Origin of the sequence: Streptomyces naganishii JCM 4654 (assembly GCF_014650575.1) — a bacterium.
GTDB classification, from domain to species: domain Bacteria; phylum Actinomycetota; class Actinomycetes; order Streptomycetales; family Streptomycetaceae; genus Streptomyces; species Streptomyces naganishii.
Window position 1 is genome coordinate 57374 of record NZ_BMVF01000024.1, and the last position, 46618, is coordinate 103991.

The following is a 46618-nucleotide window of genomic DNA, read 5'->3' on the forward strand; positions in this document are numbered from 1 at the left end:
CAGGCGTCCAGCATCTCGCCGGTGACCAGGTCCACGTAGGCGGCCGGGTCCCCGGCGTAGTCGGGGGAGACGATGTGGGCGCCTAGGTAGGTGACCTCGTCGGTGTGGCGGGCGGCGATGCGCAGGGCCCGGGACTCGTCGGCGACGGTCAGGCCGTAGCCGGACTTGGTCTCGAAGGTGGTGGTGCCCTGGCGCAGCGCCTCGGCGAGGTGGCGGGTGAGGTTGGCCTCCAGTTCCGCGTCGCCGGCGGCGCGGGTGGCGGCGACGGTGGTGCGGATGCCGCCGGCGCTGTAGGCGCGGCCGGACATGCGGGCGTTGAACTCCTCGGTGCGGTCGCCCGCGAAGACGAGGTGGGAGTGGGAGTCGACGAAGCCCGGGATCACCGCGCGGCCGCCGGCGTCGACACGGTTGTCAGTGGCGGGTGCTTTCCTTGACTCACCGGTCCACACGACCCGGTCGCCCTCGATGACGACGGCCGCGTCCCGGACCAGACCGAGAGGGGAACCGTCGCCGAGGGAGGGGTCGTTGGTGACCAGCGTGGCGATGTTGTCGATGACGGTGCTCGCACCGGTGCTGCTGCTCGCGCTGCTCATGGTGTCGGTGTCCGTGTCCTTCGGGATGACGGTGGGATTCAGCCGCGCAGGGCTTCGACGGCGGCGCTCAGCGCCCGCGGCACATCGGGCACGAGGGCGTGGACTCCGTCGCGCACGACGTGCCGTCCGGCCACGACGGTGTGCCGCACATCGGCCGCCGTCGCCGCGAATACGGCAGTCTCGGCGCCCAGCCTGGGCAGTGTCCCCGCGGTCCTGACGGAGTCCAGCGCGATCGTCGTGAAGTCGGCGAGCGCGCCCGGGGCGAGGCTGCCCGCGTCGCTCCAGCCGAGCGCCGCGTGGCCGTCCGCGGTGGCCGCGCGCAGCAGGGCGGCGGCGGTCCAGTGGCCCCGGCTGCGGGTGCGCAGCCGTTCGTCCAGCTCCATCGCGCGCGCCTCTTCGAGTACGTCGACGACGGCGTGGCTGTCGGAGCCGAGGCTGAGCGGGGAGCCGGCGCGCTGGAGGGCGACGGCGGGCCCGATGCCGTCGGCCAGGTCCCGTTCGGTGGTGGGGCACATGCAGGTGCCGGTGCCCGAGCCGCCGAGCAGGGCGATGTCGTCGCCGGTGAGGTGGGTGTTGTGCACGCCGGTGGTGCGCGGGCCGAGGACGCCGTGGTCGGCGAGGAGCCGGGTCGGGGTGCATCCGTGGGCCTGGAGGCAGGCGTCGTTCTCGGCGGTCTGCTCGGACAGGTGCACGTGGAGCGGGGCCCGCCGCTCCTCGGCCCACCGCGCCACCGTCGCCAGCTCCCGCGCGGGCACGGCCCGCACCGAGTGCACGGCGGCGCCGATCCGCGCGTGATCCTGCTCCTTGAGAACTGAACAGCGTTCGGCCCAGGCCTCGGCGCTCCCGTCGGAGAAGCGGAGCTGGTGGGTGCCGGGAGGCTGCCCGAAGCCGGCGGACAGGTAGCAGGTGTCCAGGAGGGTGATGCGGATGCCGGCCTCGGCGGCGGCCGCGATCAGGGCCTCGCCCATCACGTTGGGGTCGGCGTACGGGGTGCCGCCGGGGGCGTGGTGGACGTAGTGGAACTCGCCCACGGCCGTGATCCCGGCCAGCGCCATCTCCGCGTACACCGCGCGGGCCAGCGCGTGGTAGTTCTCCGGGGTGAGCCGGTCGGCGGTGGCGTACATGACCTCGCGCCAGGTCCAGAAGGTGCCCGAGCCGACCTGGACGGTGCTGCGCAGGGCGCGGTGGAAGGCGTGGCTGTGGGCGTTGGCGAGGCCGGGCAGGGTGAGGCCGCGCAGGGGCTCGGCGCCCGGCGGCGGGGCGCTCACGTCCGGGCGGAGGGCCACGATGCGGCCGTCGTGCACGTCGAGGGCCACGCCCGGCTCGACGTGCGTGCCGAGCCAGGCCTGCTCCAGCCAGTACGTCCGTGTCCGCTCGGTGGGGGTCACGTGCAGGCCAGTCCTTCCAGTACGTCGGCGAGTGCGCGCACCCCGGCCACGCAGTCGTCCTCGGCCGCGAACTCGGCCGGGGAGTGCGAGACGCCGGTGGGGTTGCGCACGAACAGCATGGCGGTCGGGATGCTCCCGGAGAGGATTCCGGCGTCGTGTCCGGCGCCGGTGCCCAGGACGGGTACCCGTATCTCGCGGTCCCTGCCGTCCCCGCCGCCCGTGCCCAGGATGCGGGCGAGCTCGTCGCGCAGGGCGTGGTCGAACTCGACGACCGGGGTGAAGGACTCGCGCACCACGTCGAGGTCGACGCCGTGCGCGGCGGCGTACTCGCGGGCCGCCTTCTCGATGCCGGTGACCACGGTGTCCAGGGTCGGCTGGTCGGCGGCGCGGGAGTCGAGCCAGCCGCGCACCAGGGACGGGATCGCGTTGACCCCGTTCGGCTCCACGGCGATCTTGCCGAAGGTGGCGACGGCGCCGGCGAGTGCGGCCTCGCGGCGCGCGGCGAGCACGGTCTCGGCGTACGACAGCATCGGGTCGTGGCGGTCCACCAGCCGGGTCGTGCCGGCGTGGTTGGCCTCGCCGCGGAAGTCGAACCGCCAGCGCCCGTGCGGCCAGATGGCGCCGGCCACGCCCACCGCGTCCCCGGTGAGGTCCAGGGCGCGGCCCTGTTCGACGTGCAGTTCCACGAAGGCGCCGATGCGGGCGAGCCGCTCGGGGTCGGGGCCGATGGCCTCGGGGTCGTAGCCGGCGGCCTCCATGGCCTTCGGCAGGGTGACGCCGTCCGCGTCGGTCAGCCGGTGCGCCTGCTCGACGGTGAGGTGCCCGGCCGTGAGCCGCGACCCGACGCAGGCGAGCCCGAACCGCGCGCCCTCCTCGTCGCCGAAGTTGACGACCGCGAGGGGCTTGGTGAACCGCGCTCCCCTGGCGCGCAGTTCGTCGAGGGCGGCGAAGGAGGAGACCACGCCGAGGGGTCCGTCGAAGGCGCCGCCGTCGGGCACGGAGTCCAGGTGGGACCCGGTGACGACGGCGTCACCGGCGGCCGGGTCCCCGAGCCAGGCCCACTGGTTGCCGTTGCGGTCGGCCTCGTAGGCGAGCCCGCGCGACTCGGCCTGCTCGCGGAACCAGGCGCGGCACTCCGCGTCCGCTCCGGTCCAGGCGAAGCGCCGGTAGCCGCCGGAGGCGAAGCTGCGGCCGACCGGCAGCAGCTCCGCCCACATGCCGTGGAAGCTCAACGCTCCTCGCCCTCGCGCATCGGGACGCGCACGCCCCGCTCGCCGGCGACCGACTCGGCGATGTCGTACCCGGCGTCCACGTGCCGGATGACGCCCATGCCGGGGTCGTTGGTGAGCACGCGCCGGATCTTCTCCCCGGCCAGCGGGGTGCCGTCGGCGACGGTGACCTGGCCGGCGTGGATGGAGCGGCCCATGCCGACACCGCCGCCGTGGTGGATGGAGACCCAGGAGGCGCCGGAGGCCACGTTCACCATGGCGTTCAGCAGCGGCCAGTCGGCGATGGCGTCGGAGCCGTCGAGCATGGCCTCGGTCTCGCGGTACGGGGAGGCGACGGAGCCGCAGTCGAGGTGGTCGCGGCCGATGACGATGGGCGCATGGAGCTCGCCGGCGGCGACCATGTCGTTGAAGCGCTCGCCGGCCTTGTCGCGCTCGCCGTAGCCGAGCCAGCAGATGCGCGCGGGCAGGCCCTGGAAGTGGACGCGCTCACCGGCCATCTTGATCCAGCGGGCCAGGGACTCGTTCTCCGGGAACAGCTCCAGGATCGCCTTGTCGGTCTTGGCGATGTCGGAGGCCTCGCCGGACAGGGCGGCCCAGCGGAAGGGGCCCTTGCCCTCGCAGAAGAGCGGCCGGATGTAGGCGGGGACGAAGCCGGGGAAGGCGAACGCCCGGTCGTAACCGGCGAGCTGGGCCTCGCCGCGGATGGAGTTGCCGTAGTCGAAGACCTCGGCGCCGGCGTCCTGGAAGCCGACCATGGCCTCGACGTGCCGGGCCATGGACTCGCGGGCGCGGGTGGTGAAGCCGGCCGGGTCCTTGGCGGCGGCGTCCGCCATGTCCTCGAAGTCCACGCCGAGCGGCAGGTAGGACAGCGGGTCGTGGGCGGAGGTCTGGTCGGTGACGATGTCGATGGGCGCGCCCATGGCGAGCAGCTGCGGGACCAGCTCGGCGGCGTTGCCGAGGACGCCGATGGACAGGGGCCTGCGCTGGTCGCGGGCCTCGGTGGCGAGCTGGAGGGCGTGGTCGAGGGAGTCGGCCCTGACGTCGAGGTAGCGGTGCTCGATGCGGCGGTCGATGGCGCGCGGGTCGCAGTCGACGCAGATGGCCACGCCGTCGTTCATGGTGACGGCGAGCGGCTGGGCGCCGCCCATGCCGCCGAGGCCGGCGGTCAGGGTGATCGTCCCGGCGAGCGTGCCGCCGAACTTCTTCGCGGCGACGGCGGCGAAGGTCTCGTAGGTGCCCTGGAGGATGCCCTGGGTGCCGATGTAGATCCAGGAGCCGGCGGTCATCTGGCCGTACATGGTCAGGCCGAGGGCCTCCAGGCGGCGGAACTCCTCCCAGTTGGCCCAGTCGCCGACGAGGTTGGAGTTCGCCAGCAGCACGCGCGGGGCCCACTCGTGCGTCTGCATGACACCGACCGGACGCCCGGACTGGACGAGCATGGTCTCGTCCGCCTTGAGGGTCCTCAGCGTACGGACCATGGCGTCGAAGGAGCGCCAGTCCCTGGCGGCCTTTCCGGTGCCGCCGTAGACGACGAGCTTGTCGGGGTGCTCGGCGACCTCGGGGTCGAGGTTGTTCTGGAGCATCCGCAGCGCGGCCTCCTGCTGCCATCCCAGGGCGCTCAGTTCCGTACCGCGCGGGGCTCGGACACCACCAGGGGGCGGCCCGTAGGGCCTCGTTTGAGGGTGGTGGCGGGAGACGGGCGGGCGGGGTCCTGACATGGTCTGCCTCCTGAGGGATGGGTTCCCCGGCTGCGGGGTCCGGCTGATTGTTGCTGCTGTTATTCACATCCTGACCCGCTGAATATAACTAGTCAATACGTCGGCGCGTACGGCACGGGCACGCCCCGGGTGTTTGGCTTGGGGCATGGCTGCCGGCATCGACGGGACGGGGGACGACGGCATGGGCGAGGGCACGGGTGAAGGCATGCGCGAGGGCATGGACGACGGCACGGGCCACAGCGTCGGCGACGGCGTCGGGGGGCGGCGCCACGGTGACGGGGCGGGCCCCGCGGACCGGGCGCGGGCCCGGCGGCGGGACGAGGCGGTGCGGGCCGCGGTGGAGTGCGGGCTGCTCGGGCCCGGCACGCCCCTGGTGGGCCTGCTCGACGTGCGGGGCATCCGGGAGTCGGCGGCCGCACTGAGGGAGGCGTTCGAGGCGGTGGTGGCGCCGGGCACCCCGGTCCTGCACGCCTTCGCGGTGAAGGCCACCCCGCTCGTGCCCGTGCTGCGGCTGCTGCACGAGGAGGGCGTCGGCGCCGAGGTGGCCAGCCCCGGCGAGCTGGCGCTGGCCCGCGCGGCCGGGGTGCCGCCCGCCGCCACCGTGCTCGACTCCCCCGCCAAGACCGGGGCCGAGCTGCGCGAGGCGCTGGAGCTGGGGATCGCCGTCAACGCGGACAACCCCCAGGAGCTCGACCGCATCGACGCCCTCGTGGGGTCCTGCCCCTCCCCCCGCTCACCGCTGGGTATCCGGGTGAACCCGCAGGTCGGCGGGGGCTCCATCGAGGCGCTGTCGACGGCGACGGCCACCTCCAAGTTCGGGGTGGCCCTGCGCGACGAGGGGGCGCGCGAGTGGGTGGTGCGCGCCTGCCTGGACCGCCCGTGGCTGACCCGGCTGCACGCCCACACCGGTTCGCAGGGCATCCCGCTGTCCCTGATGGCGCAGGGCGCGGCCCGCACGTACGCGCTCGCCGAGGAGATCAACGCGCGTGCCGGGCGGCGGCAGATCGACACCCTCGACATCGGCGGCGGCCTGCCGGTGAACTTCGGCTCGGAGGCGACGGCGCCGACCTACGCGCAGTACGCGCGGCTGCTGGCCGAGGTGGTGCCGGGACTGTTCGACGGGCGGTACGGGCTGGTCACCGAGTTCGGCCGGTCGCTGCTGGCCAAGCAGGGCACGGTGGTGGCGCGGGTGGAGTACACCAAGAGCGCCGGCGGGCGGCCGGTCGCGGTGACGCACGCGGGCGTGCAGGTGGCCACGCGCACCGTCTACGCGCCCGGGGCGTGGCCGCTGCGGCTGGCCGCGTACGACGCGAAGGGGCGGCCCAAGAGCGGGCCGGAGGCGGTGCAGGACGTGGCCGGCCCCGCCTGTTTCGCCGGCGACCTGCTCGCCGAGGCCCGCGCGCTGCCGCTGCTCGAACCGGGCGACCATGTGGCGGCGCTGGACACGGGCGCGTACTACTTCGCGCACCACTACGCCTACAACTCCCTGCCCCGGCCGGGCATTTACGGCTTCGCCCCGGACGGCTCGGGCGGGGTCGCCTTCGCCACCGCGCGCGAGCCGCAGGCGCCCGAGGAGATCGTGACGGAGGCCGGAGGGGCGCACGCCTCGGCGCTCACCACCCTGCGCGCGTCCGGGCGCCCTTGAGGCACACCGACAGCACCGGGTGCAACTGGTGTGAAACACGGGTCAGTTGACCCACATTAGCCCCTCGGTCGCATGTTCCACCGGAAAATGCCGTAACCCCCCTGACTTTCGCACACGGTGCGTAGCGTCGGCATCACTCAGCCGAAACCCCAGGCGGGAGGGGAACAACGGTGCCCGGAATCGACGAGTGCCTCCTGGAAGCCATGCGGCTGCCCGGTGCCAGAGGCGCCGCGCTGGTCGACTGGACGAGCGGTCTTGCCCTGGGCACCGTGGGCGAGTCCCCGGGCGGCGACCACGAGACGACCGCGGCGGAGGCCGCCGAGCTGGCCCGGCTGGCCGCCGAGCACGGGGCGTTCGCCTCCGCCGACGACCCCGGGGGCGAGCGGCCCCCGGTCGAGGACCTCATCGTCAGCAACCGCGACAGCTACCACCTGCTGCGCTTCGTGGACACCTCCTTCGACAGCAGCGTGTTCCTGCACCTGTGGCTGGCCCGTTCGGACGGCAACCTGGCCCTGGCCCGGATACGCATGGGCGAGATGGCGCAGCGGCTGGTGCTGGGATGACCGTGGTCGACACTCCCCCGCCCCGCCTGCCGGTGCGGCACCGGGCGGTCGCCGCCGAGCGGGCCTGGGGCGGCGTCTCACCGATGCTGACCCGGCTCGCCGCCGAGCAGGCCACCGGCGTCCTCGTCCGCGAGCGCGGCACCCTCTACCTGGACGAGGGCCGCGTCGTGCACGCCGAGAGCCCGCTCTCCCCCGGCCTGGACGCACTGCTCACCGCCAACGGCACACTGGGCGCCGACGCCTGGCGTGACGCCCTCTCCCGCGCCGACGACCAGCGGGGCGCCGCCCACCTGCTGCTGGCCGGCGGCCATCTGACCAAGGGCGCCCTCCAGCTCTGCCACCTGAGCGCGGTCTACGACGCCGGGTACTTCGCCCTCGCCCCGAGCAGCACCCCGGGCCGCTTCCGCTACGGCATCGCCCACCGGATCGGCCCGGTCCTGCCCGTCCCGGTCTCCGCCCTGGAGCGCGAGACGGTCCGCCGCCGCGGCCTGCTGCACCGCATCTGGCCCGACACCCGCGCGGACAGCTCCCCGCTGGTGCGGACGTACGCGACCGCGGCGCCACGGCTCACCGCGCGCCAGCACGCCCTGCTGGAGCTCGTCGACGGCACCCGCACCGCGCCCCAGCTGGCCCGGGCGCTGGGGCGGCAGGCCTTCCACACGCTGGTGGACGTCCGCCGCCTGGTGGCCGCCGGGCTCATCGCACCCCGGCAGGTCCCCGAACGGGAGGCGACCGCACCGGCGCCCGCCCTCGCCGACCGCCTCGCCCACACCACCGACCCCCACATCACGCTGCTGAAAAGGCTCAGGGATGCGCTGGAGGCCCTTTGAAAGGAGACACCGGATGGCAGCCGAGCCCGAGATCCTGGACGAACTGCGCCGACTGAGGGCCCGCGTCCCACAGCTCACCGGCGCCCTCGCCGCGAGCGTCGACGGCCTGGTCCTGGCCCACGACACCCCGGGCGTGGAACCGGAGAGCGTGGCGGCCCTGACCGCCACGGCGCTCGGCGTCGCCGTGCGGATGGCGGACGTCACCGGCCAGGGCGACCTGCGCGAACTGCTCGTGCGGGGCGTCTACGGATACGTCGCCACCTACGCGGCCGGCCGCACCGCCGTGCTGACGCTGCTCGCCCAGGACCGCGTCAACGTCGGCCGGCTGCACCTGGAGGGCCGCCGGGCCGGCGCCCGCATCGGCGAACTCGTCGACGCCGAGGCGACGGCGCGCGACGCCGGCAAGGCCGCCGCCAGGACGGCGAAACCGGCGGCCAGGACCGCCGCCCCACGGACCAGAACCACGCGCGCGCCCCGCACCACGGGCACCAGCGCGCCCACCACCACCGAAAGTTAGAGAACAAGGAGACCCGGCCATGGCCAACACCGAGACCTGCCTGAAGGAATGCCTCGCCTCGATCGAGGGAGCGACCGGCGTAGCCCTGGTCGACTACACCAGCGGAATGGCGCTGGGCACGATGGGCGGCAGCAAGACCTTCGACCTGAACGTCGCCGCCGCCGGCAACACCGACGTGGTACGGGCGAAGATGCGCACCATGGAACACCTCGGCCTCAAGGGGCAGATCGAGGACATCCTGATCACCCTGAACGACCAGTACCACATGATCCGCCTGATCAGCGGCCGCGGCGGCAACGGCCTCTTCCTCTACCTCGCGCTGGACGCCAAGCGGGCCAACCTGGCGATGGCCCGCCACCAGCTCAAGAGGATCGAGGAGGACCTGGAGGTCTGACCCGCAGATCACACGAGCGCAGTGGTGCGGCGGCGCGCCCCGCCCGGGGCGGCGTCGCCGGCCGCGATGCCCGTACTGCGGTACGCCCTGACGGCCTTGCCCGCCGGGCGTCCGCCACGCCGGTCCAGCCAGTCGACGCGCACCCACAGCAGCGCGTCCCCGGCCCGTTCCAGCCGGCCGATCCAGGCAGCCTTCAGCCGCAGCCCGCAGCCGGCGCCGGCCAGCAGCAGGCCGCCGGCCGCGGGCGCCGCGAAGGCGCTGCCGAGCGCGGCGAGGAACGCGAGCAGCAGCCACCAGCGGTGTCCCCGCCGCCAGTTGCGGACGCCGACCGCGCGGTCCTGGAGGACGTCGTACCGGCCCGCCCGGGCCGTTCCGCGGGCGAGTTCCCGGTAGCGCCGCCGCCGCACGCACGCCACGGCCGCCGCGCCCGTCAAGAACAGCGCGGCCCCCGCGAGCACTCCGATACGGCGCCCGGTCAGCCCCGGCACCAGCAGGCCGAGGCCCGCCGCGAACACCCCGGACCACCACATGGGCGCGGCCCCGGCGCGTACGACGACCGCCACCCGAACCAGTCCCTGACCTCCGCGTGCCACGTGCCGCCTCCTCCTCGTCCTGCCGTCCGGCACAGCCAGTCGGGGCGGGAGGTTAGCGGCCGTTGGTGAGACGAGTCTGAGAGCGGGCAGGCACGGACAGCGGGCAGGCCCCGGCGGTCCGGCCCCGGCGGGGCTACTCCACGAACAGCCCCCGCGCGGCCGCCGTCGCGTCGAACTCCTCCAGCCGGGCCTGCGCTTCGGGCAGGTGGTCGCACATGGCCTCCAGCAGCACCCGCCCGAGCAGCATCGGCGCGCACGCGGTGTCGAAGGCGAGCCCGGTGCCGACGGCAGCCGGCAGCAGCAGGTCGGAGTACTTCGCCACCGGCGCGAAGGCCGAGTCCGCGACGGTGACCACGGTCAGGCCCGCGTCCCGGGCGTAGGCGAGGGTGTCGACGACCTCGCGCGGGTGCCGCGGCAGCGCGAAGCACAGCAGCGCCGACGCCCCGGCCCGCACGGCGCCGTCGATACGGTCCTGGATCATCGTGCCGCCCTCGTTGAGCAGCCGTACGTCCGGGTGGACCTTGCCGGCGAAGTACGCGAAGCCGTAGGCCTGGGAGGCGGCGGCCCGCAGGCCGAGGACCGGCAGCGGGCGCGAGGCGGCGAGGACCTGCCCCGCCTGCCGCACCGGACGCGGGTCGGCCAGCGCCTGGGCCAGGTGCCGCAGGTTCTCGATCTCGGCCTCGACGGCCTGCTGGTACTCGTTGTACGCGGTCGCCCGCTCCGCCGGCTCGACGGGGGCGACCTCGCGCAGGTGCCGGCGCAGCGCCGGGTAGCCGTCGAAGCCCAGGGCGACGGCGAAACGGGTCACCGACGGCTGGCTGACCCCCGCCAGCTCGGCCAGTTCGACGCTGGACAGGAACGGCACGTCGGCGGCCCTGCGCACCATGCTGTGCGCGATGCGCCGCTGCGTCGGCGTGAGCCGGTGCCCCTCGAAGAGCGCCTGCAGCCGCGCGGCAGGACTGTCCGTCACGCTCATGTCGTGCTCCCCCTCCAGAAGTCGTCGACGACCCGGGAGAGTACTCCCCGACCTGTTCCTATTCAGACAACTAGAACTCTGCATGACCTCATGCAGCGCGGGCAAGGGATGGACCAGGCATCGACCAAGTGTCGCCAAACAGCTACCAAACGTGACAATCCCTGTGCTAATCGTGAACGGACGCACCTCGCAGACCCCTGAGGAGGCGTCAGGGCCCACCACCCCGGGCCCGTCCGACGGCCACCGCCGTCGGCGCCGTGCCGGACCGCAGCCCCGGCCGGCCGCCGGCGGCGGCCGGCCTTCCGCTCCACCCCCGCCCGACTGGGGGGCTAACCCCAGTGCGGCCGCCACCACGGCTCCCTAGCCTGGTCGGCATGACCGGTATGGACGCGCGTGACGCCGACCTGAAGAAGGAACTGGACGCCACCCTGCAAGCCCGCAGGGAACTGGGCGAGGAGTACGAGTCCGCGCTCGTCGACTCGTTCCTGGAGAAGGTCGACCAGCGCATCGACGGCGCCGTCGAGCGCAGGGTGCGCCGGCAGTTCGCCGAGCAGCGGATGACGGCGGCCCGCGACTCCCGCACGCCCAAGGCCACCGACTCCTGGGGCGAGCGCTTCGGCTTCGGCATCGTCTCACTGGTCCTGGCCGTACCGCTGTCCGCGATCGGCGGCGGCATCGCCCACCTGCCCGGCCTGATCGCCGCCTGGGTCGGCATCGTCGGCGTGAACGCCGTCCAGGCCGCCCGCACCAACCCCGGCCTGTTCAGCGGCAGGGGGCGCCGGGCCGGCAAGGACGGCGACGACTGGGAGGACTGAGCGGACCGGGCGGGCCGGGCGAACCGAGCAGGCCGGGCGGACTGAGCGGGCCGCGCTGGCCGCGCCGACCGGGCGGCTTGTGCGCGGGGACCGCCGCACCCCCGTGACCGGGGGGCGGGACGACGGCGGTCCCCGCGGCGGACGCGGGCCGGGTCAGGGCCGGGCCGGCGCGTCCGAGGCGTCCATGGAGGTCCGGGAGCCGCTCCGGAGGTTCATGGCGCCGTACCACGCCGACGGGTCAGGGAAGCCTCCCCCAGTGCTTGACGCCTGGGTGGTACGCCCACCTCCCCGCCGACGCCACCAATGTGCCCGACCCGTGTTAAGCGGGTGCTGCGCGAACATGACGCGCTCGTACCACTTCGGCGAAGCCGCGGCCGGGTTACTGCTTGCCGCCCTTGGCCAGGAAGGACAGCAGGTCCTGCCGGCTGACCACACCGGTCGGCTTGCCCTCCACCAGCACGATCGCCGCGTCCGCCGCGCCGAGCACCGTCATCAGGTCGGCGACCGGCTCACCCGAGCCGACCTGAGGCAGCGGGGCGGACATGTGCTTCTCCAGCGGGTCCTCCAGCGAGGCCCGCTTGGTGAACAGCGCGTCCAGCAGCTCCCGTTCGACCACGGAGCCGACGACCTCGGCCGCCATGACGTCCGGGTGACCGGCGCCCGGCTTCACGATCGGCATCTGCGAGACGCCGTACTCGCGCAGCACCTCGATGGCCTGGCCCACGGTCTCGTCCGGGTGCATGTGGACGAGGGAGGGGATGGAGCCGCCCTCCTTGTCGCTGAGCACGTCGCCGACGCGGGCGCTCGGGCCCTCGTCCTCCAGGAAGCCGTAGTCCGCCATCCACTCGTCGTTGAAGATCTTCGACAGGTAGCCGCGCCCGCTGTCCGGCAGCAGGACGACCACCACGTCGTCCTCGCCCAGCCGCTCGGCCACCTTCAGCGCCGCGACCACGGCCATGCCGCAGGAGCCGCCGACCAGCAGGCCCTCCTCCTTGGCCAGACGCCGGGTCATCTGGAAGGAGTCCTTGTCGGAGACGGCGACGATCTCGTCGGCGACCGTGCGGTCGTAGGCGGTCGGCCAGAAGTCCTCACCGACGCCCTCGACGAGGTACGGACGCCCGGAGCCGCCGGAGTACACCGAGCCCTCGGGGTCCGCGCCGACGACCTTCACCCTGCCGTCGCTGACGTCCTTCAGGTAGCGGCCGGTGCCGGAGATGGTGCCGCCGGTGCCGACGCCCGCCACGAAGTGGGTGATCCTGCCCTCGGTCTGCTCCCACAGCTCGGGACCGGTGGAGTGGTAGTGCGAGAGCGGGTTGTTGGGGTTGGAGTACTGGTCGGGCTTCCACGCGCCCGGCGTCTCGCGCACCAGCCGGTCGGAGACGTTGTAGTAGGAGTCCGGGTGCTCCGGCGCCACGGCCGTCGGGCACACCACGACCTCGGCGCCGTACGCGCGCAGCACGTTGATCTTGTCCGTGGACACCTTGTCCGGGCAGACGAAGATGCACTTGTAGCCCTTCTGCTGGGCCACGATGGCGAGGCCGACGCCGGTGTTGCCGCTGGTCGGCTCGACGATCGTGCCACCCGGCTTGAGCTCGCCGCTCTGCTCGGCGGCCTCGATCATGCGCAGGGCGATGCGGTCCTTCACGGAGCCGCCGGGGTTGAAGTACTCGACCTTGGCCAGGACGGTCGCCTTGATGCCCCTGCTGACGTTGTTGAGCTTCACCAGCGGGGTGTTGCCGACGAGGCTGATCATCGAGTCGTGGAATTGCACCGTTGTCTCCGGTTGCTGCAAAAGATGCGGTCGTAGTGTGCCGCCAGCCTAAGGCCAGGGCCCTGCCGGGGGCGGGCGTTCACTCCCCGTCGAGATTGGACGACGGTCGGTACGGGGCAAGGAGTGGATGTACGGCTACGAGGAGGTGGCGGCGGGCATGACGAGCATGTCGAGGGCGAGGGTGGCCCGGCGGATCGCGGCCGGCGCCGCGTACGGGGGCGGCGGTATCGGCCTGGTCGGCGCCGCCGCCGCGGGCGTCCTGCTGGCCGAGATGCAGATGGCCAGGCGCCATGTGGGCAACGGCAGCGACAACCACGTGCCGCTCGCCAACGGTCTGTACGGCCACGTCTACGAGACCCCCGGCGAACCCCCGCTGCACCTGATCCTGCTCGGCGACTCCACCGCCGCCGGGCAGGGCGTCCACCGGGCCGGGCAGACCCCGGGCGCGCTGCTGGCCTCGGGGCTCGCGGCGGTGGCCGAGCGCCCGGTGCGGCTGCGCAACGTGGCGCTGCCCGGCGCCCAGTCCGACGACCTGGACCGCCAGGTCGCGCTGGTCCTCGCCGATCCGGCCCAGGTCCCCGACATCTGCGTGATCATGGTCGGCGCCAACGACGTCACCCACCGCATGCCGCCGACCCGCTCGGTGCGCCATCTGTCGGCGGCGGTACGGCGGCTGCGCACCGCGGGCGCGGAGGTGGTCGTCGGCACCTGTCCCGACCTCGGCACCATCGAGCCGGTGCAGCAGCCGCTGCGGTGGCTGGCCCGGCGGGCCTCGCGGCAGCTGGCGGCCGCGCAGACGATCGGCGTGGTGGAGCAGGGGGGCCGGACCGTCTCGCTGGGCGACCTGCTGGGCCCGGAGTTCGAGGCGAACCCGCGCGAGCTGTTCGGCCCGGACAACTACCACCCCTCCGCCGAGGGCTACGCCACGGCCGCGATGGCCGTACTGCCCACCGTCTGCGCCGCGCTGGGCCTGTGGCCGGCGGAGGAGGAGCGCCCGGACGTCTCCCGCCGCGAGGGCTTCCTGCCCGTGGCCCGCGCGGCCGCCGAGGCCGCGTCCGAGGCCGGCACCGAGGTCACCGCCGCCCTCCCCACGGGCCCGCGCGGCCCGTGGGCCCTCCTGAAGCGCCGGCGCCGGCGCCGGGTCCCGGAGCCGGAACCCACCTCGGTGACGCCATCGGCCTGAACAGGCTCGTCCCGACGCCGGACGGTCCGGGGGCCCGCAGACCCAAGCAAGCGCTTAGAAAGCTGCGGCAAGGATCACACCGCGATAGCCGTGACCGATGCCATACGTACGGGTAACTTCCAAACAGCCCCGCCATTGCGCGCCGCAGCACCCCCACACCCAGACCCACACCCGCACCCGTACGCCACTGGAGCCGTGATGCCCGAAGCCGTCATCGTCTCGACCGCCCGCTCCCCGATCGGCCGCGCCTTCAAGGGCTCCCTGAAGGACCTCCGCCCGGACGACCTCACCGCCACGATCATCCAGGCGGCCCTCGCCAAGGTGCCCGAGCTCGACCCCAGGGACATCGACGACCTGATGCTCGGCTGCGGTCTGCCCGGCGGCGAGCAGGGCAACAACCTCGGCCGGATCGTCGCCGTGCAGATGGGCATGGACCACCTGCCCGGCTGCACGATCACCCGCTACTGCTCCTCCTCGCTGCAGACCTCCCGCATGGCCCTGCACGCCATCAAGGCCGGCGAGGGCGACGTCTTCATCTCGGCCGGCGTCGAGATGGTCTCCCGCTTCACCAAGGGCAACTCCGACAGCCTGCCGGACACGCACAACCCGCTCTTCGCCGAGGCCGAGGCCCGTACCGCCGCCGTCGCCGCGCAGGAGGGCACGACCTGGCACGACCCGCGCGAGGACGGACTGATCCCCGACGCCTACATCGCGATGGGCCAGACCGCCGAGAACCTCGCCCGCTGGAAGGGCGTCACCCGCCAGGACATGGACGAGTTCGGCGTCCGCTCGCAGAACCTCGCCGAGGAGGCCATCAAGAACGGCTTCTGGGAGCGCGAGATCACCCCGGTGACCCTGCCGGACGGCACGGTCGTCAGCAAGGACGACGGCCCGCGCGCCGGCGTGACCACGGAGGGCGTGGCCGGCCTGAAGCCGGTCTTCCGCCCCGACGGCATGGTCACCGCCGGCAACTGCTGCCCGCTCAACGACGGCGCCGCCGCGGTCGTGATCATGTCCGACACCAAGGCCCGCGAGCTCGGCCTGACCCCGCTCGCCCGCATCGTGTCGACGGGCGTCTCGGGCCTGTCCCCGGAGATCATGGGCCTCGGCCCGGTCGAGGCCTCCCAGCAGGCCCTGCGCCGCGCCGGCCTGACCATCGACGACATCGACCTGGTCGAGATCAACGAGGCGTTCGCCGCCCAGGTGATCCCCTCCTACCGCGACCTGGGCATCCCGCTGGACAAGCTGAACGTCAACGGCGGCGCCATCGCCGTGGGCCACCCCTTCGGCATGACCGGCGCCCGGATCACCGGCACGCTGATCAACTCCCTCCAGTTCCACGACAAGCAGTTCGGCCTGGAGACGATGTGCGTCGGCGGCGGCCAGGGCATGGCCATGGTCATCGAGCGCCTCAGCTGACGACCTTCGCAACACCCGACGACCCGCGTCACGACGGCCACTTGAAAGACCGTCAGTGTCCGCCTTAGCACCCAGCGTGACCGAATGGCCCGGAATCCAGGAAACCCATGGGTTCCGGGCCGTTTTGTGATCCAATCTCCCCCATGATGTGACCTACCTCGCGCGCGAGGGGGTTTCCGCAGGTCAGCACTGTTTCACCAGGAAGCACAAGGGCCACTTTCCTGTCCGTTTCGTGACGTTACGCACTGACAGCTGGATAGTCCGCCCTTCAAGCTGATGTAGGAAGTCGGGGGTCGACCTTGAACCCGGGAGTACGTCAGTGAGCGCCATGCCCATCGCCCTGCTGCTCACCACGGCCGCCACCGGCGCCGTGGGCGTCGCCGTGCTGCGCACCCTGTGGGTGCTGCGCCGCCAGGTCGCGGCCCTGCACGCCCAGCTCGCCGAGAACCACGCCGCGACCGCACGCGCCCTGCTGCCCGCCGCCCGCAGCCACGCCGACGCCGAGCAGATACGCGCGGCCGTGGTCCAGGCGCTGGCCGAGGAGCGGGAGCGTGAGCTGGCCGAGGCGCGCGCGTTCTGGGCCGCCCAGGAGGCCCGCGACTCCGCCGACGCGCCCTCCCTGCTCGGCCTTCCCGACAGCGAGCTGTTCCTGCCCCGCCAGGCCGACTTCGCGGGCCTGGAGCACCTGGAGCCGGTGACCGAGACCGGCTCGGAGGCCGACGAGTTCTCCGGCAAGGACCACACGCAGGGTGGCTCGGCCGGCGAGTCCCCGGAGCTGGCCGCGGCCCGTCGCCGCCACCCCTCCCACCCGGACTTCACCCCGCACCCGTCCCCGGTCGTGGGCGACCACGAGCGCACCGTCGCCACGCTGGAGGAACTGGCCGATTCCCGCGTGGAACTGGCCGACGTCCGCCCGGGCCCGCTCGGCACCCTCGACGTCTACGTCTTCGCCGACGGTACGACCCTGTGCATGACCCCGGGCCACCGCGAGACCGCGGAGCGCCTGGCCGCCGCACTGCGCGCGGGCGAGGCCCCGGTGCTGCTCGGCGGCTCCGGAGTCTCCGGCGCCTACGCCCTGACCTTCGCCTGCGGCCAGGAGAACATCTACATCCTGGCGGACCGCGTCATCGCCTCCCTGTAGCAAGCACGAGCCGACCCCCCAAGAGACCCGAACCCCGACGCCCCGAGAGAGCCGAAGCCCTCACCTACCCGAAGCCCGGGAAGCCGGAAGGCCGAAGGCTCACAAGCCGGGACGCCGGAAGCCGGAAGGCCGCAAGCCGGAAGGCACGGACGCCGGAGGGCCGAAGACTCACAAGCCCGGGGGCCGGAAGCCGGAAGGGCAGAAGACCAGAAGCCCGGAGGCCCGGAAGCCCGGACGCCGGAAGGCACGGACGCCGGAGGGCCGAAGACTCACAAGCCCGGGGGCCGGAAGCCGGAAGGGCAGAAGACCAGAAGCCCGGAGGCCCGGAAGCCCGGACGCCGGAAGGCCGGAGGCCCAGAAGCCCGGACGCCGGAAGGCCAGAGGCTCACAGGCCCGGGTCCGGAAGCCCGCAAGGCCCGGAAACCGGGAGGCCACGAGGCCCGGCGGCCGGAAGGCCGGAAGCCCGCAGGGCCCGGAGCCCGGAAGCCCGCAGGGCCCGCGGGGCCCGGAGCCCGGAAGCCCGCAGGGCCCGCGGCCCGTTAGCCGGAAGGCCAGGAAGCCGGGAGGCCCGGAAGGGCCTCACACCCCCGCCCGCTTCTGTGCCTCCTCCACCAGCCGTACCGCCTCCTCGACCTCCTCCTCGCTCTTCAGTACGAGCGCGAGGTCGTGCCCGGCGACGGTGATCTGGTCCGCCGCGGCGAACATCCCGGCGTCCGGCATCTCGCGCGGCTCGGCCCCGGGCGTCTCCAGCAGCTGGGCCCGCCGCGCGAACTCCCTGGCCAGCGCCAGCGCCTCCGCAGCGGCCGCCCGCTGAAGCCGGCTCTGCGGCGCCGCCCTGAGGCGGTCGGCGAAGTGATCCACTGCCCGGGTCAGAGATGTCGTGTCAGCCACGCGGCGAGCGTACGCGTCGCGGCAGGACTGTTGCCAATACACGAACCCTCAGGCACGGTGACGTGAAGGACCGGCTTCATCGAACGCGTCCGGAGGCGCCGATGTCCCAAGTCTTCTCCGAAGAGACCCATCGCAATCTGCTCGCCCGCATCCCCCACTGCACCGGTCGTGAAGTCGCCGACTGGTTGCGCACCGTCGAAGAAGGCCCCGCCCTCTGCTTCGAGGAGCGGCTCAGCTGGCTCCGCCACGAGCACAACCTTGCCTACGGCCACGCGAAGGCGATCATCCACGAGTACGACCTGAGGAGGGCCGCCCGCAAACTGCTCTAGGCAGCACGCTCCAGGCGTGGAGCGACGCCGGACGACGAAGGGCCCCGGGAGGAACCCGGGGCCCTTGCGCGTGACCGGTGAAATCCGGTGCGCGTCGCGCTAGTCGCTCTGGTTGAGGATCGCGATGATGCGCAGGAACTCCATGTAGATCCACACCAGCGTCAGCGTGAGGCCGAAGGCGGCGAGCCAGGCCTCCTCGCGCGGGGCGCCGTAGGCGATGCCGTCCTCGACCTGCTTGAAGTCCAGGGCCAGGAAGCAGGCGCCGAGGATGATGCCGATGACGCCGAAGAAGATGCCGAGGCCGCCGCTGCGGAAGCCGAGGCCGTCACCGCCGCCGAACACGGCGAACAGCAGGTTCACCGCCATCAGCAGGACGAAGCCGAGCGCGGCCGCCATCACGAAGCCGTAGAACCGGCGGTTGACGCGGATCCAGCCCGCCTTGTACGCGATCAGCACCGCGGCGAAGACCGCCATGGTGCCGATCACCGCCTGCATGGCCGCGCCGCTGGCGATGCGGTTGTCGACGATGCTGGAGACGACGCCGAGGAACACGCCCTCGAACGCCGCGTACGTCACGATCAGCGCGGGCGAGGCCTTGCGCTTGAAGGACTGCACGAAGGCCAGCACCATGCCGATCAGCGCGGCGCCGACGCCGATGCCGTAGGACCGGCTGATGTGGGCGTCGTCGACCGGCAGCAGCGCCCAGGCGAGCGCGGCCGTGACGATCAGCGTGCCGAGCGTGGTGGCGGTGCGCAGGACGACGTCGTCCATGGTCATCCGGCCGGTGGTGGCCGGGGCCTGGGGCACGCCGTACTGCAGGTCCTGCTGGGCGTAAGGGTTCTGCGCGTAGGGGTTGCCGCTCGGCTGGGCGTACGGGTTGCCCTGCGCGTACGGATTGCCCTGGGTGCCGACAGCGGGACCCCCGGCCTGCGGCGCGGTGTTGAAGCCCGCGTAGCCGTTGTCGCGGCTGAACCCCCGTCGCGAGAAGACCGGGTTTCTGCTCCTCATCTCACTCCTCCATGGCCGCACGTCGCGGCCTTGGCTCAAGAGTAATGGAAAGGCAAAGGATCGACCCTAGTACCTGCGGAGGATCTTTCCCTCTTCCTGGTGCGGAACACGCTACGCGGCCAGGTGATTCCCCGCGACGGACGGTGCCATTCATGACCAACCTGCGACACGTCCGGAACCGGCCGGAGATCACCGTACGCCGCCCGTACGGCCGTCACCCGATCGGGAGGCCCGTGCACGCCTGCTCGCACAGCGGCCGGCCGCCGCGCCCGCGCGATCAGGTTCGCGGACACGGCGGCCGGCCAGAGTGCGGCGGACAGGGCCTTTCTTCCGGATCAGTGACCCGGCCAGCCGTCCAGGTGGCGGTGCATGGTCACGTCGGGCCGCGCGTCGCCCTTGGGAGCCTTCGCGACCGCGTCGTGCAGTACGTCGGTGACCTCGCCGGCCAGGGCGTCGACCCGTGACTTCAGGTCGGCGGCGGGCAGCGAGGACCGGCTCAGCTCGTCCAGCCGGCGGTGGATGTCGGCGAGCTGCCGCTGGGTGCCCCGGTCGAAGGTGAACGGGGTGGGCGTGGAGACCACGAACTGGTAGGCCCCGGCGAGGGTCTGACAGCCCGTGCACCTCTCGTTGGTGGCGTCGCTGAGGTTGACCGCGTTCAGGTGGGTGCGCGCGCCGGCGAACGTCACGATCTGGAAGGACAGCGCCACCGAACGGCAGTCGTCGTCGGCGGAGCAGCCGGCCGAGACGGCGTTGGCCTGGTTGCGTACGGCGGCGGCGTTCACCGTGCCGAACTGGCGCACCGTGAAGGAGTCGTCGGCCTGGGTGTGGTGGGCGCGGTCGGCGTGCGAGAACACGTGGTCCGAGGCGACCGCGGCGTGCGGCGCGGCGGTGGCGGCCTGGGCCGGCACGGCGGTGGCCACCCCGGCGACCCCGGCCGCGAACAGGCCGAGCCGTACGGCCCGTTGGGTGAAGGGACTGCCGGCTGAGCGTGGTTTTCGGTGACTGTTCATGGAAATCTCCAGCGATAGATGTACGTAGACCGCCCCCGGGCGGGGCCGCCCCAGCGACCCCGCGCCGTGCTGGAGCCGGACTGCCCCCGCCCGGCCTCTCAGGGAGAGGCCGCCGCGCTCGGTGAGGTGCTGGGGGGCGGGGTGGGTGATGCGGATTCCGTGGGGACGGGCGACGCGGACTGTGTCGCGGGGGGTGTGGGTTCCTTCGCCGGCGCGGTGGCCGGCGAGGAGGGCTGCCCCGGCTCTCCCGCCGGGCCCTTGCTCGTGGGCGCCGGCTTCTGCGAGGCGCTGGGCAGGGCCGGCGCACCCGACGACGCGCCCGGTGAGGGCGACGCGCTGCCGGACGCCTTGCCTGAGGGCCCGCTGCTCGGTCCCGCCGTGCCGACCGCCCCCGCCGTGCCCGAGGGTGAGGCGGAGGCCCCGTTCGCGGAATCGCCCGGGGACGGCCCGCCGGGTGTGGCGGCGTGCCGCGGCTGCGGCTCCTGCGTGGAGACCCCGGGCTGAAGGATCGGCGCGATCGGCGGCTTCTTGGGCAGCGGCTGGGGCGTCAGCCCCGACACCCACGCGTAGCTCAGCCCGGTGAGGCCGGCCAGCGCCAGCGCGCACACCACCACCCGCAGCGCCGGCCGTCCCGCCGTGGCCCGCTTGGCGGCCCTGAAGAGCCGCCCGCTCAGCTTCACGGACAGATAGACGACACCCGCCATCGGGCACAGCAGCATGACGCAGCCGATGAGACCGACCAGGCCCTCGACGATCTGGCCGTCCACGAAGGCCGAGCCGGTGCCGACGACCTGCTCGGTCAGCGAGCGGGTCATCGTGGCGATGATGCGGGGCAGGTTCCACAGGGCGTAGCCGAGTTCGCCGACCAGCAGCGGCACCATGGTCAGCACCCAGGTGGCGACGATGGTGCGCGCCGACTTCTTCAGCCCGGCGACCTCCGCGCGGGCGGCCCGGCCCTTGCGGCCCGGCACCAGCCCCAGCAGGATCGGTTTGATCTTGCCGTAGAGATCGGGCACCCCGGCCAGGTCGCCGAGGATGTAGTAGCCGTCCAGCCGGACGGCCGGCATCAGCTGCTCCAGGATCTCGAAGTGCCCGAGGTAGACCGCGGCCAGGAAGAACTGCGCCCCGGTGGCGAAGTACGCCCCGGCCATGGCCAGCATGAAGACGACGTTGAAGTACACCCCGCCCAGGTCGGTGCGCAGCCGGCCGCCGCGCCCGATCCGGTAGACGTCGGTGACGTCGGTGTACATCGAGGGCCAGATGAGGAAGAGCCCGCAGCCGATGCACCCGGGGTGGGCGCCGCCGTATCTGCAGGCGGAGGCGTGGCCGAACTCGTGGAAGACGAGCGAGGCCACGGTGAGGACGAAGACGATGAGGATGAGGACGGGCTGGTCGAGCACCTCCAGCACCGGCTCGATCGCCCCGAAGAAGCCGAACAGCCAGACGTCCATCACGACGGCCGAGGCCAGCACCAGCGCGACCACGGCCGGCCGGTGCAGCCAGGCGAACATCCGGGCGATCTTCGCGGTACGGCGCTCGTTGAAGATCACCCGGTGGCCCTTGAGGGCGAGCAGCAGGTCGGAGCGCGGGGCGTCGACCTCCTCGCTCTCCTGCCCGTCGGGGACCGTCACGCCGAGCGGTTCGAGTTTCTTCTCGACCAGGAAGCGGATGTTCTCGCCGCTGACCTCCCGCCCGAACCGCGCGCTGACGCGGTGGGCGATGATCTCGGTGTCGCGCTCTCCGTCGATCGACGACGCGACGAGATACAGCAGCCTCGACAGCTGCACGACCTGCCCGTCCCCCCGGCGGGCGATGTACTTGGGATCGGTGAACCCCGACCCCTGGTACTCGCCGTGCAGCCGCAGTCCCGCACTCAGTCGCGGGACCAGCGGCGCCGGCTGTGCCGTGACGATCGGCAGGGTGCCCGTCGCCACCTGCTCGTACGTCACCGGCCAGCCGCCCGGCCCGGGAACCGGGCCCGTGTCGTGCAGCGTCGGCGCCCCGTCTCCGAGCACCGTCATATGTGGTCTCCCCCCACGTCTCCCCCGTCCTCCCCGCTCTGCCCCGGCGAACCCGGGCCCCGGTCCGGCCGGTTGCCCGGGGTCCGGGTTCGCCTGTCGGGGGCGGACCGCGCCGTACCCCCCGCGCGGTCCGCCCCCGTGGCGTCGTCGTACCGTGGCGCCGCCTCGGGCGGGCGCCGCCGCCGCTACTGCGTGACGCTGATGCTCTGGACGGCCTGCGACTCGGCGGCCGAGGCGAAGGAGTGGTCGTTGAGCGCGGCGGACTGGTTGGACGCCGAGATGTTCGCGATGTGCTTGGTGACGTTGACCGTCTTGCCGAAGCTGAACTTCAGGCGGCCGAGGGCCTCGCGGCCCGGCAGCAGCTCGGCGGACTCGGTCTCCAGCTCGTTCATGTCCATGCTCATGATGGGTGTCCTTTCGGTGTCTTCGGTGTCTCGGGTGTGCGTTCGGCTGTGCGCTCGGGCGAGGGCGGGTGCTACTGGGTGACGGTGATGCTCTGGCCGGCGCCGGAGTCGGCCACGGAGAACGCCGAGTGGTCGTTCAGGGCGGCGGACTGGTTGGACGCCGAGATGTTCGCGATGTGCTTGGTGACGTTGACCGTCTTGCCGAAGCTGAACTTCAGGCGGCCGAGGGCCTCGCGGCCCGGCAGCAGTTCCGCGGACTCGGCCTCGAGCTCGTGGGCGTCCATCATGATCAATTCCCCCTCAGGGATAGGCAGTTCCGGTCGGACGCGGTCAGGTACCCCCCCGACTTCGTCCAACTTGGTCGGACGTGCTGTCCAACGAGATTGGACACTAGGGCCTCGGGAGCCTCCCGCGCAACCCCGATCGCCGATCCCCTCTCGGCCCGCGGCGGCGACGCCCGTAGAATCGGGCCCCACGTGGGGAACTCCCGCGGGTTCAGCCAGGCGGCGAGCAGGAAGTGACCACCAGTGGCCAACGCACTGCAGCAGTTGATCCGGGAGCGGCTCGACCGCAAGGGCTGGTCCTACGGCGACGTGGCGCGCCGCGGCGGCATCCCCCGCTCCACCGTCCACCACCTGGCCACGGCCGACCGTGTGGTCCGCATGCCCCAGCCGGCCACCCTCGAGGGACTGTCCAAGGGCCTGGAGCTCTCGTTGGACACCGTGCGCCGCGCCGCCGCCGAGGCCTGCGGCATCCACGTCTACGGCCCCGCCGCGGACGCCGGCGGCGAGGCGGCCCGCCCCGCCGACCCCGAGGTCGACCTGCTGATCGCCAGCGTCCAGAAGCTCTCGGCGGACGACCGCCGCCATGTCGCCGCCCTGGTCGAGTCGCTCCTGGACCGCTCCCCGAACGAGAAGTGACCCGGCGCGTACCGGCGTCCGTGGCAACACCCACCGAAGGGGGCACACCCACCGAAGGGGCGAGTGACCGGACAGATGACCGACCTGGCGACCGACGCGACCGTCCGGTGACGCCGGATGGCCGATCTCCCGCCAACTCGGGAAAAGAATCCGGACGACCCCAAAAGCCCTGAGATCCGCCGCTAGTCTCTCGTCTGCCCGAGGCGCGAGAGCCGCACGACCCCGGGCTCCCAGGGGGGACATGTGTTGTTCGTGCATGGCGGTCCGACCACGGCCGTGGTTCGCAATCCCGCCGGAGACGCGGTGGTCCTGCTGTCCGGTGAGCTGCCCGAAGTGCTCACCGACCAGGCCCTCTTCGAGCTCCTGGACCTCGCCGCCGCCATCCTGGAGGCGGACGAGCTGGTCCTGTTCCACAAGTGCCTGCAGACCCTCCGCCGCAACGGCATGCGAGCCGGCCGCCGCATCGAGATCGACGGCGCGGTACTGACGGTCTACGAGGGCTGACCGACCCACCCCGCTACCCACGGCGCGGTCGCCGCCTCCCTGGCATCCGGCCGGGGAGGCGGCGACTACCCGCCACGCGATCCGCCTCGGCGAGGCGTGAGCGGGAGCCCCGAAGACGTCAGCCTGATCGTCTCCGTCATCACCGGGCCGGAGGGCGCGAACCCGGCGCGGGCCGCGCCCCTCGCCGCACGGCCCGACTCGCAGGAGCCCCGCACCGGCGATGTCGACCACGCCGGAATGGAAGTACACCGGGGTCGAGGCGGACCCGCGCGAGACCACCCCGGACCAGGCCGCGGCCTGCCCGAAATCCTCACCCGAACCGCGGCCGGGCTCGTCATCGCAGGTGGAGTGGCGCCCGGAACCGGACTTGAACCGGAAGAGGGCGCCGCGTTGTCGCAAGTCAAACGCCTGACCTGCAAGGGGCGCACCGTCTGGCGCACCTCCGGGCGGCCCTGCTCAGGCTCCGTCGGCCAGCTCCTGGACGGCCTGGACGACGGCCACCACCGAGTCCTGGTCGGCCGGGAACTCAAACCGCTCACCGCGCAGCCGGTACACCTCGAACCGGGCGTGCAGCGCCTGTTCCAGGGTCAGGCCCGGGCCAGTCCACAGGATCACCCGAGGGGGGAAGGGGTTGCCGGTCTGGGCCTCGGCCAGGCGGTCCGCCAGGTTGCCCTGGGCTCGGCCTGATGCCCGGGTGGCGGACCAGCTTGGTGAACGCGACGTCGCCGCCCACCTCGAACCGCGGCAGCGCTTGCTCCGGGTCCGCGTCCCGTGTCCGGAGACGGCACGCAAAGGCCCGGACTCACCGCTGGGTTGCGGCAAGTCCGGGCAGGCTTTCCCTCGGCGCGGCGCCCAGGGCTGTGGTCTTGGCCTCGTGTCAGAACTCGATCACGTAGACCGTGACCCTCTTGGGTGTTGCATCTCCCCATGGAGCGGGGCCGGGGAGCACGACCTTTGGAATGGGGGGCGTTTCGACCTCCACTTCCCGCTGCTCGTCGGGCCCAGGCTCAGCAGCCTTTTCCCGGCGCGCGACCGAACGCTTACGCCTGTGCGAACGGAAGAGGGTCTTCCAGATCTTCCATCCGCGTATCAACCTGGCCAACTCCACGAACACGATGACCGGGTGGATGAAGTGCAGTAATACGAACACCACTGCACCGACTGCATCGCCCATGTTTGCCCTTTCAGCACCACGCACACCGCACCGCTTCTGCGATACGGATAAACCCGGGCTTCACGCGAAGGTGGATTGAAGCGCCCACCGTTGCGCTCGCCCTAAACGGAATCGCTTGTTCCGATTCCTTTGGGATGGCTCGACGGTTCGAGAGGCCTGTCGAGACATGCCGCGAGAAACCACCATGATGTTGTGTGGCGTTGTGCCACCCGTGGGTCTCGCCTCGCCGACGTGTCCGCTGACGCGGGCTCCGGCGATTCGGGCTTTGGCGTGTTACAGAAAGTGCAGCATCCCTCCCTTTCTTCCGGCTGAAAGATTAGGCCCCCTTTCCTATTCGATCTTGCACGAATGAGGCTTGGTGCTCACCGGGACCATGGGCGAACAGTCTCCCGCAGGTACACGGGAGGCGACGGATACCGCACATCCAGATTGCCACAGCCGAACAGCGATGCAAATCCGCGCAGTTACTGAGCCGTGTGAGGTCGGCAACACCGCCATGACGTACTGAACGGTAGTTAACTGCGTTGTGTAGCAACTCTACTGAAAGGCCGTCACTCGCTTGTTTAGGCGGCACAGTCACGAAAGTCGATGGACGCTTTGTGGAAGAGAAATTCCGTCAGCTACCGGCCGAGACGCAGCGCACCGGCCCAGGAAGTCGTTAGGCCTCGTACCGCGGTGGCGCACAAGCTTGGCGAACACGACGTCGCCGCTCGCCTCGAACCGCAGGGTCCTCGCGCGGCGAGGCCGGATCAGGTGCGGGCGGGTGCCGTCCAATCCCCGGCCGCAGCGATGCCAGCAGGGCCCGGGCCTGCGGGAGTTCGGTGTATTGCTGCGGCCCGAAGACCGCATCGATCAGGGCCCGGGTGCCGCACTCCACCAGCGCGGTCAGCCGCACCTGCGGATACCCGGCCGGACGGGTGGTGCGGGCCACGTGCCGGGAGAAACAGGCCACGTTCGCCGGGCTGTCCGGCACTTCCAGACAGGTGCCGTCCCAGGCCACCAGCCGCAGACCCCGCCAGAACACTCCCGGCGTCGCCGTCGTGCCGACCGGCCCACGCAGCCGGTCGAACAGCAACGCCAGCGGTTTGACTCCCAGCCGACGACGAGCCTGACGAAGTGCCGCCGCAGACGGGTCCGCCACCATCGTGCGGGGCCAGCCGGCCGTCAGCGCACTCCACACACGCCGGTACCCACAGTCTCCGAACAGAGCCATGGCCAGCACGAAGTAGACCACCACCCGGGCCGGCAGTAATCGCACCCGCTTTTCACGTCGCCCTGCCGCATCCAGGACCTCATCCACCAACACCGGCGGAATCCACCGTGTCAGCGCTCCTAAATGACCCGGCAGCCACACCCACGACCGGTCCCGAACCACCCCAGCAGTGGCACACTGAACAGACAACGGAGCCCCCACGAACCGTGACCTCGACACTCACAGTCCGCGTCGGGCTCCGTTCCCACGTCAACCCTCTGGCCAGCCCAAACAGCCCTAACTTCCCGGTCTTGGGCTTTAGGCGTCCCTCTGGTTGACGAACCCGAGGGATGTCAGGCCCTCGGCCTGGCATAGGCGGTCGGAGGCGCCATCCACCTCCGTCTGCAGGAGTTGGTAAGCGGCGCTGTGCTGGTGGCCCCAGTGCATCGCTGCCCGCCACAGGGCCCGGCCGTAGCCGTGGCCGCGGTACTGCGGCAGCACAGCGAAGTATTGGGGCAGCAGGCGCGCGGATCCGGTGGCGTCGGCCATGGTCTCCATGGGGCCGATGGCGCCGGCCACACGGCCGTGGTGGAGGACAGTGAGGACCGGTCCCACGGTCCCGGCCTGCATCTGCTGGTACAGGAAGGTGAACCCGTCCGCGGCCATCCGCTCGGCGAACTCCGCGAACCCGGCCGACTCGTTGAGCTGCTTGTCCTGGTGGACCAGCACACCGGGAGCATCGCCCGGCCCGTGGGTGAAGTCCTTGAGCTGGACGCGAGTGCCCACACCCCGGGCGTACACCTCGGGCTGCTCGGGACCCAGGAACCACACCACCCTGGCCTTGCCGGCCCCGTGGACGGCGGCGAGCTTGCGGGCCAGGTTGGCGCCGGCGGTCAGGCTGTCCGGCTCCGCCCCGAACACGTGGACCTTGACGACGCCGGTGCCCCGCTCGGTGAGCGTGGGCACGAGGGTCTGGCATCGGTCGTGCTCGACGGCGTCGACCAGGACGCGCTCCGCCTTGACGGCGGACCAGCGGCGGTCTTTGTCGTACGGGAGGAAACGGCCGGTGCCTGCGATATCCACGACGGCCTCAAACAGGTCAGGTAGCGGGTCGCCCTGGAGGACAGGGCCCAGAGTTGGCACGTACGGCACGGGCATCACAGGCTCAACCCAGCCCCAGTGAAAGCGCATGACCGCACGCTACCCAGGGAGCGCCCACGGCGCAGGCCCCGACCCGAGTTGCCGTCTGGGCCTGCGCGTTCACGACCGGATCAGGGGCAGATCAGGCCGCTAGTGCGGGTTGTCGTCGCCCGCCGCACACGAGCACTTCGCGCTGTCCATCACGGTGTCCATGTCGCCGATACTGGTGATCTGGGTCACCGGCTCCACCGGCGCGAGCACCGGCCGCGTGAAGTACGGCGTGCCGTTCCCGGCCGGTCCGTCGCCCGGCAGCGGGCGCCGCGGCGAGATCTCGACTGCTACAGCGGTCATCGTCACCCTGCTTTCTTCTCTCCGTGCTGGCAGTACGCCGCCAGCGGGGCCTTCGCCTCCTGGTAGTGCCTAGCCAGGGGCCTGCACACGCGGCAGGTTCCGGCGAGCGTGCAGCCTGAGCAGCCGCCGGTGCGAAGCATGAGGCGGTCCGCGATCTCTCCCAGCCGGGCCAGGCCCTGGATGCCCTCGTGGGGCAAGGAGATCTGTTCGTCGCGGCCGATCTTGCAGATGGACACCAGGCCGTGCGGGTCCATGTGGAAGAATGTGTGTCCGGCGTTGCAGCCGGTGAAGGTCTTGCGCAACCGCAGGTGCTCCTTGGACTGCGCGGTCAGCACCTCGCCGCCGCCGTAGATCGTCGGCGTCATGTTCGTGAAGACCTCATACTCGACGCCCCACGACTGGCACAGGTCCACCATGGCCTGCTCCTCGTGGCCGTTGTCCTCGGTGACGACGATGCTCATGCGCAGCGGCAGGCGGGCGTGGCGGGCGGCGTTCATACCCTGCACGAACTGGTCCCACGCGCCCTCGCGCTGGGTCAGCTCGTCGTAACGGGCCTTGGTTGCGCCGTACATGGACACCGTGACGCGGTACGGCGGGCACTCCCGGAACAGGCGGAGAAGGTTCTCCCGCCACAGCAGACTGCCGTTCGTGGAGACCGTGATCATCATGCCGAGTTCCCAGGCGTACCGGTACGCACGCAGGAAGTCCTTATCGATGGTCGGCTCGCCGCCGGTGACCTGGAGGAAGAGGACACCAGCCTCCGCCACGATGTCCAGGCACTGCCGCTTGTCCTCCCAGGGATACCGGAGTTGACCTTGAGTCCCAGGTAGCAGTGCTTGCACTTGTAGTTGCAGCCGAGGTTGACCTCCCAGCTCGCTTTGCCGTAGACCCAGGTGGACGGCTGGCGGACGAGCAGGAAGTCACCGGTCGGGCGGCCGGTCACGTCCAGGTCTTCCCACTGCTCCTGCACGGCGTCGGAGAGCCAGAGCGGGGCCGGCTCCGCGGCGTCGCGTTCGCGCAGTTCCTCGTAACGGGCCTCCGGCAACAGGGCGCCGCCGCGGCTCCCCGGCCGGACCAGCACGTGCTGGTCCAGGAACGGACTGGCGATCAGGGAATGCATGCACGCTCCAAGAGAGTCGGTCGCCCGGGAGGGGGCGGGATTCTGTGGGTGCTGATCCCGGCCGCCGTGTCGGCGGCGGCCGGGACCGGTGTCCGGGCTGTCGTCACTCCCCCACGAAGGGTCAGCCAGGACGTGGTGGCCCACCCCTGACCGGGAACCACGAAGGGGTGCGGGTCCTGTGGCGCGGGGAGCCGGTCATTTCGCCACGACCGGCCCGGGCGGGTGTTCAGGGGGTTACAGGAGGCGGACCACGGCCGTGGCGGCGAGGCCAGCCAGCAGTACGGCGCAGGCGCCAGCCGCGAGCGCCAGGCGCGGGTGGCGTTCGGAGATGATCCGCCACCCCTCCCGTCCGGTCCGTCCGTCGGCGTCGGCCCGGATGCCCAGGCCGGTGAACGACAACGACACGAGCTGTACGGGGGTGCCGTCTTCGCGGGGCTGCTGGTTCACGGGACTCCTCCGGTGGTGAGGGCGGCCGACGCTGCTCGTGCAGCCGGTGGCGGACGGAGCGGGACGGGCGGCACGGCCCATGACGTGCTGCCAGAACTTGCGTTCCACGGCGTCCACGCACGGGGCGCACAGGTTGATAGGGGCGTGCTGTCCTTCGGACTGCGCGGGACCGACCCAGGTCACGTTCACGTCGTGGTCATCGCAGCGCCAGCATTCGCCGGTGAACCACTGGACCATCACGGAGCGCCCCGGACGACGGCCAAGGTGAGCACCACGCCCAGCGTGAGGACTATCAGCACGTACACCTGTTGGGCCCTGCGGCTGGCGTACATCGGCACCGAGTGGACCAGATGCGTCTCCTCGTGCTGGTCCGGCTCCAGGTCCGCCCAGACGCGCTTTCCCCAGCCCAGGGGTTCCGTTCCCCACTGGCACGCGAGGGCGGCGACCAGGGCCAGACCACGACCGCCCTCCGCCTCCGCATTCATGGGCCACAGCACCGGCTCGGCGGTGCTCTTGTCCGTGACGGCCACGCGCACGCGGTCCCCTGACTCGCGCCGGAGCGTCACCCGGAACGAGCCGTGCCGCGCGTGCTCGACAGCGTTGGCGCTCAGCTCGGACACGACCAGCTCGGCCGCGTCGATGAGGTGCGGCAGCCGCCAGTCCGCCAGGGTGTGGCGCACCAGGCGGCGGGCGACGGACACCGATTCGGGTTCGCGCGGGAGCACGGTTGTGACGACCGGCGAACCGTCCTCCGCCTCCAGCCGGATTCCGCCGCTGGGCGGACTACTCCTGAGCATGACGTCACCCACCAAGGAGCCTTTCGCCGCCAGGCAGCCGGTAGCGGCCCATCTGAACAAGCTGCGCAACGGTGTCCGCAGCGGCCAGGTCTCCAGCGCTGTTCATCTCCACGCACCAGTAGCTGCGGCGGTCCGGACTGGTGGCGTCCAGCGCTGGCACTCCCAGTAAGCGGCCGCGCCCCAGGAACTCCGCGTCGTCCCTGGCCTGCTCCCACTCCAGCCGTGCCCGGCCACGGTTTTCGGTCGCCATGAGGAGCCAGTGCTCGACGGCCAGGCGCCGCTCGGCGCCGCTCACTACCTCTTTTCTGGTACCTGGCGGTGCCACCGACGGGTGGTGAACATGCTGAACGGTGCCCATGTCTCGTGGCCTCCCAAGTAGCCTGATGCAGGGATAGCCACGACCGTATGTAGTCGACGGCCACGCCTGAAGTGACCGTGAGTACAGGTGGTAATGGGGCAAAGCACCAGGATTGGACTGCTCATGCGGCCAAGGACTCGGCAAACCCTGACCAGCAGTACGGGTCAGGCTGCGCGGCCCCACACGGGCCTGCTCAGCGGGTACGTCCTGCGGGTGATCCGCGAGCAGCAGGGCTACACCCAGGACGAGACGGCCGAGCGCCTGGGGGTGTCCTCAGACACGATCGCCGGGTGGGAGACCGGCCGCCGTCCCCTCACGGCCGTACCGGTCGGCCAGACGCTCGCCTTACGGCACCGGCTCATGCAGATGGGAACCTCCCCCGTACTGCTCCAGGCGCTGGAGCGCGCCCTGGAGGCGGACGTGCTGCTGGCCGGCGCCCTGGACGAGGACACCCCCGCCGAGGAGAGCCCACTGGGCGCCGTGGTCATGCAGCGGGAGCTCGCGGAAGTCTTGGTCTGGCCGCTCAACGGAGTCGCCCCCGGACCCATCCGCGCCCTGCCCCGGCCGGCCCGGGCCCGCCGAGGCCCCGCCCCGACCGGGCCCCAGCTCACCGCGGCCGAACGGCGCACCTTCTTCAAGCGCATGCGGGCCACAGCCGAACAGGCGCGCGGGCCCGGGCAATTCCTGCTGCGTCGCCAGGCCCTCTACTTGTCCGGGTACGACCGAGACGCGGACACCGCCGACTGGCTGGCCCACCAGCAGCGCACCGAGCGCCCCGACGACTGGCTGACGGCCTGGCTCAACAACCGCTCCGTGGCCGCGGTTGCCGCCCGGCACGGCGACCGTGACCGCATGGCTCACTTCATCGACTCTGCCCTGATCGACGACGACGCCGGCGAGGCCGCCAACCTGGCCTATTGGGCGTACTGGGTGGGCGAGGCACCTGTGCCGCAGCTCTCGGATGACTTCATCGCGGACGGCTCACTGGGCCCCTGGCACGGAGACAAACTGCTGGCCCACCTCGCATCCGGGATCGCCCCCGAACACGGCTACGTGGACCTCAACGTGCACAGCGTGTGGGCGCTGCTCCAGGTGCGCCTCAACCTGCTGCGGTCCGGCGAAGCCGCCCGCGCCCTACGCGAGAGGCTGCCGATCATGTTGGATGGCGGAGACCTCTCGCCGCGAGCACGGCGAGAGCTGGAGAGCATCCGGTACGCGATCCGCCTCGCCGAGGCGTGAGAGGAGCCCCACGGTGTCTGACGACCAGGAGCTGACTGCGGTAGCGCGCTTCCTGTACGAGGCGGGGACGCTCAAGAACACCAAGCGGTCCGGGTGGTGGATGGCGGGCGTCAAGGACCCGGAGTCCGTGGCGGACCACTCCTGGCGCACCGCCCTCATCGCCTCGATCATCGCTCAACTGGAAGGCGCCGACCCGGCTCGGGCCGCCTTCCTCGCGGTGTGGCACGACTCCCAGGAGACCCGCACCGGCGACGTCAATCACCTGGGCAAGCGGTACAGCAAGGGCGAGGCGGACCCGCGCGACATCACCGCCGACCAGGTCGCCGGCATGCCTGAGGGCCTGGCCGACGCGATCCGCGCTCTGGTCGGCGAGTACGAGGCGAAGGAGAGTCCGGAGGCCGTCTGCGCCCGGGACGCCGACAAGCTGGAGTGCATGATCCAGGGCCTGGAATATCAGGCCCAGGGCTACGCCGACGTACAGCGGTGGGTCGACAACAGCCGTGGACGGATCACTACCAAGAGCGGCCAGGCCCTCGCGGACGCCGTACTGGAAACCGGTTCCCTGGACTGGCTGCGCGCCGCCCTCGGCGAGACACCGCGCTGACGGCAAGCAGGATCACCGCAAGCGGACTGGCGCGCCGCACTCGGCCGGCGCCGACGACAGGCAGAGCGCGCCACCTGGAAAAGGATCCGGCGACTCGGGCCGGCGAGACCCTGCAGGGAGGTCAATGGGCAACCGGAGCCGCAGCCCACGGACCGCCGCAGTCGAAGCACTCCGGGAGCGGACCTCGCCCCGCGTCGCAGGCGGAGTGGTGCCCGGAACCGGACTTGAACCGGTACGCCCGCGAGGGGCAGCGAGGTTTAAGCCCCCTGAGCCGTGCCGGTGTTCGATTCATTAGCGTTCACCACCGAGGAGGCATTGCTACACGTTCGAATTCGGACGACCGCGTACGAGGGCGAACCGCAACCGGGACTGCAACCGTCGGGCCTCTGATGCTTGCCTTCATTACACCGGCTGCCGATTACCCACGGCTACCGCGAACGTTGGGCACGGGGCCATCCCCGCGGGCGCGGGGAGCACTTCGCCGCGGCGGTGTAGCGGGGAGTCCGTGTAGGGACCATCCCCGCGGGCGCGGGGAGCACTCGGCCAAGAAGGTGGGGAAGGTGGGACCGGAGGGACCATCCCCGCGGGCGCGGGGAGCACCGTTTCGATCTCGCCCCACACGCGGCGCACGTGGGAGCATCCCCGCGGGCGCGGGGAGCACCGGCGGTGCGCTGAGCGGGCGTTGGCGGGGTCGGGACCATCCCCGCGGGCGCGGGGAGCACGGGCCGGTCAGCGCGCCCAGGATCCACGGCCAGGGACCATCCCCGCGGGCGCGGGGAGCACTTTGGGCTATCGCCCGGCTGACACCGCCGGCCGGGACCATCCCCGCGGGCGCGGGGAGCACAAGGGCAGCAACGACCGACGCCTCTACGACGCGGGACCATCCCCGCGGGCGCGGGGAGCACGCCGGCGTCCTGATGCCCGCGCTCAGGAGGTCGGGACCATCCCCGCGGGCACGGGGAGCACGACGAGGGCGTGCGCGTTCTGGTGCCACGCCAGGGACCATCCCCGCGGGCGCGGGGAGCACCCGTCCACGTCCGACACGACCGGGGGCGGGGTGGGACCATCCCCGCGGGCGCGGGGAGCACCCCACGGCCCCGCTCACGACGGCCCACACGTCGGGACCATCCCCGCGGGCGCGGGGAGCACTGCCCGTACTGAATCGCGTGCCGGTTCTGGAGGGGACCATCCCCGCGGGCGCGGGGAGCACGGGGACCGCTTGCCGTAGGCCGGCGCGTCACCGGGACCATCCCCGCGGGCGCGGGGAGCACGGCACGGAGCGGGTGCACGCCCACCATGTGCTGGGACCATCCCCGCGGGCGCGGGGAGCACATGTGGAGGACAGGTGTAGACACGGGTTCGGAGGGACCATCCCCGCGGGCGCGGGGAGCACCCGCCGCGGGTGTCGTGGAGGACGGCGTCGCTGGGACCATCCCCGCGGGCGCGGGGAGCACCCGCATCCGAGCGGCTCGCCACCATCGCCCGGGGGACCATCCCCGCGGGCGCGGGGAGCACGTCCAGCCCGTCAGACCCCACACCGTGTAGGCGGGACCATCCCCGCGGGCGCGGGGAGCACTGCCGGGCGTCAGCGAGCGCGTTGTGCTCGCCGGGACCATCCCCGCGGGCGCGGGGAGCACCGCCCGTCTACAGCTCGCTGAGGATCCCGACAGGGACCATCCCCGCGGGCGCGGGGAGCACCCGTGCTCGGAGGCGAACTCCTCGACCCGCTCGGGACCATCCCCGCGGGCGCGGGGAGCACCCGTGCTCGGAGGCGAACTCCTCGACCCGCTCGGGACCATCCCCGCGGGCGCGGGGAGCACTGAGCGACATTCTGACTCTCCGCCGTTGAGGGGGGACCATCCCCGCGGGCGCGGGGAGCACCCGAAGCTGACGATCGGGCTGCTCATGACCTTGGGACCATCCCCGCGGGCGCGGGGAGCACTGGACAGCAGGCAACCTGCGCCGCAGGTTGCAGGGACCATCCCCGCGGGCGCGGGGAGCACTCGACTCGGACCAGTTCCCGCGTGCCATCCTCGGGACCATCCCCGCGGGCGCGGGGAGCACTCACCGCCCGCGGTGAGTGCCGCGATGGCGTCGGGACCATCCCCGCGGGCGCGGGGAGCACGAGACGGGACGACGACGCACTTTCGCTCACGTGGGACCATCCCCGCGGGCGCGGGGAGCACGTCCTTGCCGACGTCGACGAAGCCCTTTGCGATGGACCATCCCCGCGGGCGCGGGGAGCACAGCTTGTCGAGTTCCTCCGCGGTGGCGCCGCGGGGACCATCCCCGCGGGCGCGGGGAGCACCTCGTCGGCGACGGCAAGGCAGGCAAGTCCCTGGGACCATCCCCGCGGGCGCGGGGAGCACCCGAGGGTGCCACCGCTCTGGGCGATCGCCCGGGGACCATCCCCGCGGGCGCGGGGAGCACCAGCCGGCCGACCCGGCACCGCAGCGGCGGGAGGGACCATCCCCGCGGGCGCGGGGAGCACTGCTGGTCCAGAGAGCGGCCGAACTGGCTCATGGGACCATCCCCGCGGGCGCGGGGAGCACGCCAGCGTCCCAGCCTTGTTCAGCGGTGAGCCGGGACCATCCCCGCGGGCGCGGGGAGCACCACATCCGGATCGGCGGCCCCTTCGGTCGAGGAGGACCATCCCCGCGGGCGCGGGGAGCACTGGAAAATGCCGAAGTGTCCTTTTTTGTACGTGGGACCATCCCCGCGGGCGCGGGGAGCACACTTCATGACCTGCGGCTTTGTCACGGAGACAGGTCACTTCGAAGCAGTTTCGCCGACTCCGATGAAACGCCCATAAGGAACACTTCACGCATCAGCTTTTGCCGTACCGCCGTCGCTTGGATGCGTTACTCCAGCCCTTTCGTGCGGTGCTCGCGGCATTTGAGGAACTCTGGACTTTCGGACGGCGGATCAAGGTCAGGCCCTCGTGGTCGACCGGGTGCCAGGCATGGTCGTGGGTACGGAAGGTGAAGCCCTGTTCATTGTTCGTCGTGTGGGCAAGGAGGGCGCGGCCCTGGTGCGCGTACTGCTGGACCTCGTCCCAGAGCAGATCGCGAATCCTGGCGGAAGGGTTGCCGATGAAGACGCCGGCCGAAATCTCGAGGAGCCAGCGGGTGAGGAAGCCCCTCAGGCCGGGCGGGCAGTTGGTGAGGACGATGACGGTCACCAGGAGAGCTCCACGTCGCCGTAGACGTCGTAATCACCGGTTTCGCTGCCGTAGTTGTGGCCCGCGGCGACAGTGTGGCCCCTGTCGCTCTGCAGCGTGACGACATCGAGGTCGTCTCCCGTCGTCCCCGCTGCGGAAGCCTGCGGCAGCAGGAGACGCTTGATGTCGTTGACGCAGCGGTCGAGCAGGGACGTCTCGCTGATGCGGTCCCGCAAGGCGCGGCGGGTGCGTGGGCCGATGTCCTCCTCGTCCTCGGCGGCCACGTCGAAGGCGAGCGGGATTCCTATCTCCGTCTTGTACAGATCGGCGATGTCCAGGACGAAGGAGAGTTCGTGGCCGGAGTGGATGAAACCGAGCGCCGGACTGCAACCGAGTGAGGCGACGACCGCGTGGGCGATGCCGTACATGCACTGGGCAGCAGCGGTGACTGCCTGGTTGACGGGGTCGCCGCTGGCGAAGTCACCAGGGGTGTAGCGGCGGCCGCGCCAGGGAACGCCGGTGCGGGCGGACTGGGCCCGGTAGCAGTCCTTGACACGACTTCCTTCGCGGCCGAGGAGTTCCTGACGGGTGAGACCGGCGGGGTCCTCGTCGGGGAATCGCAGTCGGTACATGGCTCGGGCGACGGCAAGCCGGCTGCGGGGGTTGGCCCACTGCACGGCTTGTGCTTCGGCGAGCGCGGAAGAGCGGCTCAGGGCGCGGCCGCCGGCGTAGTAGCGCACGCCCTGTTCCCCGACCCAGCAGACGGCGGCGCCCGTTTCGCCAAGGACGCTCATTGCCTGGTGGGTGATGCGGGTGCCGGGTCCGAGGAGGAGAGTGCCGATGGTCGCCGACGGAATATGGGTGGTGCCGTCGGCGTCCTCGGCGGTGATGGCGTTGGCGTCCCGATGCACGGTGCAGCGCTCGAGGTAGACGAAGGACAGCCGTTCGCCGGTGCGGGTGAGCTGGCGTGGGCTGAGCGCGGCCCGCCGGGAGACGGTGGTCACCGTCTCACCTCGCCGTACCGACTGGGGCCAGCGTGAGCAGACCGCAGCCGTATGCCTTGGCCTTGCCGATCCCCTGGGTCAGGGCGCGGCGCAGCAGTTGCGGATCGGTGATCTCCAGTCGCCCGTCGAAGGTGACGGTGACAAGGCTGACGGGCGCCCGGCGGCCGCCCTGGGCGGCGGTGCTGCGGGACTTGTCGAAGGCGAGTACGCGTTTGTCGCGGACGGTCACTTCATACCGGTCGCCGGGGTGAGGCTGCTTGGTACGGGTGGTGCCACTGGGAAGCAGTCGCCTGTCATCTGCCTTCTCCAGTATGCGGAAGCCGCACGTCTCCTGACGCTTGAGGAGCCAGCCCATCTGGTGCACCGGGGTGAGATGTGCGGTGCGCTTGGTCGGTTCGTCGTCCTTGCGGCGGGCGTGGTGGACGGGGTTGGCGGTGAGGCGGAACGCCCACTTGTCCCCCGCGGTGAGCCGGTCGAGGAGTGGGCCGTAGGGGCGGCTCTGCCAGCCTGGCTCGGCCGGGTCGGCGGCGGCTGCGGCGGGCCAGCCGGCTTGTTCGACGAGGTGGGTGAGGTCGGGCCGGTCGGGGCTGACGACGTACAGCATCACTTCGGCGCGGGTGGTGTGGTCCAGCCGCCACAGCACCCGCGGGCCCTCTGAAGGGGGTGTGTCTGTGGGCAGCAGTGTCGGGAAGGACGACATGACGGCCGCGTGCATGGCCTGAGGGGAGGACAGCAGGCGGCGGGCACCGGACCGCGCGGTGTTCACGCGGAAGCGGGTGAGGAACATCAGGCGCTCTCTTCGTCCAGGGCGTCGAACGGGTCATGCCGCGGCAGTTGCCGGGCGGACGGGTTGGGGATACGCACGCTGTAGCTGACCTGGGTGCGCAGAGCGTGGCGTCGGTGCTCCGCGGCGAAGCTGAGCGGCTGGTCCCGCAGGGTGTCCGCGGTGTTCTGCTCGTGTGCGTCCGCCTCGCGAAGCACGGTCAGTTCGACGTCGTTCTGGCCGCGGTACTGCCTGCGGTACCAGGGCGATGCCTGCCACGGTTCCTCGCGCAAAGCGTCCTGCAGACCGGCGTGGTCGTGGAGGTGGAGCTCGACGGGGAGGGAGGGCGGGCAGGAGCGACGGCCGAGGAACGGTGCGTAGACCGGCGCGAGGAGAGCTGCGTGCAGTTCGGCGAGCAGCCGGTGGTCGCCTTCGAGGGCGGCCAAGAAGACGGCGTCGGCGAGGTAGAAACGATTGGACAGTGGCATGGATTTACCGGTGACGCCGTGGTGGGCGGTCTGGAAGTCCCGTACCCGAGTGCCTGGCTGGTCGATCCGGACGCCGAACCGCAAGGCGGCCAGCGGCCTCAGCTTGTTGTCGTCGCCGCGTTCGATGCCGGCTGCCGCAGCGAGTAGGCCGATGACGCCACTCTTGGTGGGGGCAGACTCCGTGGTACGGCGGGCGAAGCGGGCCGAGGCCCCCCAGGATTGCAGGGGGCCTGCGAGCCGGAGGGTCAGGACGCTCATGCGGGCTTCTCCAGGCGCTCGGCGACGGCCTGGCCGATGGCGGCGACGAGTTCGCCGATGTTCTGTGACTCGGCGCCGATGCCGGCGAGCTTCTGCGTGTTCGGGCCGACGCGCAGCACCCAGGTGAGAGTGGACTCTTCGTCGCCGTAGGCACGCTCGATGTCGGGGATGTACGCGGCCAGACGCTCTGACGCCTCGCGGACGTAGCCGCCGCTATCGCCCCGTACCGGGTCCTCGAACGCGGCGACGAAGCTGACGGGTCGGGTGGTGCGCAGCTTGACGATCACCGCGTCGGGCAGTGTGTGGTGCCCGAAGGTGTTGATCTTGCCCGTGGGCAGGGAGGCGATGAAGCCGTGGACGAAGGCCTCCACAGCTCGGCGGACCGGATCGGTGCGCGGCTCGTCGTCGCGCAGGCCCTGTCCGAGGTTGGCGGCGAGCTGGTGGACACCGAGAGCGGCGTAGCGGTACAGGGTGGCGGAGTTGAAGTCGACGGTGCCGATCATGCCGGCGCCGGTCTCTGCGTCGGTGTTCTCGTCGTCGACGGCGGTGTAGTAGTCCGACTCGTTGTCCACGCGGTGGACGCTGATGGCGTGAGCGACCTGGACGGCGGCGTCGACATTGATGTCGGCGTCGTCGGCCACCATGCGGCCGAACAGGGCGATGTCGACGGAGTGGAGAGTGTCGGCGATCTGCTTCGCCCGGCCCTTGTTCTCCTTGTCCTTCAGGTACGCCGTGATGTCGGCGGCGCCCTCGACGGCGAGGCGGGCCAGGCCGTCGAGTTGGCGGGAGCTGAGAAACACCAGGTACTTGGATTCGGGTGCCGGTTCGGGCTCACCGTCCTTGGCCGCGGCCGCCTTGCGCTTGGGAACCTCGGTCTTCAACCCGGTTGCTTTCACGGTCTCGTCCGCGATTCGCAGCGCGGTCTCACCGGTGAGGGAGGGATCGAGCGCGGTGATCCGGTCCGCGACTGCCTCCACGATCTTCTTGGTCCGTACGCCGAGCTCGCTCGCGTCCAGCAGGTGTTCGTCCTTGAAGTACGTACGCGTGGCTCGCTTCCATGCCTGGCTGGAGACGCGGGCGCGCGGCACTCCCCCGTACACCGCGGTCTTCGGGGCACCGGTGTCGTCACGGTTGATGTTGCTGGGCGGGACGGTCTGCAGGGCGTGTACGTCGAGGAAGATGCGGTTCACGAGGCGTCCTTGTCGATTTCCGTGGTGCTGGTGGTGTCGGGGCCGGCGGAGGGGGACTTGCCGTCGGTGGGCTTGCCGTGCCAGGCGTGGAAGGAACGGCCCCACTCCCTGCGGACGGTGTCCGCGCCGCCGGGCCACTGCCAGGTGTAGAGCTGTCCGGCGAGCTGAGCGTGATCCAGTTCGATGTCCTCGCGGCGCAGCAGGACGACGATGTCGCGCAGCCGTTGGGCAAGAACGGTCAGGTCGGGGGCGGTGCCGGCCCGGACCAGGCGCTTGTGCACAGGTTCGTCGATCTCGCCGGGCTTCATCATCCGGCGCACCGCGGCTCCCAGGCCCCGGCGGCGGCCTGGCCGGTCGGCCTGATACATGCCGGTGCGGCGGGACTGCTGGTGCAGCGCGTAGAGGGTGAGTGCGACGTGCAGGGCGTCCTCGGCCCGGATCAGTTCGTTCTCGCTCAGCGGCCGGGCACCGTCCGGCGTTTCGTGAAGGGGACCGGTGTCGATCAGCGCCCACAGGTCGGGCAGTTGCCCGGCCTCCCGGCCGGCGCCGCGGCGGAGCCGGGCGAGGGCCGCGACGGCATGCGGCTGATCATCGAGGTAGCCTCGTTGGAGGGCGGCGATGTGGCCGGCGGCGAGCCGGGCGACGCGCTCGCGTGGGGTGGCAGGTGCGGTGACGGTGGTCATGCGGGTGCCTTCACGGTGGTTTCGAGTGCCGGGCTTGCGTCCGCATCCGGCGGCATGTCAGGGGAATCAGGGCGCCCGAGGCCCTTGTACAGAGCGGCGCGGAACCACTTGCCGGCGAGTGCGGAGTTGAGCCACTCGGTGCCGTGCTTGAGCTGGACGATCCGGCCCTGCCAGGCGGCGTCCCCGGCCGCAGTCATCAGCCGGTCGCCGAGCCCACCGACGATCTTGTACACCTGCTGCTGCCAATCGGCGCGCTGCGCATAGGGGTCGTCGGTGTCGGCCAGGTGTGCGAGCCAGGTGCGGTAGGGGGCCTCGAGGAGACCGTAGGCGAGATCGCGCGCGCTGGAGCGGGGCCCGTCCATCTCGGTGCCGGCCGCGCGGGCCAGGTTGGTGGCGAGGTCGCCTACCGCATTGACCGCAAGATCGGCGTCGCCGACGGCCGCGACGGCCTGCTCGGCGTAGCGCCGGTCCTGCTCATGGAGCAGGACGACGGCCATGGCCACGTGGTCGTCGACAATCTCGTCGATTACAGACTGCTGCGTGCCGTAGCGTGCGCCGATGATCCGGGCCCGGACGAGGAAGCCGCGTTCCAGTTCTCCCTCCGTCACCAGGCGAGCCACCCACTCCAGGATCCCCGGCCGCAGGTAGTCGGCAGGCTCCGCTCCCTGGGCCCTGACAGCCTCGTTGGCGATCAGGGCGCCGAGCCCGCGCCATGCGGAACGCTCGGGAGAGTGCTCGCGCGGCAGATAGACCGGACTCTTGCGGAGCTTTGCCTCCTGAGGCTTGCTGCGCCGCCAGGCGGTCATCGGCTCTCGGTGCTGACGGTCGCGGGCGGTGAGGGGGTCGCCGTAGCCGAGGACGACGCCGTGCACGCCGGTCTCGTCGAAGTGGAGCCGCAGGCGCCGCGTCTGCCAGGTGTACAGGTCGCGTACACCGGTCGGGGCGCGCTCGGCGCCGCCCGGGCCGCACGGCTCCCTGCGCCACGCCGGCGCGTCCGCTTCGTCGATCTCCAGGTTGGAAGTGTCAGCGGCAACCAGGTTCAAAAGCAGCGTCTCGTGCAGCGTTCGACCTTCGACGAAGACGCCGCCGAGGTTCCCGGCCCAGCCCACGCCGAGCGGGTAGACCTTGCCTCCCTTGGCGCGCTTGTCGCCTTCCACGCCGGTCTTGATGCCGGAGGTGTCGTAGGCGTGCGCGTGGACTACCCAGCGGGCTGCCTCGGCGAAGGTGAGCCGCTCGACGGTGGGCATGCGGGCGGTGAAGAACGGTTCTCCGTTGGGAACGTCGGCCACGATCCGGTTGAGGGAGAACACCTCGTCCTTCGCCGTGCACAAACCCGCGGTCTGGAAGAACGGCGTCTTGGCGTCCAACAGATCGAACCGGCCTCGGTGCGCCTCGAGGTACACGCCGACCGGCGCGAAGCAGTTCTCGTCCGCCCACAGCTCCGCCCACGCGTCGGCGTCCTGGGGCCCGCCGAGTGCGTCGTGTGCGACCGCGAGCAGCAGACGGACCAGGGCGAACTCCTGGGTGGGCAGGTCACCGACGATGCGCCGCAAGTCATGGGCCTGCTCGAACACCTGGCGCAGTGACAACTCGTCCTGACTGCCGTCCCTTCTGAGCACGGGGATCCACGGCCGGACAGTGAGGTCGAACGACAACACTCTGTCGCCGTTGTTCTGGTCGGTTTCAGGCACGGGTCACCTCGAGGCCGTCGCTGGGGCTGTACCGGAGGCAGAAGCCTGCCAGGTGGGTCTGACAGTCCTCGTTGAGCGGCAGGATCAGCTGGCCGGCGAGCCAGTGACTGTCCTTTCCCTGCCAGGCGGGCACATACAGTTCCTCAAGCTCGTCGATCGCCCGGTCCATGACGTCGGCGTAGCTGAACTGAATCGGCAGCCGCAGTCCGCAACTTGCCGCCGTGCGGGCCGCGAACGCGGTCGGCACCTGGTCCGTGGGCAGTGGCAGCCCGGCGCGGGGGCGGCCCTTGCGGTCCGGTGCGAGCCAAGGCACCGTGGCGAAGGTCCCATCGGCGCGCCGGTGTACGACCACGACCTCCAGACTCTCCCGGCTGTCGCGGACTTGGGCCCTCCCTTGACGGGTGTCGTCCGCGTCGCCGACCCCCGCTGCGACCCAGCCGAACAGTGGCCGACCGGGGCGGGCGGCGGCGTCAAGTCGGCACGTTGCGGCCCGCTCGGCCTGGTCCGCGCGATGCTCCTCGAAGTGCGCGCGGGCGGTCTGCAGCGCCTCCGTCCAACTGGCCGGGCCGTCGGACTCTTCGGCGTAGGCGTGCTGCACCAGTGGACTGATGTCCGCCGGCAGCCTTACGGGGCGCCTCTGACCGCCGTCGAGGTGCGGCAGCAGGGCGGCAGCGGAACGCAGCAGCGCGTACGCCCCGTAGACGGCGCGCGAGCCGCGCACCGGCTGGGGTACAGGGGTGTTCCAGTCGACACCGGTGACCAGGCAGCGGGCCTGGCGCAGCCGCTCTGGCCGGTCGGTCTGTTCCTCGCCGCCGCGCAAATGCCGGTGCAGGCGTCCCATGCGCTGCAGCATGAGGTCGACCGGGGCAAGGTCGGTGACCAGCAGGTCGAAGTCGACGTCGAGAGACTGCTCGGCGACCTGGCTGGCAACGACGATGTGTGCTCCTTGCGGCCGGTCGGCCTTGCCAGGCCGCCCAAATCTTCGCAGAAGGCCTGCGTCCTTGGCGGCACGGTCGACGTCGATGAAACATGAGTGGGCGACGGTGACGTTCGCCTCACCGAACCTCTCCCGCAGCGCAGCAGCTGCTTCAAGGACACGGCGCACCGTGTTGCGTACGACGACGGCACAGCCGCCTTCGGCCAGTTCCGCCTCCAGCCGGTCGGCTAGTACGTCAATGTCGTCGTCGAGCCGCTCCACCTCGACGTCCGTGCCGCGGTCAGAGGCCTCAGGGCGCCGCATGACCGGCTCGCCCCCGGCCGTGACCGCCGTCAGGAGCGGATACTCGTCGGCCTGGGCAACAGCATCGAACGAGACCACGGCGTCACCGGTGGCCTTCCCCGCGTACGCCTCGGCCAGCTCCCTTCGTCGGCCGGCCGGCAGAGTCGCGGAGAGCACCACCACCGGCACCCGGTAAGCACCCAGCCAGGACAGCACCCGGTCGAGATAGACGCTCATGTACGTGTCGTAGGCGTGCGCCTCGTCGATGACGACGACCTTCCCGGCGATCGCAAGGTGACGCAGCGCCAGGTGCCTGCTCTTGAGCCCGGCGAACAGCAGTTGATCGACCGTACCCGCGACGAACGACGACAGCATGGCCTTCTTCCGCCCCCGCAGCCAGGCGTGGGCGACGAGTTCGGCGGCAGCGAAACGGTTCCGGCTCATCGGCCGCCACTCACGCTCGTCGGATCCGTCCACGTCGACCGCGGCGACCTGTCGGCCCCTGCCCATGAGGTCGGCGAAGTCGTCGTTGAGAGCAGCCTTGGAGTGGGCCAGCTGCACCGAGTAGGACACCCCCTCCGGGGCCGGGAGACGCTTGAGCCACTCCAACAGACGGGGGAACATCGCGTTGCCGGTCGCCATCGTCGGCAACGCGAAGAACACGCCGCCCGCCCCGAACCGCGAGGCAAGGACCTCCACGGCGGCGAGCGCGGCCTCCGTCTTCCCCTCCCCCATCGGCGCCTCGATCACCATCAGCCCCGGCTCATCCATGCCCCACGCCAGTTCGACAGCCGCCTCCTGCACCGGCCGGACCTTCGCCCCAGGCGGAAGGTCGAACCGGGAGACGAAAAGTTCCTGGACATCCCCGACCGGTTCCTTGGCATGCCACGGGCCCGGCAGGTCCAGTCCATGCCAGGCGGCCGCGACCCGCTCGGGGCCCGTACGAGGTACATCCTCAGGAAAGTAGGGGAAGAGGTCGGGATTGCTGGCAATCCAGTCCGAGACGATGACCAGTGCAGAAAGCAAGACCTGCGCTGGTTGCGGCAGTTTCACCGCCTGCCACGCCGCCAGGCGCTCCCGTACGCCGAACTCGTCCGCGCATCCGTCGAGCAACTCCTCCTGCACCCGCTTCCACAGCACCCGGCTCGACCCGTGCGTACGCAACAGATGTGGGTGACCGTCGAGCGCCTGGATCTGACCGTGCTCGGGCGGCACGCCGTGGTGCCCGCCGACCGCGACCGTGAACTGCCCAGCCTGCTTGACCGTCCAACCGTGCCGCTCCTCCAGCCACTCCCCCAGCAGCACCTGCCCGGCCAGCCCGTGCGGTGCGAGCCGCCGATCCGCGCCCATCGCCTGTTGCGAGCGCATATCCAGCCCATGGCCACGCATGACCTGCGCCAACTGCTCTACCTGGCAGGCGAAGGCGGGCGTCGCCTTCCCGATGTCGTGCACACCGGCCAGCCACACCACCAGCCGGCGCGCATCCACTTCCCCACCAGGCAGCGCGCCGGCGATCAGCCTCCGCACGGACAGCGGCAACCACTCGTCCCATAACCGCCCGGCCACGGCGGCACTGTCTTCCATATGCCGCCACAAAGGCAGCCACCGGTCGGAATCACGCTCGTGCTTGGCCCACACGCTCAACGCCGGCCCACCCAGCCGGGCGCGAAGCCCCACTGGGGTGCCCCCCTCGCCTGTCATGCCAGATACATACAGGATGTAGATGAAGAGTGAAGCCAATATGAAGAAAACGGAGAGGCTCTATCGTTACCCGGAGCGCCGCACCGCAGACCGCGAGCAGAAACGACCTCGGATGGACTTTCGATTGACAGCCCCAAAAGGAAGCCAAGCGGGAGATAGGTACCTTTTGCCGGATTCTACGAAACTCATGAAAACCACGGCACCTGCGTCATAAACCCGCAGGCCGCACAGTCTGCTCCCCGCACCCGCGGGGATGGTCCCGGCCACGCGGGCGAGACCTACTCGCAGTCGAACTGCTCCCCGCACCCGCGGGGATGGTCCCGGCGCGCAGCACAGCCGGCCCCCCCCCTCCCGTCCTGCTCCCCGCACCCGCGGGGATGGTCCCCGCTCCACCGCGACCGGCGACATCACCGTGCACTGCTCCCCGCACCCGCGGGGATGGTCCCGGAAGTGAGTATTGGTCTGGCCACGGCCGTTTCTGCTCCCCGCACCCGCGGGGATGGTCCCAGATGCCTTACGACCGACAGCCGCCCTCGGGTCTGCTCCCCGCACCCGCGGGGATGGTCCCCTGGATCAAATGCGTGTGGTTCGAGTGCGAGACTGCTCCCCGCACCCGCGGGGATGGTCCCCTGCCGTGGGCGGGCCTGAGCGGCGAAGACCGCTGCTCCCCGCACCCGCGGGGATGGTCCCTCAAGGACTTGCAGGCGGAGAACGACCGCCTGCTGCTCCCCGCACCCGCGGGGATGGTCCCGTCACCCGCTGTCCGAGCCGGGACTGCGCCGACTGCTCCCCGCACCCGCGGGGATGGTCCCGGCACCCCCAAGAGCGGCAAGCCCACCAGCAACTGCTCCCCGCACCCGCGGGGATGGTCCCTACATGTCCCCGGTCGGGGACGACCCGCGCCACTGCTCCCCGCACCCGCGGGGATGGTCCCTTCACGCCGCACCGCAGCGAGCACACGTGGGACTGCTCCCCGCACCCGCGGGGATGGTCCCCTCTACCCGTGGTGGACCGGCGGCCGGGAGATCTGCTCCCCGCACCCGCGGGGATGGTCCCTCCACAAGACGGCCACGTTCACGGCCAGCCCACTGCTCCCCGCACCCGCGGGGATGGTCCCTCTCCGCCGAATTCCACAGCCTCCTCGACGCCCTGCTCCCCGCACCCGCGGGGATGGTCCCCACAGGCCGACGGCCCCGCCGAGGATCACGGCCTGCTCCCCGCACCCGCGGGGATGGTCCCCTCGGGCTTGACACCCTGGGGTCCCTGCTCGACTGCTCCCCGCACCCGCGGGGATGGTCCCGAGACCCGCGCCAACACCCGCGAGGCACAAGCCTGCTCCCCGCACCCGCGGGGATGGTCCCGGGGTCAGCTGGACGCCGACCTCGTCGAGGGTCTGCTCCCCGCACCCGCGGGGATGGTCCCTCGATGTTCGACCCGGCTACGGACGGCACCCTCTGCTCCCCGCACCCGCGGGGATGGTCCCACCGGCTGGGTGAAGGTCGGGACGAGAGGGGTCTGCTCCCCGCACCCGCGGGGATGGTCCCCGGCCACCGGGCAAGGGGGGTTCGCCATTTCGCTGCTCCCCGCACCCGCGGGGATGGTCCCCTCCACGTGGAACGCCAGCAGACCGAAGGGATCTGCTCCCCGCACCCGCGGGGATGGTCCCTGAGCTACGGGTCATGGGGGAGGGTCGGGAATCTGCTCCCCGCACCCGCGGGGATGGTCCCGTCGGCCAGATCGACCCCAAGACGGGTTACGTCTGCTCCCCGCACCCGCGGGGATGGTCCCGATGCGGACTTCTATTGGCTGCCCGAGGGAGTCTGCTCCCCGCACCCGCGGGGATGGTCCCAGGAACTCGGCGAGGTGGTCGCGGATCTGTGACTGCTCCCCGCACCCGCGGGGATGGTCCTCAGCCGGACGTGGCTATCGCCTCGTTGGAGAACTGCTCCCCGCACCCGCGGGGATGGTCCCCCGACCGTCATCGGCATGATCTGTGCCGCGCCCTGCTCCCCGCACCCGCGGGGATGGTCCCGCCCTGGGTTCAACGACGTCCAGGATTTCGGCCTGCTCCCCGCACCCGCGGGGATGGTCCCGAAGGGCCCCACGCTCCCTCCCCCCCCCGTTATCTTCTTCGCGGTCCTGCAAGAGGGCCGCTGGCCTCCGGGTCCGGCATGACT

Annotated in this window: 45 protein-coding genes and 2 CRISPR repeat arrays (1 of these 47 only partly in view); of the genes, 14 read left to right on the forward strand and 31 right to left on the reverse strand. The window is 71.5% G+C overall.

Translation table 11 applies throughout. The features are described from left to right. The 4 genes in view from hutI to hutU are tightly spaced (at most 38 nt apart) and all read right to left on the reverse strand, a layout consistent with a single transcriptional unit that may run on beyond the window. A protein-coding gene (gene hutI / locus IE217_RS30650) for an imidazolonepropionase (RefSeq protein ID WP_190181220.1) crosses the window boundary here: on the reverse strand, positions 1-593 show its 5' end (the start). The gene continues 604 nt to the left of window position 1, outside the view; only the first 593 of its 1197 coding nucleotides appear in the window; its start codon is at positions 591-593; its stop codon lies off the left edge, out of view. 38 nt (positions 594-631) lie between these two features. Beyond that, positions 632-1981, reverse strand: coding sequence for a formimidoylglutamate deiminase (locus IE217_RS30655; RefSeq protein ID WP_190181221.1), 1350 nt, complete (start codon positions 1979-1981; stop codon positions 632-634). Then, entirely contained in the window at positions 1978-3213 is a 1236-nt protein-coding gene (locus tag IE217_RS30660) for an allantoate amidohydrolase (protein WP_190181222.1), read from the reverse strand. Before IE217_RS30660 ends, IE217_RS30655 begins: the two co-directional genes overlap by 4 nt. Beyond that, a complete protein-coding gene (gene hutU / locus IE217_RS30665) occupies positions 3210-4928 on the reverse strand; it encodes a urocanate hydratase (protein WP_190181223.1) in 1719 nt (572 codons plus the stop codon). Before hutU ends, IE217_RS30660 begins: the two co-directional genes overlap by 4 nt. Before the next feature lie 217 nt (positions 4929-5145). Here hutU and IE217_RS30670 point away from each other — a divergent pair, with 217 nt between their 5' ends. The 5 genes from IE217_RS30670 (at position 5146) to IE217_RS30690 (ending at position 8877) form a co-directional block, all read left to right on the forward strand. Continuing rightward, on the forward strand, positions 5146-6573 hold the full coding sequence (locus tag IE217_RS30670) for a type III PLP-dependent enzyme domain-containing protein (protein WP_373298167.1): 1428 nt from the start codon (positions 5146-5148) through the stop codon (positions 6571-6573). Between the two features lie 170 nt (positions 6574-6743). Next, positions 6744-7136, forward strand: a complete 393-nt coding sequence (locus IE217_RS30675) for a hypothetical protein (protein ID WP_190181224.1) — start codon at positions 6744-6746, stop codon at positions 7134-7136. Next, positions 7133-7966, forward strand: a complete 834-nt coding sequence (locus tag IE217_RS30680; RefSeq protein WP_190181225.1) for a transcriptional regulator — start codon at positions 7133-7135, stop codon at positions 7964-7966. Before IE217_RS30675 ends, IE217_RS30680 begins: the two co-directional genes overlap by 4 nt. 13 nt (positions 7967-7979) lie before the next feature. Further along, on the forward strand, positions 7980-8483 hold the full coding sequence (locus IE217_RS30685; RefSeq protein ID WP_190181226.1) for a roadblock/LC7 domain-containing protein: 504 nt from the start codon (positions 7980-7982) through the stop codon (positions 8481-8483). Between the two features lie 19 nt (positions 8484-8502). Beyond that, entirely contained in the window at positions 8503-8877 is a 375-nt protein-coding gene (locus IE217_RS30690) for a roadblock/LC7 domain-containing protein (protein ID WP_190181227.1), read from the forward strand. Positions 8878-8885: 8 nt separating this feature from the next. Here the strand turns inward: IE217_RS30690 and IE217_RS30695 are convergent, their stop codons facing one another. Beyond that, on the reverse strand, positions 8886-9470 hold the full coding sequence (locus IE217_RS30695) for a hypothetical protein (RefSeq protein ID WP_229865703.1): 585 nt from the start codon (positions 9468-9470) through the stop codon (positions 8886-8888). A gap of 133 nt (positions 9471-9603) precedes the next feature. Then, positions 9604-10446: a MurR/RpiR family transcriptional regulator gene (locus tag IE217_RS30700; protein WP_190181228.1), complete on the reverse strand. Its 843-nt coding sequence runs from the start codon at positions 10444-10446 to the stop codon at positions 9604-9606. 383 nt (positions 10447-10829) lie between these two features. On the opposite strand from IE217_RS30700, the gene IE217_RS30705 reads away from it, so the two are divergent. After that, a complete protein-coding gene (locus IE217_RS30705) occupies positions 10830-11261 on the forward strand; it encodes a hypothetical protein (protein ID WP_190181261.1) in 432 nt (143 codons plus the stop codon). Between the two features lie 379 nt (positions 11262-11640). Here IE217_RS30705 and IE217_RS30710 read toward each other — a convergent pair whose 3' ends face one another. Next, the gene (locus IE217_RS30710) at positions 11641-13032 is read right to left on the reverse strand and encodes a cystathionine beta-synthase (RefSeq protein ID WP_190181229.1); all 1392 of its coding nucleotides are present in this window, start codon (positions 13030-13032) and stop codon (positions 11641-11643) included. A gap of 157 nt (positions 13033-13189) precedes the next feature. On the opposite strand from IE217_RS30710, the gene IE217_RS30715 reads away from it, so the two are divergent. The 3 genes from IE217_RS30715 to IE217_RS30725 all read left to right on the forward strand — a co-directional run bounded on the left by IE217_RS30715 (position 13190) and on the right by IE217_RS30725 (position 16775). Continuing rightward, positions 13190-14215, forward strand: a complete 1026-nt coding sequence (locus IE217_RS30715; protein WP_190181262.1) for an SGNH/GDSL hydrolase family protein — start codon at positions 13190-13192, stop codon at positions 14213-14215. A gap of 198 nt (positions 14216-14413) precedes the next feature. After that, positions 14414-15634 carry an acetyl-CoA C-acetyltransferase gene (locus tag IE217_RS30720; RefSeq protein WP_190181230.1) on the forward strand — a complete coding sequence of 407 codons (1221 nt, stop codon included), beginning with the start codon at positions 14414-14416 and terminating at the stop codon, positions 15632-15634. 328 nt (positions 15635-15962) lie between these two features. After that, positions 15963-16775, forward strand: coding sequence for a hypothetical protein (locus IE217_RS30725; RefSeq protein ID WP_190181263.1), 813 nt, complete (start codon positions 15963-15965; stop codon positions 16773-16775). A 579-nt stretch (positions 16776-17354) separates the two neighbouring features. Here IE217_RS30725 and IE217_RS30730 read toward each other — a convergent pair. Further along, on the reverse strand, positions 17355-17666 hold the full coding sequence (locus IE217_RS30730; protein ID WP_189708082.1) for a hypothetical protein: 312 nt from the start codon (positions 17664-17666) through the stop codon (positions 17355-17357). A 101-nt stretch (positions 17667-17767) separates the two neighbouring features. Here IE217_RS30730 and IE217_RS30735 point away from each other — a divergent pair, with 101 nt between their 5' ends. After that, positions 17768-17995: a DUF4287 domain-containing protein gene (locus IE217_RS30735; protein ID WP_189708080.1), complete on the forward strand. Its 228-nt coding sequence runs from the start codon at positions 17768-17770 to the stop codon at positions 17993-17995. A 99-nt stretch (positions 17996-18094) separates the two neighbouring features. Here the strand turns inward: IE217_RS30735 and IE217_RS30740 are convergent, their stop codons facing one another. The 5 genes from IE217_RS30740 to IE217_RS30760 form a co-directional block, all read right to left on the reverse strand. Then, positions 18095-19003 (reverse strand): Bax inhibitor-1/YccA family protein, encoded by a 909-nt coding sequence (locus IE217_RS30740; protein WP_190181231.1) that lies wholly within the window; start codon positions 19001-19003, stop codon positions 18095-18097. Positions 19004-19338: 335 nt separating this feature from the next. Continuing rightward, a complete protein-coding gene (locus IE217_RS30745; RefSeq protein ID WP_190181232.1) occupies positions 19339-20013 on the reverse strand; it encodes a hypothetical protein in 675 nt (224 codons plus the stop codon). A gap of 98 nt (positions 20014-20111) precedes the next feature. Then, complete coding sequence (locus IE217_RS30750) at positions 20112-22034, reverse strand: zinc metalloprotease (RefSeq protein ID WP_190181233.1); 1923 nt, start codon at positions 22032-22034, stop codon at positions 20112-20114. Between the two features lie 185 nt (positions 22035-22219). After that, complete coding sequence (locus tag IE217_RS30755) at positions 22220-22438, reverse strand: hypothetical protein (RefSeq protein WP_190181234.1); 219 nt, start codon at positions 22436-22438, stop codon at positions 22220-22222. 71 nt (positions 22439-22509) lie between these two features. After that, complete coding sequence (locus IE217_RS30760; RefSeq protein ID WP_190181235.1) at positions 22510-22725, reverse strand: hypothetical protein; 216 nt, start codon at positions 22723-22725, stop codon at positions 22510-22512. Between the two features lie 240 nt (positions 22726-22965). Here IE217_RS30760 and IE217_RS30765 point away from each other — a divergent pair, with 240 nt between their 5' ends. Continuing rightward, positions 22966-23358, forward strand: a complete 393-nt coding sequence (locus IE217_RS30765; protein ID WP_190181236.1) for a helix-turn-helix domain-containing protein — start codon at positions 22966-22968, stop codon at positions 23356-23358. A gap of 276 nt (positions 23359-23634) precedes the next feature. Beyond that, on the forward strand, positions 23635-23862 hold the full coding sequence (locus IE217_RS30770) for a hypothetical protein (protein WP_229865704.1): 228 nt from the start codon (positions 23635-23637) through the stop codon (positions 23860-23862). A 456-nt stretch (positions 23863-24318) separates the two neighbouring features. Here the strand turns inward: IE217_RS30770 and IE217_RS35585 are convergent, their stop codons facing one another. The 10 genes from IE217_RS35585 to IE217_RS30815 all read right to left on the reverse strand — a co-directional run bounded on the left by IE217_RS35585 (position 24319) and on the right by IE217_RS30815 (position 30441). Further along, entirely contained in the window at positions 24319-24477 is a 159-nt protein-coding gene (locus IE217_RS35585; protein WP_506004912.1) for a hypothetical protein, read from the reverse strand. Between the two features lie 262 nt (positions 24478-24739). After that, positions 24740-25036, reverse strand: coding sequence for a hypothetical protein (locus IE217_RS30780; RefSeq protein WP_190181238.1), 297 nt, complete (start codon positions 25034-25036; stop codon positions 24740-24742). A gap of 658 nt (positions 25037-25694) precedes the next feature. After that, positions 25695-26468, reverse strand: coding sequence for a transposase domain-containing protein (locus IE217_RS30785; protein WP_308432788.1), 774 nt, complete (start codon positions 26466-26468; stop codon positions 25695-25697). 78 nt (positions 26469-26546) lie between these two features. Continuing rightward, positions 26547-27311, reverse strand: coding sequence for a GNAT family N-acetyltransferase (locus IE217_RS30790; RefSeq protein WP_308432789.1), 765 nt, complete (start codon positions 27309-27311; stop codon positions 26547-26549). A 207-nt stretch (positions 27312-27518) separates the two neighbouring features. After that, the gene (locus IE217_RS30795; RefSeq protein ID WP_190181264.1) at positions 27519-27719 is read right to left on the reverse strand and encodes a hypothetical protein; all 201 of its coding nucleotides are present in this window, start codon (positions 27717-27719) and stop codon (positions 27519-27521) included. A 2-nt stretch (positions 27720-27721) separates the two neighbouring features. Further along, positions 27722-28486, reverse strand: a complete 765-nt coding sequence (locus IE217_RS30800; protein WP_308432790.1) for a radical SAM protein — start codon at positions 28484-28486, stop codon at positions 27722-27724. After that, on the reverse strand, positions 28384-28839 hold the full coding sequence (locus IE217_RS35295; RefSeq protein WP_308432791.1) for a hypothetical protein: 456 nt from the start codon (positions 28837-28839) through the stop codon (positions 28384-28386). Before IE217_RS35295 ends, IE217_RS30800 begins: the two co-directional genes overlap by 103 nt. 234 nt (positions 28840-29073) lie before the next feature. Further along, complete coding sequence (locus IE217_RS30805; protein WP_190181240.1) at positions 29074-29286, reverse strand: hypothetical protein; 213 nt, start codon at positions 29284-29286, stop codon at positions 29074-29076. 236 nt (positions 29287-29522) lie between these two features. Beyond that, positions 29523-30083, reverse strand: a complete 561-nt coding sequence (locus IE217_RS30810) for an ATP-binding protein (protein WP_190181241.1) — start codon at positions 30081-30083, stop codon at positions 29523-29525. 4 nt (positions 30084-30087) lie between these two features. Further along, positions 30088-30441 (reverse strand): hypothetical protein, encoded by a 354-nt coding sequence (locus IE217_RS30815; RefSeq protein WP_190181242.1) that lies wholly within the window; start codon positions 30439-30441, stop codon positions 30088-30090. 123 nt (positions 30442-30564) lie between these two features. Here IE217_RS30815 and IE217_RS30820 point away from each other — a divergent pair, with 123 nt between their 5' ends. Both IE217_RS30820 and IE217_RS30825 read left to right on the forward strand, forming a co-directional pair. Beyond that, positions 30565-31680, forward strand: coding sequence for a helix-turn-helix domain-containing protein (locus IE217_RS30820; protein WP_190181243.1), 1116 nt, complete (start codon positions 30565-30567; stop codon positions 31678-31680). A 13-nt stretch (positions 31681-31693) separates the two neighbouring features. Beyond that, a complete protein-coding gene (locus IE217_RS30825; protein WP_229865706.1) occupies positions 31694-32284 on the forward strand; it encodes an HD domain-containing protein in 591 nt (196 codons plus the stop codon). A 448-nt stretch (positions 32285-32732) separates the two neighbouring features. After that, positions 32733-35019: a CRISPR direct-repeat array (repeat unit 29 nt; unit sequence GGGACCATCCCCGCGGGCGCGGGGAGCAC). 92 nt (positions 35020-35111) lie between these two features. On the opposite strand, the gene cas2e is transcribed toward IE217_RS30825, so the two are convergent. Genes cas2e through cas3 form a run of 8 tightly spaced genes read right to left on the reverse strand, consistent with a single transcriptional unit; the run spans position 35112 to position 44378 of the window. Continuing rightward, entirely contained in the window at positions 35112-35465 is a 354-nt protein-coding gene (gene cas2e, locus IE217_RS30830; RefSeq protein ID WP_190181245.1) for a type I-E CRISPR-associated endoribonuclease Cas2e, read from the reverse strand. Next, positions 35462-36448, reverse strand: coding sequence for a type I-E CRISPR-associated endonuclease Cas1e (cas1e, locus tag IE217_RS30835; RefSeq protein WP_190181246.1), 987 nt, complete (start codon positions 36446-36448; stop codon positions 35462-35464). Before cas1e ends, cas2e begins: the two co-directional genes overlap by 4 nt. Positions 36449-36452: 4 nt before the next feature. Then, a complete protein-coding gene (gene cas6e, locus IE217_RS30840; RefSeq protein ID WP_190181247.1) occupies positions 36453-37235 on the reverse strand; it encodes a type I-E CRISPR-associated protein Cas6/Cse3/CasE in 783 nt (260 codons plus the stop codon). Then, positions 37235-37957 (reverse strand): type I-E CRISPR-associated protein Cas5/CasD, encoded by a 723-nt coding sequence (cas5e, locus tag IE217_RS30845; protein WP_190181248.1) that lies wholly within the window; start codon positions 37955-37957, stop codon positions 37235-37237. Before cas5e ends, cas6e begins: the two co-directional genes overlap by 1 nt. Continuing rightward, a complete protein-coding gene (cas7e, locus tag IE217_RS30850; RefSeq protein ID WP_190181249.1) occupies positions 37954-39147 on the reverse strand; it encodes a type I-E CRISPR-associated protein Cas7/Cse4/CasC in 1194 nt (397 codons plus the stop codon). Before cas7e ends, cas5e begins: the two co-directional genes overlap by 4 nt. Then, positions 39144-39830 (reverse strand): type I-E CRISPR-associated protein Cse2/CasB, encoded by a 687-nt coding sequence (casB, locus tag IE217_RS30855; protein ID WP_190181250.1) that lies wholly within the window; start codon positions 39828-39830, stop codon positions 39144-39146. The genes cas7e and casB overlap by 4 nt, the downstream gene beginning before the upstream one ends. Next, the gene (gene casA, locus IE217_RS30860) at positions 39827-41521 is read right to left on the reverse strand and encodes a type I-E CRISPR-associated protein Cse1/CasA (protein WP_190181251.1); all 1695 of its coding nucleotides are present in this window, start codon (positions 41519-41521) and stop codon (positions 39827-39829) included. Before casA ends, casB begins: the two co-directional genes overlap by 4 nt. Beyond that, positions 41514-44378: a CRISPR-associated helicase Cas3' gene (cas3, locus tag IE217_RS30865; RefSeq protein ID WP_444545576.1), complete on the reverse strand. Its 2865-nt coding sequence runs from the start codon at positions 44376-44378 to the stop codon at positions 41514-41516. The genes casA and cas3 overlap by 8 nt, the downstream gene beginning before the upstream one ends. 295 nt (positions 44379-44673) lie before the next feature. Continuing rightward, positions 44674-46534: a CRISPR direct-repeat array (repeat unit 29 nt; unit sequence CTGCTCCCCGCACCCGCGGGGATGGTCCC). Positions 46535-46618: the final 84 nt, after the last annotated feature.

Excerpts from the sequence above, each read along its gene's own strand:
- cas6e (WP_190181247.1), bottom strand. The coding sequence starts at position 37,235 with ATGTTCCTCACCCGCTTCCGCGTGAACACCGCGCGGTCCGGTGCCCGC.
- IE217_RS30715 (WP_190181262.1), top strand. The coding sequence starts at position 13,190 with ATGACGAGCATGTCGAGGGCGAGGGTGGCCCGGCGGATCGCGGCCGGC.
- IE217_RS30745 (WP_190181232.1), bottom strand. The coding sequence starts at position 20,013 with ATGAACAGTCACCGAAAACCACGCTCAGCCGGCAGTCCCTTCACCCAA.
- IE217_RS30725 (WP_190181263.1), top strand. The coding sequence starts at position 15,963 with ATGCCCATCGCCCTGCTGCTCACCACGGCCGCCACCGGCGCCGTGGGC.
- IE217_RS30680 (WP_190181225.1), top strand. The coding sequence starts at position 7,133 with ATGACCGTGGTCGACACTCCCCCGCCCCGCCTGCCGGTGCGGCACCGG.
- IE217_RS30750 (WP_190181233.1), bottom strand. The coding sequence starts at position 22,034 with ATGACGGTGCTCGGAGACGGGGCGCCGACGCTGCACGACACGGGCCCG.
- IE217_RS30755 (WP_190181234.1), bottom strand. The coding sequence starts at position 22,438 with ATGAGCATGGACATGAACGAGCTGGAGACCGAGTCCGCCGAGCTGCTG.
- IE217_RS35295 (WP_308432791.1), bottom strand. The coding sequence starts at position 28,839 with ATGCATTCCCTGATCGCCAGTCCGTTCCTGGACCAGCACGTGCTGGTC.
- IE217_RS30780 (WP_190181238.1), bottom strand. The coding sequence starts at position 25,036 with ATGGGCGATGCAGTCGGTGCAGTGGTGTTCGTATTACTGCACTTCATC.
- cas5e (WP_190181248.1), bottom strand. The coding sequence starts at position 37,957 with ATGAGCGTCCTGACCCTCCGGCTCGCAGGCCCCCTGCAATCCTGGGGG.
- IE217_RS30690 (WP_190181227.1), top strand. The coding sequence starts at position 8,503 with ATGGCCAACACCGAGACCTGCCTGAAGGAATGCCTCGCCTCGATCGAG.
- IE217_RS30795 (WP_190181264.1), bottom strand. The coding sequence starts at position 27,719 with ATGACCGCTGTAGCAGTCGAGATCTCGCCGCGGCGCCCGCTGCCGGGC.
- IE217_RS30720 (WP_190181230.1), top strand. The coding sequence starts at position 14,414 with ATGCCCGAAGCCGTCATCGTCTCGACCGCCCGCTCCCCGATCGGCCGC.
- IE217_RS30670 (WP_373298167.1), top strand. The coding sequence starts at position 5,146 with ATGGACGACGGCACGGGCCACAGCGTCGGCGACGGCGTCGGGGGGCGG.
- IE217_RS30815 (WP_190181242.1), bottom strand. The coding sequence starts at position 30,441 with ATGGGCACCGTTCAGCATGTTCACCACCCGTCGGTGGCACCGCCAGGT.
- hutU (WP_190181223.1), bottom strand. The coding sequence starts at position 4,928 with ATGTCAGGACCCCGCCCGCCCGTCTCCCGCCACCACCCTCAAACGAGG.
- IE217_RS30760 (WP_190181235.1), bottom strand. The coding sequence starts at position 22,725 with ATGATGGACGCCCACGAGCTCGAGGCCGAGTCCGCGGAACTGCTGCCG.
- IE217_RS30810 (WP_190181241.1), bottom strand. The coding sequence starts at position 30,083 with ATGCTCAGGAGTAGTCCGCCCAGCGGCGGAATCCGGCTGGAGGCGGAG.
- IE217_RS30700 (WP_190181228.1), bottom strand. The coding sequence starts at position 10,446 with ATGAGCGTGACGGACAGTCCTGCCGCGCGGCTGCAGGCGCTCTTCGAG.
- IE217_RS30705 (WP_190181261.1), top strand. The coding sequence starts at position 10,830 with ATGGACGCGCGTGACGCCGACCTGAAGAAGGAACTGGACGCCACCCTG.
- IE217_RS30685 (WP_190181226.1), top strand. The coding sequence starts at position 7,980 with ATGGCAGCCGAGCCCGAGATCCTGGACGAACTGCGCCGACTGAGGGCC.
- IE217_RS30740 (WP_190181231.1), bottom strand. The coding sequence starts at position 19,003 with ATGAGGAGCAGAAACCCGGTCTTCTCGCGACGGGGGTTCAGCCGCGAC.
- IE217_RS30735 (WP_189708080.1), top strand. The coding sequence starts at position 17,768 with ATGTCCCAAGTCTTCTCCGAAGAGACCCATCGCAATCTGCTCGCCCGC.
- IE217_RS30820 (WP_190181243.1), top strand. The coding sequence starts at position 30,565 with ATGCGGCCAAGGACTCGGCAAACCCTGACCAGCAGTACGGGTCAGGCT.
- casB (WP_190181250.1), bottom strand. The coding sequence starts at position 39,830 with ATGACCACCGTCACCGCACCTGCCACCCCACGCGAGCGCGTCGCCCGG.